Raw genomic sequence first — 57,671 nt, 5'->3', positions numbered from 1 at the left:
TCAAAAATCTTTCTGGAAAAATATAAAGTCTGATGAAGACCTGGAAAAAGCCATTGAAAGTTCTTATCAGCATAAAATAGCCATTTTCAAGCATTCTACAAGCTGTTTTATCAGCAAGACTGTATTGAGGAATTTTGAAAAAGAAGTTGAAAATTCTGATCAAAAGGTTGAAATATATTACCTCGATCTATTAGCTCAGCGATCTATTTCAAATAAAATTGCTGAGGATTTTGGGATAAGACATGAAAGTCCACAGCTGATTGTTATTGAAAACGGAAAGCCCGTTAACAGCGCTTCGCACCAGGACATTTCTTTAAGCCAGATCGTATAATGAAGAATATTAATAATTATTTAGCCAAAGTTTTAAATGTTCCCCTTCAAAGTGTGAACACCTGCAGCTTGCATTATGAAGTGAAAAAGATCCCTAAAAATCAGTTTCTTCTTCAGTATGGCGAAATATGCAGACACATATTCTTTGTGGAGAAAGGACTTTTAAAAATGTATTCCATTGATAAGAATGGAAAGGAACATATTATACAGTTTGCTCCTGAAAGCTGGCTTATTTCTGACCGAAGCAGCCTTTATTTCAATGAAAAATCCAATTATTATATAGAAGCGGTAGAAGATTCGGAAGTATTGTTTCTACATCCTGATTTTTTCAATAAACTGGTAGAACAATTCCCGAACAGTATTGAGCGTAGTGATTTTCTGCTTCAGAAACACATCAGAAGCCTTCAAAACAGGATTAATTCTTTGCTGGGAGAGACTGCAGAAGAAAGGTATATGAAATTCATTAAAATGTATCCGGATTTACTTCTCAGAGTTCCTCAATGGATGATAGCCTCTTATCTTGGCATTACTCCTGAAAGCTTAAGCCGCGTAAGGAAAGAACTGGCAAGAAAGAACTTCGTTCCGGATAATAAATAAAAGGCTGGAAGATGGGAGAGGGAAGCTGGAAGTTCTATTGAACTCAAAGGAATTTTCTCTGCTATTATTTAAATATATTTATCAATAAAAATTGATATAAGTTATTCTTAAAAACCATAATAACTTCCATCTTCCAGCCTCCCTCTTCCTTACTTTAAATAAATCCTTTTGGCAAGCTGTCCAACCTTTTTGAGCTTTGTTTGTGTATCTTCTGACCAAGGAAGCCCAATACACAGTCTCATACAGTTTTCAAACTGTTCCTGGAAAGTAAACATTCTCCCCGGAGCAATACTTATGTTTTCTTTGATGGAGAGATCATAAAGCTCTGTAGTTCGGATTTTCTTATCAAATTCTATCCATAAGGACAACCCGCCTTGTGGACGGCTGGTTTTGGTTCCTTCCGGAAAATATTCAGCAATGGTCTGTACATAGTTCTCGTAATTACTCTGCAATGTTTTTCTAAGCTGCTGAAGATGTTTTTCATACCTACCGGACTTCATGAAGCTGGCTACCGCCTCATTCACAATGGAAATAGATGAAGTGGAATGCAAAAGTTTAAGCTTTAATATTTTATCCTTGTATTTTCCAGGGGCAATCCAGCCTACCCGGTAACCTGGTGCTAATGTTTTTGAAATAGAACTGCAATACAGTACATTCCCATCCTTATCAAAAGATTTACAGCATTTTGGACGGGTAGAGCCAAAATAAAGATCCCCATACACATCATCTTCAATCAACGGGATATTATTCTCTGAAAGGATCTTTACAATTTCTTTCTTATTTTCATCAGGCATACAGCTTCCCAAAGGGGAATTGAAATTAGGAATCAACAGACACAGATCAATCTTTGGGATCAGTTTTTTGAGAGCCTCAATTTCTATTCCGGTAGTAGGGTGAGTTGGTAATTCAAGAACTTTTAGTCCTAAACCGTTGGCTAACTGAAGGATTCCCGGATAGCACGGACTTTCAATTGCAATGGTATCTCCTGGCTTTCCTAAAGCCATCAAACAGAAAGATAATGCATTCATGCCTCCGTTTGTGGTAACCAGATCATTTTCATGTAGATTTCCGCTCCATTGTAAAGAACGTACAGCAATCATTCTTCTCAGTTTCAGATTTCCCTGCAACTCTTCATATTCGGTTCCGCCTTCTTTTAATTCTCTTATCGCATGTACGATCTCTTTTTTCAGTTTGGCCTGAGGAAGAAGATCCCCGGATGGAATTCCAATGGAAAAGAAAGTGATATCCTTTTTACCCATATTTTCATATACCTTACTGATCAACTCATCAGGTTCATCATTATTGGCAATCAAAGAAGGGCGGCTCACTTCAGGCAGCGGAAGCTTTACAGACATTAACTTGCTTACAAAATAACCCGATTGGGGCTTAGATTCCACAAGAGATAATGATTCCAGTTCAAGAAAAACACGTTTTGCAGTGTTCATACTTACCTGATGTTCATTACATAACATTCTTACTGACGGAAGCTTATCTCCAGCCTTTAATACTCCGCTTCTGATCTGAGAAGCAATACCATCTGCAATTTCTGTATATAAAAATTCTTTACTCATTTTTTAACTGTGCTCATGCAAATATACAAAACTGATACTGTGTTTGTCAAAATATCCTTTTTAATTTTGCATTACTCATTAAAACTTATCAAAATGATGACAGATACTATTTCAAAAGACCAGGCTGTAAGTGGTTGGATCAATGGTTTTATAGGCGTATTACTTTTTAGTGGTTCTATGCCGGCTACCAAACTTGCGGTGCTGGAAATGAGCCCTATATTTGCTACAATTGCCCGTGCAGTGATTGCCGGAATTCTTGCCCTTTCCGTTTTATTGATTTATAAAGAAAAACGCCCGGCAAAAAATCAGTTATTTTCTCTGGTTCTGGTTGCTATAGGTTGTGTCATAGGATTTCCTTTGCTTTCTTCATTGGCATTACAATATCTTACTTCAGCTCATTCCATTGTATTTTTAGGAATGCTGCCTCTAGCTACCGCTATTTTTGGAGTTTTCAGAGGTGGAGAAAAGCCACATCCTGTATTCTGGATCTTTTCTGTGATTGGAAGCCTTTTAGTGATTGGTTATGCTTTCTCTCAAGGAATTTCAGCTTCCCCAGTTGGCGATATTCTCATGCTTTTGGCGATCATCTTGTGTGGAATGGGGTATGCAGAAGGAGCTAAACTTTCTAAAACATTAGGCGGATGGCAGGTAATCTCCTGGGCTCTTGTCATCTCTTTACCGGTGATGCTTCCTTTATTTTTCATTTATTTCCCATCCAATATCGAAACGATAAGCTTTAAGGGTTGGTTTGGATTAGGCTATATATCGCTGTTCAGTATGTTTATTGGATTTATATTCTGGTACAAAGGACTGGCACAGGGTGGAATTACTACGGTAGGCCAACTTCAGCTGTTACAACCATTTTTTGGGCTTGCTTTAGCGGCATATCTTCTTCATGAGCAGGTAAGTATAGGAATGTTGGGAATTACAGTTGGAGTTATTCTCTGCGTTGCCGGAACCAAGAAATTTGCGAAATAATCAAGAAATAGATTACAAAAGATAAACTCACCATTATAGATTTAAAGCCCTTTTTCATTATAATATATGAAGAAGGGTTTTATTTATATTAAAATATCTCGATTTAATAAAAATAACAGCAATTAACACGTAAGTGATAATAAATAATACCTATTATTTAAAAATTATATAACACTTTTAACTTTATTTAACATTATAAAAAATAATTAAGGTTTTATTTTTGCATGTATTTATTCATCAATCCCTAATGATATTTTTACTAAGAATAAAAGAAGAAAACAACATTAAAAAGCTATTGTTATGGTTATTGACGAAAATATTTTAAGATCAGCAGGAGCGGAAATAAGGGATTATAAGCCTACAGAAAATATTTTCTGCGAAGGAGATAAGCCCAATTATTATTATCAGATCATCACCGGAAAAGTGAAGCTCAACAATTATAATGAAGAGGGAAAAGAATTTATACAGAATTTCTTATCAGAAGGACAAAGTTGTGGAGAATCCATTCTTTTTATAGACAAACCGTACCCTATGAATGCGGAAGCTGTTACAGACTGTAGTATTTTACGACTTCATAAACCTGCATTTTTCAGCTTATTGAATCAATCTCCCAAACTCTGCATGGAAGTAAGCCGCTTTTTATCGCAGCGGCTTTATTATAAATTTATTATGATGTTAAACATTTCATCTCAAAATCCAGCTGTCAGATTGAAAGGATTAATGGATTATCTTAAAAGTTTTCAGGATGATGAAAGACCCTATTCTTTTATAATTCCATTAACGAGGCAGCAGATGGCCAGCCTTACAGGTCTTTGTGTAGAAACTGCTATAAGAACCATCAAGCATATGGAAAGAGATAAAATTCTTAGAATTGAAAATCGTAAAATCCTGTATTAAAGGTAGTATTTTACAATTTTCATTAAATTTAGATAAAAATATGAAAACAATTAGCTGTATGAATATAGATGAACATTTTCTTCATTCATTTGGAGGTGAAAATAAAATCTGTAAAAAACGGCAAATAATTTTTATATAGTTTATTATAAACTCATCATGATGCAGAATTTATCTTTCCAAAACCCAATGCTTCGCCTGAAAAGACTGCTGAATTACCTGAAAAATTATCATGATGGCGATTGTACCCATAGCTCTAGTGTTGAGCTGAAAAGACAATAGCTTGCCAACCTTACAGGGTTATGGGTGGAAACAGTAATCCGTACCCTGAAAGAATGGAACAGGAAAGGAATATTATCTTTAAAGACAGAAAAACTTTGTATTAATATTATCTAACATGACTCAAATCATAAAAAAGTGAGTTATACAGTCGTACATTTGATGTATCAATTTACAACACAATTCTTTAAGCCTTAATAAAGGAAACGAAAAAAGCATTTTTAGCTTTTGGTCAATTTGAATTTATCGAATCCAAATCATTACCGTCTAATACTAGTCACGGATAGGTAATACATCACTCAATATTAATATAAAAAATTCAGTTATGAATACTAAAAATTCAAGAAATCGTAGCTCAAGAGGACACTCACATTCCCCAGAAAACCTTGAAGAGGTTTACCAATTAGGATATGACCATGGTTTTAACGATGCATCGAGAGATGAAGATTATGACGATGATTTCTCAGAGTATGAAAATTACTTTGATGAAGACAATGAAGACAATGAAGATTATGATGATGACTATGATGAAGATTACGACGAGGATGACTATGATGATGACGAGGATGATAATAACTATAATCAAAGAAGCCATAGAGGAAGAAGTTCTGGAGGCGGAAATGGAAATCAGCAAAGAGACAATATGGGAAGATTTACTTCCGGAAGAGGTAACTCTTCCCGTAGCAATGGCTCAAGCGGAAGTTCTCGTGGACGATCAGGATCAAATTCCAGTTCAAGATCTGGCGACAACAGGAGCAGTTCATCAGGAGATGGTACCTCAAGAAGAGGTTTTGCATCCATGAGTAAAGCTGAGCGTACCAGAATTGCAAGAATGGGTGGACAAGCATCTCATGGTGGCGGACGATCTGGCTCGGGTAATGCAAGAAATGGAAACTCCAGCAGTAATTCACGGAATAGTTCAAATTCTGGTTCTGGCAGCTCTAGAAGAAGCCCCTCATCAATGAATAAAAGTTCCAGAATGAGCGGAGAATCATCAAACGACGGCGGACGATCTTCCGGAAGATCCGGATTCGGCGGCAGACGTAATTCATAATTCTTTTTCCAGATTACCTCTTTATCAAGTATAAAGGGGTGATCTTTTCAACTTTAAACACCACTTCACATTATGCCCAATAAAATTTTAGAAACCGATACGGCAGTTTCTGCTACCAAAAAAGGAACAGCAGACAAGCCTACCATCAAGAAAGATGAAATGAAAAACTCACCGCTTCACAAATTTTTTGTAAGTGCTCTTAAAGATATCTATTATGCTGAAAATGCCATTCTGGAAGCATTGGAAAAAATGCAGGAAGCTGCTACCAGTGAGGATTTAAAGGATGCTTTTGAAGATCATCATCTCCAAACCCAGAAACATGTAAAACGCCTGGAAAAAGTATTTAAACTTATAGATGAAACTCCAGAAAAAAAAGAGTGTAAAGCCATAAAAGGAATCATTGAAGAAGGCGAAGAAATCATCAAATCTACAGAGGAAGGCTCTTCAACCAGAGATGTGGGGCTCATCATTGCCGCTCAAAAAGTGGAACATTATGAAATTGCTACCTATGGAGGGCTTGCCCAGCTTGCTATTACCATGGGGCATGATAAAGCCGCAGATCTTTTGGAAAGAACCCTTCAGGAAGAAGAGGATACCGATGCTGATCTTACAGAAATAGCGGAAACCTCCATCAATTTTGATGCTGAACAGGAAGATTAAACCCAACTACACTGTAAGCCATATAGCTTGTTTATTCTATATGGCTTATTTTAAATCATGAACTCAAAATGTATATGGATTGTCAAAAAATAATAAAGACTTTGAAGCACAAAAACTTCATAAAAGTCAGCAATAATGGCCAATGCTTTGAAGATGGAGCAGCTGTGTATGCCAAAGAAATAAAAGACAATATTTTTCTACTATTTATTATTCTGAAAGATATTAATATTGAAAACATTCAGGCATTAATTGCTCATTTTGACTGTTTCAACAGCATAGGATTAAAAGAGCCGGAACAGATCATGTTCTACCTTTCTATTAAAGATAAAGACGATCTCCATTATTTTGAACAATATTTAAAGGCATCTAATAACTAATAACTTTTACTATATGGTATTCGAAAACGACACTTTACGGCATTCCGGGTTGAATGACAAAAATAATGCAATTGAAAACGAATCCTTATTTCCCGGTATTATCAATTCATACGGAGTAACTGCCTTCTTGATTAAATCTCTGGAAAAGATCAAAAGCAATGCAAAATGTGAAATCTTTAAAAAGGTTATAGATAATTATATTGAAGAATATATTCTCCATATCCGTGAATTTCATATTAAAAATGTTATAGATTCTTCTGAAATGGATACTGAAATAAGAATTGATACTCCTTCTTTTTCTTTATACGCTAAAACAGCTTATTATAAAGTATTAAAAGAGGAAGAATGTATCGGTAAACTGCTCAATATGCTGGAAAACAATAAAGATTGAATTCCAGAAGCCCTAGTCTGGCTGCTTTTAAAAATACACACCCAATTCAAAATTAATATAATATGAAACCAGAAAAAAATAATGAAAAGACGGACCAACTGAAGCAACACAGTACTTCTAATGAGAATGAGAAGCTTACCACCAATCAGGGTTTAAAGATCAATAACAACCAGGATTCTTTAAAAGCTGGTGATAGAGGCCCATCATTACTCGAAGACTTTATTTTACGTGAAAAAATTACTCATTTTGATCATGAAAGAATTCCTGAAAGAGTAGTTCATGCCCGAGGATCCGGTGCTCATGGAGTTTTTAAACTTACCAGAAGTCTTGCAGAATATACAAAAGCCAAATTCTTAACGGAATTGGGAAAGGAAACCCCTGTTTTTGTAAGATTTTCGACCGTAGCCGGAAGTAAAGGAAGTACGGATCTGGCAAGAGATGTACGCGGTTTTGCCATTAAATTTTATACGGAAGAAGGTAATTATGACCTGGTAGCGAACAATATGCCTGTGTTTTTTATTCAGGATGCCATCAAATTTCCGGATCTTATCCATGCCGTAAAACCTGAACCGGATAATGAAATCCCTCAGGCTGCTTCCGCTCATGATACTTTTTGGGACTTTATATCGCTGATGCCGGAAAGCATGCATATGATAATGTGGCTGATGAGTGACCGGGCCATTCCAAGAAGCCTGAGAATGATGGAAGGATTTGGCGTACATTCTTTTAAATTCATTAATGAAGAAGGAAAGGTACATTTTGTAAAGTTTCATTTTAAACCCAGACTCGGTGTACACTCTGTAGCCTGGAATGAGGCCCAGACCATTTCAGGAGTAGATTCTGATTTCCATAAAAGAGATCTTTGGGAAGCTATTGAAAATGGAGATTATCCTGAATGGGATTTTGGAGTACAGCTGATTCCTGAAGAAGATGAAGACCGCTTTGATTTTGATCTTCTCGATCCCACAAAACTGATTCCTGAAGAAGAAGTTCCTGTAGAAATTGTAGGAACATTAACCTTAAATAGAAATCCTGATAATTTCTTTGCAGAAACAGAACAGGTAGCCTTCCATCCGGGACATATTATACCCGGAATAGATTTCACCAATGATCCTCTCTTACAGGGCAGGTTATTTTCGTATACCGACACTCAGCTGTCAAGATTGGGCTCTCCCAACTTCCATGAAATACCCATTAACCGCTCTATCAATACAGTTCATAATAACCAGCGCGATGGGCACATGAGACAGCAGATTGTTAAAGGGAAAAGCAGCTATGATCCTAATTCCACAGGTGGCGGATGTCCCTTTCAGGCGATGATGTCTGAAGGAGGTTTTGCTTCCCAGCAGGAAAGAGTTTCAGGGAGTAAAATCCGTGAAAGAAGTAAAAGCTTTGTAGATCATTATTCACAGGCTAAATTATTTTATAACAGCCAGTCAACACCTGAAAAAGAACACCTTCATAATGCCTTCATTTTCGAATTGTCAAAAGTTACCCTTCCTTCTGTAAGAGAAAGACTGGTAGGACAATTAGCCTATATTGATATGTTCCTTGCATGGCGGGTTGCTGAAAAATTAGGTGTAGAAGTTAAGAAGCTGGATTGGCCGAACCAAAGCTTACCGGCAGACAGCAATATTGTAGAACTGCAAAGTGAGGAAAGAGAGCCTAAAACGAAAGTTTCAGAAGCGCTGAGTATGAAAAATACGGTTAAAAATACAATTAAAAGCAGAAAAGTCGGATTTATTATGGCCAGCGGGGTTTATCATAAACAGGTAAATGATCTGAAAATAAAACTGGAAACAGAAGGTGCACGCGTTGAATTCATTGCTCCGAGTCTGGCTAAAGTAAGAACTGATGACGGGTCAGAGCTTACTCCCAAACATTCTTTAACCAGTACCTCCAGTGTCTGTTTTGATGCCCTTGTTATCTGTTCGGGTGAAGATTCAGTAAAAGAACTCATGATTCCCGAAAATAAGCATCTGGTACTGCATTTTATTAATGAAGCTTATAAACATTGCAAAGCGCTTTATTTTGGGTCAGGTACTGATCCTCTTTACCATAATAGCAATGTTGCTGCAAAAAAACATCAAGATCCAGGGATTATTACATGGGAAGATAATGCAGCCACAGATCACTTCATCAATGCCATTGCCCAACACAGAGTCTGGGATCTCGAAATGGAAAGAAACGCTCAATCATAATATACAACCTTCACACCAACCACACTTAATATTTTTATGATGAAAGGGAGCGGTTTTTACCATTAAAGATCTCAGAAATTCTGAAAAATATAGGACCATTCCATATTCATTACTACATAAAGACTTCATAAACAGAAATGAATGGGTACGGATAGCTGATAGTCTTAAAGCTATCAAAGCGTAATACAAATTATTAAACAATATTTTCCAAAATAAAAATGCTATGGAATTTCAAAAGAACCTTCTCGAATATATAAGCCACTGTCTGATGGCTGCTGATGAAACTATTTCTATTGCTGAAAGCGTAACATCAGGTTGCTTACAACTAGCTTTTTCACAGATGCCCAACGCCTCTTTAACATACAAAGGCGGAATAACAGCTTATACCTTACCGGAAAAAGTAAGACTATTAAAAGTAAATAAGAAAGAGGCTGAAGAATGTGACTGCGTTTCGGAAAATATTGCAAAAACCATGGCATTAAACGTTGCCGGTCTTTTTGAATCCGATTGGTCTATTTCAACCACAGGGTATTGTACTCCAATACGCAACTCCTCTTATAAGATCTTTGCTTATTTCTCATTTTCGTATAAAGGAGAGATTATCCTCACTAAAAAACTGGAACTTCACCCCAAAACCCAGGCTCTGAATGCCCAGCTATATTATACAGAATTCATTTTGGGATGCTTTAAAAGCGAACTTAACAGGCTTTTAATTTTAAAATAAGAAATCATGGAACGTAAAAATAAATATGTTCTGATTACCGGAGCAACAAGTGGAATAGGCTATGAACTGGCTAAACAGTTTGCCAAAAACGGCTATGATCTTGTTATTGTTGCCCGGGATTATGAAGAGCTTAAAAACAAAGCCAATGAGTTTAAAAAATATGGAATTAATGCCATTCCTATATCAAAGAATCTTTTCTCAGAAGATGAAGCCTATTCTCTGTACTCTGAATTGAAAATGAATGGAATAAGCCCTGAAATTCTGGTGAATGATGCCGGACAGGGTGTATATGGAAAGTTTCAGGATACTGATATTCATCGCGAGGTAGATATGGTTAATCTAAATATTATTTCTGTGATCATATTAACCAAACTGTTTATTAAGGACCGTCTTCCTAAGAGATCGGGGAAGATTTTAAATCTGGCTTCCGTGGCCAGTAAAGTTCCCGGTCCATGGCACTCGGTATATCATGGCACCAAAGCATTTGTTCTGTCATGGTCTGAAGCCATACGAGAAGAGTTAAAAGACGTAGGAATTACGGTGACGGCTCTTCTGCCAGGTCCAACTGATACTGATTTCTTCAATAAAGCAGATATGAACCAAAGTAAAATTGTTGAAAATAAAGATAGTTTAGCATCACCTGAAGAAGTAGCTGTAGATGGCTATAATGCTTTGATGAATGATGAAGATAAAGTTATCTCGGGAGTAAAAAATAAATTATCTGTAGCCATGTCTAATCTTTCTACAGATAGTATGGCTGCTCGCAGAATGGCTGAAATGCAAAAACCGGTGACTGAAAATTAGAAATCATGGGAAAGCTGGAAAACAAATCTGTTCTGATAACAGGCGCCGATAGCGGAATAGGCAGGGCAGTGGCACTCCTTTTTGCTCTGGAAGGCGCTGATATCGGAATTATCTATCACTCAAGTGATGATGATGCAGAAAAAACAAAGACTGAAATTAAAAATCTGGGTAAACAATGTATTATTTTCCAGGGAGATATCAACGATTATGAATTTTGTGAAAAGACTACTCAAAAGGTAATTGAAGCTTTCGGAAAAGTGGATATTCTCATCAATAATGCAGGCGTACAATTTCCTGCCGAGACGATTGAAGAACTTGAAGAAAAGAATATCAGGCATACCTTTAATGCCAATATTGTAGGAATGATCCTGCTCACGAAAGTCATATTTCCCTATCTGAAAGAAGGAAGCTCTATCATCAATACAACTTCTGTTTCAGCATATGAAGGCCACCCGGAATTATTGGATTATTCTGCAACAAAAGGTGCTATTGTATCTTTTACCCGTTCATTGGCATTACAGGCAAAACCCAAGGGAATTCGGATTAATGCGGTTGCTCCTGGTCCGGTAGCAACACCGCTCACTAAGGAAACTTTTGATGAGAAAAAAGAGAATCCCAATCAGCCACCTTTAGACAGGAATGCAACTCCCGAAGAAGTAGCTTACAGTTTTCTCTTCCTGGCCAGTGAAGACGCAGCACAGATTACCGGCCAGGTGATCCACCCCAACGGTGGAATTATTGTAAACGGATAACAGATAATTTAACCCTAAAACAATTGGTTATGTACAGAGACGGAGCCAGAAAAAGTATATGGCAGGATGAAATTAAGAAAATTTCAACAGAAATGATCTCAGCCAATGGTTTGATACCGTTATTGTTGGTGGTGGAATTACTGGAGTTTCAACAGCTTTAAAATTACAAGAATCCGGCCAGAAATGCATTATTCTTGAAGCAGCAAATATAGGTTTCGGAACTACAGGAGGAACCACAGCCCATCTGAATGATTTTTTTGATACTACTTTTGCCCAAGCCATTAAGGACTTTGGACTGGAAAATGCCAAACTGTATGCTGAATCAGGAAAAGATGCCATTCAGAGTATTGAAAATAACATTACAAAATATAGCATCAGCTGTGATTTTGCCAGAAAATCAGCTTACCTTTTTGCTTTGGATGAAGACCAGGAAAAACGATTGAAAGATATTGTGACAGGAGCTGCCCAGATTGGCCATGAAATGACTTATGTAAATGAAATTCCATTTCCAATCCCTTTTACAGAAGCTGTACTTATTCCCAAACAGGGACAATTTCATCCTATCAAATATATCAAAGCACTTTGTGAAGCCTTTATCCGGCTAGGGGGCGCTATTGAAGAAAAATGCGTTTGTGAAAACCATGAAGAACAAGCAGACCACGTTGTTCTTACCACTTCCAAAGGAGATATAAAGGCCAAAAATGTAATCTATGCCACCCATATTCCACCAGGAATTAATCTGCTTCATTTCACTAATGCACCCTATCGCAGTTATGCCATGGCATTTACATTGAAAGATGGAAGCTTTCCAAGAGACTTAGGCTATGATCTTTGTGAACCCTATCATTATTACCGTCTTCAGGAAATGAACGGTGAAAATCTCTTGATTGCAGGAGGAGAAGATCATAAAACAGGACATTCTGATGACACCGGGGAATGTTTTTCCAAGCTGGAAAATTATGTCCGGGAACATTTTGATGTAGAAACAACCTATTACAGCTGGTCCAGTCAATATTATGAACCTATTGATGGTTTTCCTTATATAGGCAGGCTTCCCGGAACAAGGGAAAGAGTATTTACTGCCACAGGATTCAGGGGAAACGGGATGATCTTTGGTACGCTTTCAGCACAGATTCTTCATGATCTTATTGTGACAGGAAGAAGTAAATATGAACATCTTTTCAGTCCTTCAAGAATAAAACCTATAGCCGGATTTTCAGATTTTGTAAAAGAAAATACAGCGGTAGCTTTTGATTATATAAAAGATAAAATTTTTGTTGAGAAAATAGATTCTCTATCAAAAATTAAACCCGGAGAAGCAAAAGTCTTTCGATATGAGTCGGACCATTATGCTTTGTACAAAGAACTTAACGGAACTTTTCATCTCCTGAGAAGCAAATGTCCGCATGCCTCCTGTGAGGTGCGGTGGAATAGTGCAGAACTCAGTTGGGATTGCCCTTGTCATGGCTCAAGATTTAATGTCAATGGGAAGCTGCTTACCGGGCCATCCACAAAGAATCTTGATAAAATCTTTCCGTTTCAAAAAAAGTAAATCATTATGCATCGCACCAGTTTTCTTTATCGTAACGGTTTAAGTATAACCCTCATTTTACTCATGCTTTTTTCTCTTACAGGCCAATTTTTCACGGGTTGGAAAACGGAAAACAAAGAGCTGGCAGAAGAGGGATTTCCGATTTTGACCATCAATGAATACTTCTATAGCGGACATTTCATACAGGCTACTTTTGAGAATTGGGAAAGTGAATTTCTTCAGATGATGCTTTATGTTTTATTAACGGTATCACTTCGACAAAAAGGTTCCAGTGAATCAAAATCTTTAGAAGGAGCAGAAGAGGTAGACAGAGAACCTGTTGCTCATCCTAAAGCTCCATGGCCTGTAAGAAAAGGGGGAATATGGTTGAAAATTTACAAGCATTCGTTATCACTGGCTTTTGCATTACTTTTTCTGTGCAGTTTTGGAATGCATTTTTATGGGAGTCTTATAAATTATAATAATGAGCAGGCTATGAAAAAAGAGTCTCCAGCCACCGCCATACAGTATCTTTCAGAATCAAGGTTTTGGTTTGAATCATTTCAGAACTGGCAGAGTGAATTCCTTGCTGTTGCCTCTATTGTTATTTTATCTATCTGGCTCCGGGAAAAAGGATCCCCGGAATCAAAACCGGTAGATATGCCTTATGATGAAACTCCTTGATTTTTAGAAGATTTAGGCTTTGATTTCATTACGGCAAAATACGATGAGGTAAAGGCTGATAAACTTTGATAGCCTATTTTATAAGCTACTTCACTTAAGGTATATTGCTGGGTATCGATTAGTTCAATACTTTTTAAAATTCTGGTTAATTGAAGGTATTTTTGCAGGGTAATTCCGGTCTCATTTTTGAAAATCCGCTGAAGGCTTCGTACTGACATTTGTGCCTTGCCCGCCAGGGAATCAATATCTAGATTATATTTAAAATTCGCATTGATGTCATTGCAGACAGGAATTAGTCTTGTATCTTTTGGAATAGGAATTTCCAAACCATTGCTTTCTTTACAGAAATTAGGAAGGCTTTTCAGAATGGCCTTAAAGAAAATATCCTGTTCCTCATTTTCATCCAGAGATTGATTCCACTTTGAAGCATAAAGGAGCATTTCCTTCAAAACAGGAGGAACAGCAAAAACATGGACATTCTGATAAAAATCGTCTTCAAATACAGATTTAAATAAAAAGACCATTAGATTAACTGTTTTTGCTTCAGAAGTAATTTTATGCGCTTTTCCGGAAGGAACCCAGATCACATGATGCTGTGGAACCAGATAAATTTTCTGGTCAATATGAAAATACTGATAACCGTCTTCCACAAAAGTCAATTGAGCACGGTTGTGAACATGCTCATAATCATCATGTTTCCAATCTTTTTCACACCAGACATAAGCTTCTTTTTCAATGGCATCTACAAACTGGCTTTGTGTTTTTTCAATCAATCCACATTTCATATTGTCGTTTTGTATATATTTTTTGGCAAATTTAATAAAAACGCCAATATTAATTTTGTACTATTAATTTATATCCTTTGCAGAATGAAAAAAATATGTTCTTTTTTTATTTTAATTTTACTATTTAACACCACACAAATTATGGCACAAAATAAAGCTAAAATATTGGTACTTATCCATTCAGACAATGGTGGAACCTATGAATTGGCCAAAGAAATAGCCAAAGGTATTGAGAGTGAAAACAATGCCACGTCTTATATTAAACTGGTAAAACCATCCCAGAATTCCAACCTTAAAAACATCCCTGTTGCAACAGTAGATGAACTTACCAGCTATGATGGAATTGCTTTCGGATCCCCAGTTTATTTCGGAAATATCAGTACCGGAATGAGCGAGTTTTTATCTAAAACGGTTCAGCTTTGGACCAATCATGCATTGGAAGGAGTTCCTGCAACTGTTTTTATGTCTGCAGGAAGCGGTGCAGGAAAAGAATTGGCTCTTCAGGCATTCTGGAACAGTCTTGCTGTACACGGAATGATTCTGGTATCCAATGGAATTAGGGGTACTGAAGAGCTTAACAAAGCAATCCCACAAGGAAATTCAGTACTGGGAATTACGACTATGGCTTCTCTAAAGGATGTTGAACGCCCTACAAGAGGAGAAAGAACACTTGCTGAACTTCAGGGCAGAAATTTTGCCAAAGTATCATTGGCTTTGAAAGATACCCGCCCAAAAAAAACAGTTTCCATTATTGAAAACCACCAGAATTTTAATGAAGTTTTAAAGCAAAAAAATATCGTTCTTCCACAGGTTCCTAAACCGGCTGGAAATTATCAGCCATTTGTTCGTTCTGGAAATCTTGTTTTTATCAACCAGGTTGCCTTGAAGGATGGAAAGATCTTTAATCCCGGAAAATTAGGTGTAGATGTTAATGAACAACAGGTAAAGGATGCTACCAGAGTTACGATGCTGAATGTTATTTCGGTTCTGAATGAAGCTGTTGGCGGAGATCTGGGCAGAGTAAAACAATGTGTACAGCTTACCGGAATTTTCAATACAAAAGATGATTACACCAAACATGCAGATCTGATGAACGTAGCTTCTGATCTTACCGCTGAGGTTTTCGGAGACAAAGGAAAACATGCAAGAGCTACATTTGGAGCATCTTCTATCCCTGTGAATTCTTCGGTTGAAATTCAGGCAGTTTTTGAAGTAGAGTAGTTATTTTCTGGTAGATAATTCTATACATATTTGTTTTATCTGTGGGAATTTTTTTGGTCTCTCACCGATCACACAGATTTCGTGGATGATTTTGAATAATAGCTTATAAAATGATAGCGCAAACGGATAAAGGTTTGCGCTATTTGTTTTTATGTCTCACTGATCTTGTTGGTTTTCTCCAAAAAGATTATTACGAATGAGAATACATAATGATGGGGAAATAATTATAGTATACAGCAGGTAGAAAAATTGCGTTATTTGCGGAATCTGCGAGAACTTTTTATTAAGAAAGCTGTTTAAAAACTTCGGCAATGATCTGTATACTTTGTTTCAATTGCTCCTCTGAAACGGAGCCATAACTTAGCCTGAAACCATTGACAGAGTTTCTACTATATTGTTTCGGGTGAATAATTTTAATGTTTTTCTCTAATAATGCTGAGGTTACCTTATCCCAATCCAATATTATCTTTGGAACAATCCAAAAGGCTAATCCACCTTCCGGTAATGTAAAGTGAGCAACATCTTTCATATATTGATTCAAAAGACTATATACAAAATCCCTTTTGTGTTTATAATGGGCCGTTGCTTTTCTGATGTGCTTTTTTACCGCTCCTTCTTTGATTAACTGTAAAACAGCCTGCTCCATGATAACATCTCCATGCACATCAATAATCTTTCTTAAATTCCCGATCTTTTGTAATAAATCCTGGTTTTTAGTAGCCAGATATCCAATTCTTAATGCCGGAGCCACCACTTTACTCAATGTCCCGATATAAACATAATGATTAAGTTCAGGAAAACTGGAAATGGGTAGAATAGGGCGGTACCCAAAATGGAACTCATTATCATAATCATCTTCAATGATTGTAATATTATGTTGATTAGCGAGTTCTATTAATTTTAATCTTCGTGATAAGCTTAATGTAACCATTGTCGGGTACTGTCGATGAGGGGTTACATATATTGCTTTGATATTTTTATGCTCTACCAGAAGTTTTTCAATATGCTTTATATTGATTCCTTCTTCATCTACAGAAACAGGAAGAAGCTTAGCTCCTGCATATTCAAAAGCCAGCCAGGCGGGCTGGTAACCGGGGTCTTCTACAATAACATAATCTCCGGAAGTAAAAAGGCTTTGAGCTGTCAGAAACATAGCCATCTGACTCCCTCTTGTAATGGATATTTCCTGTTCGTTAATCTGCATCCCACGCTGATGGTTCAGCATCTGAGAAATCATCCTCCGGAATTCGATATCCCCATGTTCATCTCCATATCCCATCATCTGCCATTTTGCTTTAATTCCGAAAATCTGACGGTAGGCCCTTGCCAATTCAGTTACGGGAGCTATTTTACTGTCCGGATGACCATCATCGAAATGAATCATTACTCCATGATTGGCTATGGGATATCTGGAAGAATCGAGCTTCCTATCCATTCTCTTTTCGTATAAAACAGGCAATTCATCTGAAACAAAAATTCCTTTTCTTTCTTTAGAAATCACCCATTCTTCATTAAGTAATACCTGATAGGCTTCAACCACTGTATTTCTGTTGATTTTCAGCATCGCAGCCAGGTTTCTGCTGCCGGGAAGTGCATCTGCGGCCTTTAACCTGCCTGAGCGGATATCTGCAATAATGGTATCTGCTATTTGTAAATACACTGCTTTATCAAGCTTCTTATCTATTTCGAATTCTAATTTCCAAGGTCGAATCATCTGGACTATCTATTTATATAAAAACTGCATTAGTTAAACAGTCCAAATATAGAATAATTTTGTCATGCAATAAAGCACAAAACTTTAAAATTTTAGAAATTATGGACAAAAAACAGTTTAGTTCAAAAGACTTTCACGAAACGTTTGCAAGACCAAAGTATGTAAAGCCAAGCCATTTAATTCATAAAAATGTAGAAAATGCAGGAGAACATAATCAGTTTTCAACAGAAAGAAAACACCCTGTTTTCTTTGTAGATCTTCCAAGTAAGAATGTCAGTATGACCATTGGAGGATTAACTCCCGGACAGCAAACGAACAGACACCGCCATACCTATGAAACTGTATTATTTGTCATTGAAGGAAAAGGCTGGACAGAAGTAGAGGATGAAAGAGTACACTGGGAGGCGGGAGATGCCGTTTATATTCCGTCATGGGCGTGGCATAAGCATCAAAATCTGAGCGATACAGAACCAGCCAAATATATAGCCTGCGAAAATGCTCCTCAATTACAGAATCTGGGTGTAGCCTTGAGAGAAGAAGAAGGCAGGGATCTTTAATACCATGGTTTAAGCCATTAATCTGATTTTATTGATCATGGATATGATTTTCTTTTTCAAAGTGAAATTTTACTTTAATATAAATCACTATTAATGGTTTACAATTTTTACTAAAAATTATTTTAAATTTTTAACCCAATAAAACATGAAAAACGTACCATTTAAAGGGATAATATCCTATCCCATAACACCTTTTGATGAAAATGAAAAAGTAGATATCCCTCTTTTCAAACACCTGGTAGAAAGGCTGATTACTTCTGGAAGTCACGGTATTGCTCCTTTGGGAAGTACAGGGGTAATGCCTTATCTGTCTGATGAAGAAAAGGAGGAAGTTACAGAAGCCACATTACAGCAAGTAAAGGGAAGAATCCCAACTCTTGTAGGGGTTTCCAATCTTACCACTGAGAAAACGATTCATCATGCTCAATTTGCAGAGAAAGCAGGAGCAGATGCTGTAATGATCATTCCAATGAGCTACTGGAAACTCACAGATGACGAAATTGTGGAACATTATGATGCCGTAGCGCGTAAAATTTCTATTCCAATTATGGCTTATAATAATCCGGCAACAAGTGGAGTAGATATGTCACCGTCTCTCTTAAAAAGACTGCTTGAAATACCTAATGTAACCATGATTAAAGAAAGTACAGGAGATATTCAGAGAATGCATTATCTAAGAAGAGAACTGGGAGAAGAAGTCGCTTTTTATAATGGCTCAAACCCTTTAGCTTTGGCTGCATTTTCTGCTGGGGCAAGAGGCTGGTGTACTGCTGCACCTAATCTTATTCCTGAACTTACTATCAGTCTTTACAATGCGGTTGAAGAAGGGAATTTAGAGAAAGCAAAAACTATTTTCTATCGACAGTTTGATCTTTTAAAATTCATTGTCAATAAAGGATTACCAAGAGCTGTGAAATCAGGTCTGAATATTCTGGGCGAAGATGGCGGAAATTTGAGAAGTCCTTTAAAACCTTTGCATGAAAAAGAAACTGAAGAATTAAAAAACATTATTCAAACCCTTATTAATTAATAACATCTCATGAAAAAGTCCATTTTTTATCACGCAGGATGTCCTGTATGCATCAGTGCAGAACATGATATTGTCAGCCTTATAGGGTTGCAGAATGTTGAAATTATCCATCTGGGTAATGAAAAAAATAAAATTGAAGATGCTGAAAAGGCAGGGGTAAAGTCTGTACCTGCTTTAGTAACACCTAGCGGGAACGTTCTTCATATTAACTTTGGAGCATCTATAGAGGATGTGAAAAATTAGCATATTATTAATCTTGTATCAACGGCTCAATTGCTTGAGCCGTTTTTTACCTTTTTTAAATGATAGCATTACCTTCAACACCATCAGCATTATTCGTTTTATGACCTGTTATTGCTGATGCAACAAAGCTAAAGAGACTGACTAGTTTTCCAGCTTTGGTGTCCCAATAATAAGTTTCTTTAGGTTCTACACGGATAATCGTAACATTGGGATCATCTTTTCCGTCAAACCAGGCTTTTGCAAGGGGAGACCATTTTTCTTCTATAGTGGTCTTATCTTTATAAACAGAAGCTTTTCCATATACAGAAAGATATTGGGAATCACTATTATTCATGAAAAATAGCTGAACTCTCCGGTCTTCTTTTATTTCAAAATTTTTATTGCTGGTTCCACTGCTGATAAACCAAAGGTTTCCGCTGTCATCTGTCTCTTGTAAAGTCATAGGTCTTGAGTTGACAGGTACTGTTTCCAATTCTGTACAGAACATACATATTTTTGCATTTTCTGACAGTTCTTTGATCTTTTTGATCGCTTCGAGATGGGTAAGATTTTGTGTAGACATAATATAATATTTAAATGATTGGTTGAATCGTAATAATTCTACAGAAGCTAGAATTAATTTTATTGAAATATTCAAATACCTGACCAAATAGGCAGAAAGTGTGGTATCTCTATTTAAAATTTTCATATGATTGTTAGAAAATGCCAATAAGAAACGGATAAAAATCTGTGAAATCGGAGCCGTTTTGTGGCGAAATTTTATGTACATTTGAATATGCAGATTTCACCGCCAAAACACCTGGCACCTTTTATCCGGCATTATATCTTTTTGGAAAACAATGAAAAGGATTTCAAGAACGTCAGATTATTCACTGATGGCAGTACCGGGTTAATTTTATCTGCTAATATGCGTTTACACTCTCATCTTTCCGGGGAACCAATGCCTTTTTCTTTTTTTTATGGAGCTTTGAATACTTATAAAGATTTTTATTCAAAAGATACATTCTCTTTTATTGCCGTTATTTTTCAGCCTTACTTTTTAAATATTCTTCTGAAAACCTCTGCGAAAGAGGCTAAAAACCAGATTATTTCTGTTGAAGATGTATTGAAAGATGCATTGCAGCCCTTTCAGGAGAAGCTTTTTTACAAAACAGATCCTTTGGTAATCATCAATGATCTGAATCTATTTTTCACGAAATTTCTATCTGAAAAAATTGATACTGAATACCAGTTTATAGCAGCAGTTCAACAGTATATCCTTCAGAACAAGGGTACAGTACTCTCAAAGGATCTGGAAAAATTCACAGGATATTCTGAACGCCACCTGGAAAGAAAATTTGAAAGCTATATGGGTATCTCTCCTAAAACATACAGCAATATTATCCGGCTTCATTATTTTTTAAGTCTTATGAAACAGGAGAATAAAGATCAAAACATGACTTTGCTTTCCTATCATGCAGGCTACTCCGATCAATCTCACCTGATCCGGGAGTTCAAAAAGAATGTAGGACTTACTCCCAGACAATATGCCAATACGGAAAATAAAATGGCTGTTAACTTTATTGAACTGTAATTTCTATGTCGGTTTTATACAATTTTTCTTTAACAGGCTGTCATAGATTTGTTGAAAAAAATTATGAATATTAAAATCTCAACGGCACAATTTGAAAATAAAAGCGGGGATAAAGAGTATAATTTGTCTGTCATAGAAAAACTGGCCCAACAGGCTGCTTCCAAAGGTTCTGATGTGATTGCTTTTCACGAATGTTCCATCACAGGATATACTTTTGCCCGAAAACTTTCCAGAGAGCAGCTTTTGGATATTGCAGAGCTTATTCCTTATGGGGAAAGTATTCAAAGACTACAACAGATCGCTGGTCGGTATAATATTACAATTTTGGCAGGTCTTTTTGAAAAGGATGAAAATAATAATCTTTTTAAAGCTTATGTATGTGTAGATAAAACAGGATTGAAGGCAAAATATAGAAAATTGCATCCCTTTATCAATCCCCATCTTACTCCGGGTAATGAATATTGTGTATTTGAAATTCATGGTTGGAAATGTGGTATTTTGATCTGCTACGACAATAATATTATTGAAAATGTAAGGGCGACCAAATTGCTTGGTGCAGATATTATTTTCATGCCTCATGTTACGATGTGTACACCTTCCACAAGACCAGGAGCAGGTTTTGTAGATCCTCAGCTTTGGGAAAAAAGGGTAGATGATCCTACTTCTTTACGTCTTGAATTTAGCGGAATGAAAGGAAGAGACTGGCTGATGAAATGGCTTCCTGCCAGGGCTTACGACAATGCAGCGTATATCATTTTCTCAAATCCTATCGGAATGGATGATGACCAGCTTAAAAATGGATGTTCTATGATTATTGACCCTTTTGGGGATATTATTGCAGAATGTCAATCATTTGAAGACAGCTTTGCATCTGCTGTTATTATTCCTGAAAAGCTCACGCAGGCTGGTGGTTACCGGTATTTAAAAGCAAGAAGACCGGAACTTTACAGAGATATTATAGGGAAAGAACATTCTTCTGTGCAAAAAGTGGTGTGGCTGGATGAGAAAAACAATTAACCTATAATTATTCATTGGTCATTTGTATAATAGCAATGAATGATCAAAAATATAAGGGCAGATTATGGGTCTGCCCTTGTATTTTTTAATTTGAAGCATCAACAAGTTGATTTGACTAAGCTAATGATATGATTCTATTATCTAGGTCTGTCTGGTTTTGTTGGATCAATGGTCTCATCTGGATTATCACCTTGAATGGGTGGTGTAAGTTTAGAAGCAGATGATTCTATTTTTAGCCCTTGTTTACTGAAATTTGCATCATTTTTAGGAGTAAGATCTTCATCTCGTTCAGAAGTACAGGAATTAAGTGTAAATACGATAGCAGCACTTGCCGCTAAAATAATTAGTTTTTTCATGGTAATTGTTTTACATTAAGGTGTAAAAATAGTAATTAACAGGTGATCTCCTGCTATGTATTTTATATTTTTATTTTAAAATTAAAAACCTCAAACCTCATAAATCCCATCACCTGTAAACACAAAAAACTTGCTTTTCTTAGGGAGATTCTTTGTATCCAATCCTGTAAATTCACTGAATGCCGGAAGTAACAATTGGTTTTCACTTAATGCAAAACAGGGAAGCCTGATGCTTTTCACAGCAGAATTTAAAACAATTCCGGGATGAATATGGCCAGTGATCTGAAAACTTTGTCTTTCTTTATCAAAATCATGAATCAGCGTAAAGGCTCCCAGTTCCAATAAGAATGCTTTAAAATCAAGACAAAGCTTTTTCTCCAAAGGCTCTGAAATACGGTCGTGGTTTCCCTCAATAAGATAAAACTTCAAATCAGGATATTGATTTCTCCATTGGCAGAACTCATCCACATCAGAATTGTCACCGGCGTGAAGCAGGTCACCCACTACAATCAATTTTTCTGGCTGAAAGTACTCAATTAATGCAGACAGTCTTCCAAGGTCACTTTTCATGATATGGTTAGCGATTGCAATACCATTTTTCCGGAAATGAGCAGTTTTTCCGATATGAAGATCGGAAAGTATTACAGCTTTTTCCTTTTTCAGAAACAGTGCGCGCTGGTTTGTCAGCGTAAAAACTTCATTTTGAATGGTAATTTCTTTAGTGATAATATACACAGTGGATTAGGTAAAGATTTTGGGGTAACGTTTAAGTTTTCTTACAAAAGATTGTTTTAATAATAATTATTCTCTCTTCTGCTTACATGAAATTTTTCATCAAAAATATAAGTGATTGGAACTCCTGTAGCAATTTCCCTTTCCAGAATTTCTTCAGGAGATAAATGTTCCAGGTACATGATAAGGGCGCGAAGGCTGTTTCCATGAGCAACAATTAATACATTTTCGCCTTGTTTCAATAAAGGAGTAATTTCTTTTTCAAAATAGGGAATAACCCTGTTGTAAGTATCTTTAAGGCTTTCTCCACCAGGTGGAACTACATCAAAAGATCTGCGCCAGATATGAACCTGCTCTTCTCCATATTTCAGGGCAGTTTCTGCTTTATTAAGGCCTTCCAGGTTTCCATAAGAGCGTTCATTCAAGGCTTTATCCATCACAATAGGAATATTGGGCTTTCCAATTTCATCAAGAATAATGGTAAGGGTATGTTTAGCTCTTAGCAAAACTGAAGTAAAGGCAATGTCTATTTTTTCTTTTTTTAAGGCAATTCCTGCATTTTTTGCTTCTTCAATTCCTGTTTCTGTAATATCGATATCCTGCCATCCTGTAAATCTGTTTTCAAGATTCCAGAGTGACTGTCCGTGACGGACTAAAAACAATTTTGCCATTATGTATTTTTTATTTTAGCTTTTTGGTAGCTATACTCTAAGGTACGGCGAATATTTAAACTTATCAAGGAAATTCTGTCAGAATATTTGGCCAACAATACGATTAAATTATGCGTAAATGATATCAAATGTCTGCTATATTGGAAAGTTTCAGCATTCTTTTAATTCTTGCATCCAATCCTTCACTGGAAAGAGTCTGCCTCAAACTATCTACCTTAATAGGAAAGCTTAAAGGCGTAAAGGAGCGGGAATGTTTTAAAATAATCGTAGATTTTTCAATCCTTTTAAAAGCTTCTACGAGCCGTTGTTCCTGAAGCTGCATATTAAAGACTTCTGTATAGGCCTGTTTGATTAAAAAGTGGTTGGAATCATGATCTTCCAAAACTTTAAAAATGAGCCCGGCTGAACTTTGCAACGATTTATTGGAGCGCTGCTGACCGGCATAATTTTGAATCACCATTCCGGAGATCACTGCAATATCTCTGAATTTCCGTCTTGCCATTTCTGCAGAATTGATGCTGGCAATCACATCGTTCATCAGATTATCCCTGGTCAATATCTGCTGTAAATTTTCTTCATTCAATGGAATTTCTTTATCACTGAACAGCTCAAATCCATAGTCGTTCATTGCCATTGAAAAGGAAATAGGAGCCAGTTTTGAAATCCGAAAGGCAATTAACGCGGCCATTACTTCATGTACCAGACGGCCTTCAAAAGGATACATAAACAAGTGATATCCTTCGCGGTTTTTGATCATTTCCACCAGAAATTCATTTTCCTGTGGAATGTGAGAATTCTCTTCCTGATTAATCAATAGCGGATGCAGAAATTTAAGTTCTTTTTCCGAAGCTTTAGGGCTTAAGGCATGTGAAAGTTTTTCTCTTAAAAAATGCCCTAGATTGGAACTTAATGGTAATCTTCCACCAAGATAACTTGGAACCAGGGCTTTTCCCTTGGCAGCTCTTACATAGACCGTCATATCCTTAATCATAGCAACTTCCAACGTTCGACCAGCCAGAATAAATTTTTCTTCTTTTTTAAGTTTGGAAATAAAATATTCTTCAATCATTCCCACATAACCACCGGAAATAAATTTTACTTTAAGCATGGCATCGCTTACAATCACGCCCATATTCATTCGGTGAAGCATGGCAATTTTTCGGGAAGTTACTTTATACAAGCCATCTTCCATGATGACAATTTTATGAAATTCCTCATAGTTTTTTAAAACACTTCCGCCAATGGTCAAAAATTCAAGAATACTTTTCCATTCTTCATCCATGATTTCCTGAAAAGCATATACTTTTTTAATTCTTTCATAAGTTTCATCAGGATAAAAGCCATTTCCAACAGCCAGAGTCATGAGGAATTGAACCAAAACATCAAAACATAATACTTGAGGCTCTCTGGGCTCCACTACTTTTTGTTTTACAGCTTCTTTTAAAGCTGAAACCTCTATTAATTCTAAAGAGTGGGTGGGAACACAATAAATCTTAGATGTTTCGAAAGGAGAGTGCCCACTACGACCTGCTCTTTGAAGAAATCTAGCCACTCCTTTTGCAGAGCCAATTTGAATTACTGTATCAACAGGTTTGAAATCTATTCCGAGGTCTAATGATGAAGTTGAAACTACAGCTTTTAGTTTTCCTGAGCTCAGATTTTCTTCAATCCAGATTCTCAGATGGGCATCAATGGAACTGTGGTGAATAGCAATTTGCCCTGCAAAATCAGGGTAGGCATCTAAAAGCAGCTGATACCACATTTCGCTCTGACTTCGGGTATTGGTAAAAACAATGGTAGATTTCGATTCAAGAATGATGGGAACTACTTTATCTGCAAGCTTATGGCCTAGATGGCCTGCCCAGGGTAATATTTCCACTTCATTAGGGAAGACAGGAATAATATCGATCTTCTTATGTTCTTTGGCTGTTATTTTTGTTTTTTTTATATCATAAGGAATTAAAATCTCCATGGCTTCATCCAGATTTCCAATTGTAGCTGTAATACCCCAGATCTGTAATTTAGGAACATATTTTCTAAGCTGAGATATTCCGAGCTCTACCATGACACCGCGTTTTGAGCCTAACAATTCATGCCATTCATCTACCACAACACATTTCATTTCCCGGAAAAAATTTTCATGATTTTTCTGAGCCAGCAGGAGATGTAAACTTTCAGGGGTTACCACCAAAATTTCAGGCATTTTTTTTATCTGCTGCTGTCGTACCTTAGGATCCGTATCTCCGTTTCTTACCCCAACTACCCAATCTAAACCGATTTCATCCATGGCTTCCTGCATCGCTTTAGCAATATCTTTGGATAGAGATCTCAGCGGAGTAATCCAGATCATTTTTAGTCCTTTTTTATAATTTTCAGGATGGTTTAAAAAATCTGAGATTAATGCTAAAAAAACAGAAAAAGTTTTTCCAAATCCTGTAGGCGCTACTACCATGCCGCTATATCCGCTTCCGAATTTCCGCCAGGTATCTGTCTGAAACTTAAAAGGGGAAATGTCTTTATCCTTCATCCATTGCTGAATGATGGTAAATCCGTTGGTATGTTCAAAGGCAGCCATGTTTATTGTATTAATTTTTTAATTTCTTCCAAGGTATCAATCTCGTCTACCGTTTTATCTTTCCGCCATCTTACAATTCTTGGAAATCGAAGGGCAACGCCACTTTTATGGCGGTTACTGAACCCAATCCCTTCAAAGGCAATCTCAAAAACAAGCTCTGCTTTTACCGTTCGTACAGGGCCAAATTTTTCAATGGCATTTTTATTCACAAACTTGCTTACCTCCATGATTTCTTTATCTGTTAATCCTGAATAGGCTTTGGCAATGGTCACCAGCTTATCTTCATTTTTTACAGCAAATGTATAATCTGTATAATAAGCACTTCGTCTGCCACTCCCTTTCTGAGCATAAATCAATACTGCATCAATGGTAAAAGGATTGATCTTCCATTTCCACCAGTCACCTTTTTTTCTGCCGGAATGATAAGGGGAGTTTTGTTGTTTAAGCATCAATCCTTCGCTGTTTATAGCTCTTGAATTGTCCCGGATCTCATTTAGCTCTTCCCATTTTTCAAAATTTATCATTTGGGAAATTTTTATGTTTTGAGGATTTTCATTTAATAATAATTCCTCCAGCATCGCTCTTCTGGCTGAAACCGGTTTTTCCCTCAAATCAGTATTCTCAAGTTCCAATAGATCATAGGCAAATACTTCTATTGGAATTTCTGTAAGCATTTTTTTAGTTAAAGTTTTTCTATTTAATCTTTTTTGTAATTCATTAAAATTTAAAACATTCCCATCCTTTACCGCAAGTATTTCTCCATCTAAAACAAAGTTTCCTTTCATGGCTTTTACTACTTGTGTAATCTCAGGAAATTGCTCCGTAATGAGTTCTTCACCTCTTGACCAGATAAAAACTTCATCGTTCCTTCTGATGATCTGTCCCCGTATGCCATCCCATTTATATTCTACCAGCCATTCATCAGGCTGTCCCAATTCATCAAGATTTTTTTCCAGAGGATAGGCTAAACAGAAAGGATAGGGTTTAGAATTATCAGGATTTACATTCTCTGCAGAGATTAATTCTTCGAAGGAGACTTCATCAGGCATCCATTTCCCCATTAAACTGTGCATCAATACGCTTGCTTCCTGTCCGGAGAACTTGGTCAAGGCATTAATCAGCGTTTTAGCTGAAACTCCGATCCTAAAACTTCCGCCGATTAATTTATTGAAAATCAATCGTTCCGTATAATCCAAACCATTCCAGGAATGGAGAACAAATGCTTTCTTTTCTGAGTCTTTTTTATCTTTTAAATTAACAATATCGTTCATCCATTGGGAGAGGCTCTGTTCGATTTTCTCTTGTGGCGGCGGAAGAACCAATGATAATGTTTCGCCAAGATCTCCAACCGAAGAATAGCTTTCCTGAAAAAGCCAGTAGGGAAGTCCTGTAAGTTCCAGTGCCCATTCTTTCATCAAATTGGTATTGACATTTCGTTTAGGCCTTTTTCCTGTAAACAAAGCAATAAACCAGACTTTGTCATCATCCGGAGCACGCTCCAGATAATCAATAATAGCATCGATTTTAGCATTGGTCTTATTGGTTGTTTCCAAGGCATTGATAAGATCTGCAAAATGTCTCATGATTCCGGATTTTCGATGGTTTCTTTTTCTGATACTTCTTCATCCTCTCCGAACAGGGTTTCTATGACGTCTGCCTTGATTCCGATTTCATTCAGATACTTTGAAAAGATTTCCGTCTGCCCATGGGTAACATGCACCAGTTCTGCTTCTGTTGCTTTTACAGTTTGCAATAACCCCTTCCAATCGGCATGATCGCTCATCGCAAATCCTGCATCCGCACTTCGCCATCGCCTTGCTCCCCGAACCTGCATCCATCCGGAGCATATTGCTGTGGCCGGATCAGGAATTTTTTTGATCACATTACTGTCGAGTAAAGCGGGGGGAACAATAACGATTTTATGTTCTGTATCTTTCGGATGTTCTCTGAAATCCGCAATGGTGTATTCCGGAAGATCAATTCCTACAGCTTCAAAAGCCTCATTAAGCTTTCCGATAGAGTAGTGAACATATATTTTGCTTAATCCCTCCACAGCCTTCATAATTCGCTGAGCTTTCCCAAGCGAATATCCGATAAACACTGAAGTTTTATTGTTTTCCTGGTTCTTTAATACCCAATTCTGAAGTTTTTTATTAAGATCATCTACTTCCAGCCAATTATAAATGGGTAATCCAAAAGTACTTTCTGTAACAAATTCATTGCACCTTACCAATTCAAAAGGGGTACTGAGATGATCATCCTGCACTTTATAATCCCCTGAAATGACCGTTACAAATCCTTTATATTCTAATCGTATCTGGGCAGAACCAATGATATGTCCGGCAGGATGTAATGAAACCTGAACACCATTCATATTGATCTTTTCTCCATATTCTACACTCTGGCACTCAATATCCACTCCAATTCTTTGGTATAAAATAGGTTTTGTAAAATGATGACAAAGGTATTTTTTCATTCCCCAGCGGGCATGATCGGCATGTCCGTGTGTAATAATAGCCATATCCACAGGCCTCCAGGGATCAATATAGAATTTTCCCTGTGGACAATAAATTCCTTTTTTGGTAAATGTGATTAGCTTCAATGGTGTGATAGGTTTGTATAAAGTACTTCAAAAACTTAACCAATTTACAATAAACTATTAATTTTATTATAATTCAAGACTTGATTGTTGGATAATACAAAGGATCATGAATTTCTAAACCTGTTTTAATGCATCAGATGACTTTTAGCATATTTTCAATATTACAGATATTATTTAATGCATAATTAATTAAAAAAACAATACTTTTAGGCAGTGAATTAGTTGAAAGAATTTTTAGTTGCATTAAATAAAGAATTTTTATTGAAACATAATGACAACTAAACCGTTACACAATTTCCATATTCCTGTGATGGGATTGGCTTACACCATAGACAGCCCGATCCGCGTTGCACAATATGGAATTTCTTCTGTGATTTCCATCATTGATGATGAAATTCTGGAAAAAATGAAGAACTTTTATAACCAGAAGTTTAATCTGGATTATTTAAGAATTCCAACAAAAACAGAGGATTACAGAGCCAAAAGAATTACTGCTTATCTGGACATGGTAGATGATATCGTGAATGAAAAATTCGAATCTTTCAAACAGGAAATCAGTAAAAATAAAGAGGCTCTGAAAGATTTCATAGCCATGTTACCCAACACTTCAGATCTGAAGAACAGTCTTCAAAACATAATCAGCCAAAAAGACAACTGGAGTGAGAGCATCAAAAATTTTATTGAAGCCAATCTGATCCCGGGAAGTATTGATGTGAATATCATGACCAAAGTTGATAAAGACAACTATAAAAAGAATGAGCAGCTTCCTGTCATGTATAATGATGCCCACGCTTCACTCCGCGGATTTGCAAAGAGTAAGTTATCTTCTTCTATGGTTCTTTCTGCCGGAATGAATCCGCGTCTGTACAGTTATATGGAAGAATTTGATGACTTTTTTCCGGATGAAAACGGAACGTTGAAAAAGAAAATTATTCTTAAGGTAAGCGATTTCCGTTCTGCTATGATCCAGGGGAACTTTCTGGCTAAAAAAGGGTTGTGGGTTTCAGAATACAGAATAGAATCCGGATTGAATTGCGGCGGTCATGCGTTTGCTACAGAGGGAATGCTGCTGGGACCTATCATGGAAGAATTCAGACAGAAAAAGAATGACCTGATTCAGTCTGCTCATTCCTTAATGATAAATGCTTTAGAACAAAAAGGCAAACCGATTGTTTCCCAGCCTTTAGAAATGAAAATTACGGTACAGGGTGGAGTAGGAACTTCTGAAGAGCATGAGTTTTTACTGTCCAATTATGATGTAGACAGTGTGGGATGGGGTTCTCCTTTTTTATTGGTTCCTGAAGCTACTTCTGTAGATACCGAAACCAGAAACCTTCTCTTACATGCCAGAGAAAAAGATTTTTACCTGAGTAGGATTTCACCTCTCGGAGTGCCTTTCAATACCATAAAAGGAACTTCTAACGAGTTATTAAAACGACAGAAAGAATCTAAAGGAAGATATGGAAGCTCATGTCCAAAGAAATTATTAGCATTAAGCAAAGAATATTCTCCCGAAGGAACCTGTACCGCTTCCAAAAAATATCAGGATATTAAACTTAGTGAACTTTATCTTCAAAAAGAGTTTCTCTCTGCAGAAGATTTTGATAAGAAAAAAGCTGAAATTACAGATAAAGCCTGTCTGTGTGTTGGACTTGTCAATGCCGCCTATATAGAGCAGGGAATAGAGATTAAAGGAGAAAAACAGGGTGTTGTCATCTGCCCGGGCCCCAATATTGCCTTTTTTGATAAAGAAGTTTCTCTTTCGGAAATGGTAAAACATATTTATGGCAATACCAATATTCTGCCTGATAACAACCGTCCTAATATGTTCATTAATGAACTGAAAATGTATGTAGACTACCTGAAAAAGGAAATCAACGATACCTCTGTACAAATTACTCAATCTCAAACCAAGAAATGGAATGCGTTCAAAAAGAATATGCTGGAAGGAGTAGAGTATTATCAGAATCTTTTTAATACATCAGCATTCTTCAAACAGGGATTACAGACAATTAATCATCAACTTCAAGAATATAAACAAATGCTTGTGGTACTTGAAATTCCTCAAGCCGAAAAGCAGTAGATTATATCACAGATTTTACGGGTTATGTAGATAATTTGAAAACTACCCCCAATGAATGAACTAATTATTTTATTAATTTAGTGTTAACACACATAACTCTATGTCTCTATGTGGTTTTAAAATTTAACCACATAGTCACATAGAATTAGAAGGAAATGAATATAGAAATTATCTTGTTGAAACAAAATCGAAACATTCTTGTGTAAAAAAAATTACGCAACTCAAATAAAACTTGCTCCTTTGCGTTAACCCAATAATTATAACAAAACAGTCTTATATAAGACTATTTTGTTATTATAGCACTCTACAAAATAAATGAGGAATCATCGGCTTTTTCATTTATAATAGCTATAGATCGTATGGCTATTTTGAATAGTTATACAGTATAATATTCATTACCTTAGATCTCACTTAGTAAAATTATTTTTATGGAAAAAAGAAAGATCAAAAACACTGATTTAGAAGTAGCTCCTATTAATTTTGGAGGAAATGTTTTTGGGTGGACGCTGGACGAAAAACAATCCTTTGATATACTGGACCAATTTACAGAAGCTGGATTTAATTTTATAGATACAGCAGATACGTATTCATGGTGGGTAAACGGAAAAGGCGGACAATCTGAAGAGATCATCGGAAAATGGATGAAAAGCCGTAATAACCGCAAGGATATTGTTCTGGCGACCAAAGTAGGTTCTGAAACGAAAGAACATGGTTACGATATCAGTAAAAAACATATCCTGAAATCAGTGGATGAATCACTGCAAAGACTTCAAACTGATCATATTGATCTTTATTATACTCATTTTGACGATCAAACTACTCCGGTAGAAGAAACACTTTCTGCTTATGATGAAATCATTAAGGCCGGAAAAGTGCGTTATATTGCAGCATCTAATCTTTCCCCGGAACGTTTAAAAGCATCCTTTGAAGCATCCGAAAAGAACAATCTGCCTAAATATGTTGCATTACAGCCCCATTATAATCTATTGGAAAGAGAAGGGTTTGAGAAAAACTATGCTCCTTTGGCAGAACAATTTGACCTGAGCGTATTTCCATATTGGTCGCTGGCAGCAGGTTTCCTCACCGGAAAATACCGTAATGAAGCAGACCTTGCCAAAAGTGCAAGAGGAGAAGGAGTAAGAAAATACTTAAACCCAAAAGATTTGGAAGTCTTAAAAGCATTGGATCAGGTGAGTGAAAAGCATCATAGCAACCAGGGAACAGTAGCTTTAGCATGGCTGTTAGCCAACCCATTGATTACAGCACCTATTGTAAGTGCAACAAGTTCTTCGCAGCTTGAAACGTTATTCAATGCACCGAAGCTTATGTTAGATCAGGAAGATATCGAATTGCTTACTAAAGTGAGCAACTAGTTTCTAAACTTCATTATTAGATTAAAAAATCCGTTCAGTATTATATTTGAACGGATTTTATTTTAGATACAAAAGTTTTTTAACACTTTAGTTATTTTAGGTTACTACTAACTGTTTGAGAAGTATATTTAAAATTTTGAAAAATATCATAATTAAAGATTTGAAATTTCGCTTGAAGGGACGTCAAACCACAGATTTGACAAATAAGTTCAATTCTTATTAATCAGAATATTCTTTCAATAGCTGTCTATAGCTCATTAAAATAGAAGATTTGGAAATAAATCCAATAAAAACATTGTTTTCACTCACCACAGGCAGGTTCCAGACTCCAGAATCATCAAAGATCTGAAGAATTTGAAGAGGTTTATTTTCAGGACGAACTATTGCTGGTGGAGCTTTCATGATCTGAGCAACCGTTTGGGCAGTATCAATTTCTTTATTAAAAAGATAAGGTCTGATATCATCCAGTGTCAAAACACCTTTTAATGCCTTGGTTTCGTCTACGATAGCAAAAATATTTTTATCTCCATTTTTTACCAGCTCAAAAAGCTCTGTGATAGAGGCTGTTTCCTGAATTGTCTGAGAATATTTATCAATAAAATCATCCGTTCTTAAGGCAAAAAGGATATTTTTATCATGTTTATTGGTAAATATCTTTCCTTCATCAGCAAGGGACTTTAATTCCGGAGAAATAGGAGAGAACCATTTGGCAATAAGATAAGACATAATGGCAACAATCATTAATGGAATAAAAAGATCATATCCAAAGCTGGATTCTGCAATCAGAAATATTGCGGTAAGCGGAGCATACATTACTCCACTCATGGCTCCAGCCATTCCTACCAGCACAAGATTGGTAACCGGAACATCTGTAAACCCAATATGCTGGCAAACCAATGCAAATAAATAACCCAATGTCCCACCCGCAAAAAGAGAAGGGGCAAAATTACCTCCGTTTCCACCACTGAATATGGTAAAAGAGGTAGCAAATGTTTTTAACAATAATACCAGCACCAAAAACACAATAATTGTCCAGTCACCAATTTCAAAATATCTGAAAAAACTATTTTCGATAATTGAATGGGTATTTCCATTGGTAAATGCTTTCACTGTGTCATATCCTTCTCCAAATAAAGGAGGGAAAAGCACACACAGTAAAGAAAGAACAGCTCCTCCAAACATTGCTTTTCTCATTTTTGAAAGCTGAAGCCCTTTTATAAAGTGTTCCACTTTTTGGGAAATGATGACAAAATACCTGGCGTATAATCCGGTTACAATACCTAAAATAAGGTAATAAGGTAGATTTTTATAATTGAAGGCCTCTCTTGTATAAAACCTGAATAACACGTCTTCCTGAAGTAAAATTCTTGACAAAAGGCTTCCGCAAACTGCAGCAACCACTAATGGAATAAAGTCTGTAAAAACCACTCCTGTCAACAGAATTTCAAAAGCAAACATGATTCCGGCAATAGGAGCATTGAATGCTGAAGCAATCCCGGCAGTGGCTCCTGCTGCCAGTAATAAGGTACGTTCTTTATAATTAAGCCTGTAGGTCTGGGCAAAATTGGATCCTATGGCCGCTCCGGTAACAGCAATGGGGCTTTCCAGTCCTGCAGAACCTCCTAATCCAACGGTAACTGCACTCTGGATTACCTGAGAATACATTTTTACAGAAGCTACAATACTTGAATTTTGTGCAATTTCATAGAGAATGGCTCCAATTCCTTTTCGATCCTGACCTTTAAATAGTGTTAATACAATTAAAGTCGTCAGAACAATTCCTAAAAACGGAAAAACAATATAGAACAAAATCTGATATTCAAAATGAACTTTATTGGTAATGAAATAGTGGATGTTATGGACTAATGTTTTCAGGATTACTCCGGCCAATCCGGCTGTACATCCTACAAGAATTCCGGAGAGCACTAGGAATTGGTTCCGGCTCAGTCTGTTGTTCAGCCAATGCAGAATAAGCTCATAGCTGCGGGCTTTTTCCAGTCCATATTTCTGGAAATCTCTTTTAAATTTTAGAAAGCTTAGGTACTTTTTTTTGTTGTGAATTTTCACCTGGGAAGAATTTTAATGCGGATCTCAATTTGAAACTGCTGTGTAAATTTATGAAATATCTTAGAGAAACTTACCCAAAACACGTTTTAAAAACTTTTCTAAGATCAGGAAAAGTTTCTTGTTTTCTATTCAGAATATCTTAAAATACTCACTTAATCTAGTAAAATCAGCTGTAATATTGATTTTCACATCCCTTATTACAGCTAATTTATATGGTATTATTGAGCTTCATTTATTTTTCTTGACATTCCTGAAAACAAAAATTTGGCAGCTGCTATTCCTAAAATTCCGGCGGCAGTCCATATAAATGGTTTTGCAGAAATAGTGAACAGTGATTTTCCATCAATTCCCATATTTCCTTTTGAGGGTTCTAATACATTTCCTTTTGATTTTTCATCTTTATTGGCTTTCTTCATCACCATTCGCATCGCTGCTGAAGAAACATACCGGACAACACCGGGAAAGATTTCATAGATACTTTTAAAAGCCACTGCTGACCAGTCGGGATAAGATGCTTCAGTAGGATTTTTTGCTGTTTTTACAATAGAGGTGGCCAGTTTTCTTGGGTCAAATGATGGAGGAGGAGTACTGAGTTTGATTCCTGAATAATTAGCGGCATGTTCTATTCCTGAAGATTTCTGGAAGCCGGGATACAATGCACAAATGTGGATATCCGGAAAATCTGATACTTCTCCCTGCAATGTTTCAGTCATTCCCCGGATACCGTATTTTGAAGCAGTATAAGCTGTTCCATAAGGGGCTGGCATCCATCCGCCAATTGAAATATTATTAAGTAATACTCCTTTTTTCTGTCGTTTAAAAACGGGAAGTACCGCATGAGCAGCATGCATATATCCTAAAAGATTTGTTTTAACAATCTGATCGGTAACCTCTACTGGAATTTCTTCAAATTTACCAAATGCAAGTACTCCTGCATTATTCACCCAATAGTCAATTTTACCACTGAACTGAATGGCTTCATTCACAAGATGGGCTACTTCTTCCGCTACAGAAACATCAGTAGGAACAGCAATAACAGTAGCTCCCAGACTTCTGCATATTTCTGCTGTTTCTTTCAAAGCTTCTTCATTACGGGCTGCAAGAACAAGATCAGCTCCCTGTTCGGCGAAGGCTTCTGCTGTGGCCTTTCCAATTCCGCTTGATGCTCCGGTAATGACAACTGTTTCTCCAAAAAATGGAGGTTTTCTACTATTTTTCATATCAATATATTTAAGTGTGATTCATTTTTATCTGGATTCAGGAAGAACCATTATCTGTATTTCTTTTGGGATACAAAATCAGTCTGATAGAGGGATTATTTGTTATAAATAAACGGAACCAGTCAAAAGCCAGCTGAAGCTTATTTTTAAATCCAACCAAAGGAATAATATGGATAAAAAGCCAGGTAAGCCAAGCTATAAATCCTTTGAAAGAATGCTTCGGAAGATCCACTACAGCATTATATTTTGAAATAATGGCCATACTTCCTTTATCATTATATTGGAAAGATTTCAATACTTTTTCATCTTCTATCCTCTTAAAGTTTTCTGCAAGATTTTTCCCCTGCTGGATGGCTACCTGGGCAAGCTGAGGATGCCCGTTAGGATATTTTTCTTCAGAAAGCATAAGGCAGATATCTCCTAATGCATAGACATTTTCCATTTCATTTACTTTATTGTAAGCATCTACCAATATTCTTCTTCCTTTACCGATGCTTTTTTCGGGCAGTCCTGCAACTTCACGACCGATCACTCCGGATGTCCAAATCAGGGTTTCTGTTTCAATTGTTTTACCATCACTTAAAATAACTTTACAATCTACATAATCCTTCACAGCTACATTAAGAATAATTTTCACTCCCAGCTCTTTGAGTTTTTTATAAGCAGTTTCCTTGGCCATATCGCTCATAGGGGAAAGGAGAGATGGAAGGGCATCTACCAGATAGAGATGAGAAAGACCTAATTTAATTTCCGGATACTCTTTCTGGGCAATGTATTTTCCCATTTCAGCCAGCATTCCTGCAAGTTCAACGCCTGTAGGACCACCACCGGCAATAACGATATTCTGAAGCTTTTCAGCTTGTTTTATATCTTTATTCCGGGCTGCTTCTTCAAGGGTTAATAAGATATGGTTTCTCAGATAGAGCGCCTCTTCTATATTCTTCATCGGAAGGGCATGTTTTCTCACATTTTCCATTCCGAAGAAATTAGACTCCGTGCCTAAAGACAGAACCAGATAATCATAAGCCAAAGTTCCTGTATCTGTTTCTATGGTTTTTTCGTTAGCATTGATCCTGATCAGACTCCCCATATGGAATTTTACATTTCTATTATTGGAAAACAGTTTCCGGAAAGGATAACTGATATTGGAGGCTTCTATAAAAGAGGTTGCCACCTGATAAATCAATGGTGGAAAGAAGTGATAATTATTTTTATCAACCAGGGTAATTTTGAATCTGTTGTCGCTCCTAAGGGATTTGATAAGATTAATACCTGCAAACCCTCCTCCTACGATTAGAACATGCTTTTTCATATTAAGTGGATATTGAAATGGTGTAGTATAATTCATTCAAGAACAAGACCAAAGGCTTCAAAACACAAAATATTTAACATAATATAAGAAACCCCAATATCTCTACGTACAGCAAACAACAGAAAGGGTTTCAATGATATAACTCATTTTTTCTTTTGAGGTCTGCATGATGTTTGCATCGGTATATATAACACCATAAAATATTTTGATATGAAAACTCAAGTTTTAACAGACAAACACAGGTTAGGAATAGGAGGAGTTGCTATAGGTACAGCTTTTGAAAATATAACGGATGAAGAGGCTCATGATATCCTTCAAACCGCCTGGAATTCAGGAATTAGGTATTATGATACATCTCCCTGGTATGGGCTCACCAAAAGTGAAAGAAGATTTGGAGATTTTCTTAAAAATCAGGATCATAATGAATTTGTATTTTCCACAAAAGTAGGAAGACTCTTTCATCAGGTTCCAGAATCTGAAGTTCCGCCTACCATGTGGAAAAATCCTCTAAACTTTGATTTCGAACATAATTATACTGCAGATGCTGTAAAAAAATCTATTGAAGAGAGTCTGCAAAGAACCGGATTGAGCCATATCGATATTGTTTATATTCATGACCTGTCTGAAGATCAGGTAGGTGACCGCTATCCTTATTTTCTGAAACAGGCTAGAGAAGGAGCTTTTAAAACTCTTTCCGAATTGAGGGATCAGGGAGTTATCAAGGCGTGGGGGATGGGAGTCAATAAAATTGAGCCTATTCTAGACTGTATTGAATCTGCAGACCCTGATATTTGTCTTTCTGCTACCCAATACTCTATATTGGAACATGAAGATGCCGTGGACAGACTTCTTCCGTCAGTAAAAAAAGCAGGGGTAAAACTGGTTTCTGGAGCAGGATACAATTCCGGATATATTACAGGACGTGAACGGTATAATTATACAGATGTGATTCCAAAAGGGATGGAGCAAAAACGGGCAAGAATAATGGCCATTGCAGAGAAATATAAAATTAGTATTGTTGATGCGGCTCTTCATTTCGTACTTGCTTCAGAAGTTTTTGCGTCCATTATTCCCGGTGCCAGTAAATCTTCACAGGTACAAAGCAACCTGGAAGCACTGCATACCCAGATTCCTCTTGGTTTTTGGCAGGAATTGAAAGCAGAAGGATTGATTTATGAAAAGGCAGAGGTTCCTCAATAGAACATGAATTTGTTTTTCAGTCAATATATTCTCAGGCTTATTTTGTTTGAAATTCAAAATTTCTTCAAAATTTAATCCTAGATTTATCACATGAAAATTCTAATTGTTGAAGACGAAAAAGAACTTGCCAAAAGCATTTCCGAATATTTATCTTTGGAAAATTATCTCTGTGAAAATGCGGAAACCTTCAGTGAAGCCATGACCAAAATAGATATGTTCGAGTACGACTGTATCTTATTGGACATTATGCTTCCTGATGGAAATGGGCTGAAAATTCTAGAGGAATTAAAGAAGCAAAATAAACAGGACGGAGTTATTATCATATCTGCCAAAAATGCGCTGGATGACAAGATTGAAGGTTTAAAATTGGGAGCGGATGATTATCTTACTAAGCCTTTTCACCTTTCTGAACTGATGGCAAGAGTCTATTCCATTATCCGTAGAAAACAGTTCAGCAGTTCCAATGTTGTAAAGCAAAATGAACTTCAGATTGACCTGCTGGCAAAAACAGTAGCAGTAAATGATGAAATTATTTCTTTAACCAAAAAAGAATTTGATCTCTTAATCTATTTTATAGGAAATAAAAATAAAGTCATCTCTAGAAGTACGCTTGCAGAACATCTCTCCGGTGACTTTGCTGATATGCTTGATAACCATGATTTTGTTTATGCCCATGTGAAAAATCTTAAAAAGAAGTTGTATGACGCAGGCTGTGAGCATTATCTTAAAACGGTCTATGGAACAGGATATAAATGGGAAGCTTAAATGGTTTGTGGGATTTGTGGTTTGTAATCTAAAAAATAAATTCTAGGTATGCTAGAAATAAAAAATGATGAAATACTTTCAAACTTTTAATCTATATGGTCACAACCAATAAAATACTAAATTGCAAAGAGTAACAATACCCTTATACCCACTTAGCCACTACACTTTAAACCTTGAACTTTATAATTTGAAACCTTTACTTAGTAAAACCACCAAACCTTTTATCATCTATGTACTTATTGTTCTGATGATAAATATTCCTGTATATTATTTTGTAGTGGATACTATCTGGCAGGATGAATTGGATGAACATAATCAGATTATTGTAGAGAAAACGGCTTATAAATTCAATCATTTACAGCTTTCCGATGAAAAACTGGAACAGAGCATCGATCTTTGGAACCATATTCAACCAGAAACTGATGTTGAAAGAATCACCAAAGATCAAATAAAGAAAGACAGTGTTTATATTACAGAAAAACATCTGCCATTTATCTCTGAGCAAAAGAAAGAACGTTATCGATGCCTAAAAAAGGTAGTGTATATCCATGATAAACCTTATTTGTTTACAGTAGAAACCAATATTGAAGAATCTCATGAGACAATTGGTGTCATTGCAATGATTACGGTATTCTTCTTTGTGGTAATTTTGATAGGTCTTCTTTACCTGAACAGAAAATTTTCTGCCTCTGTCTGGGAACCTTTTAGAAGAACTCTTAACCAACTAAAAACTTTTAATCTTAACAGTCAAAGTAAAATAGAATTTCCAACTTCTGACATTACAGAGTTTCAGGAACTAAATCAATCGGTTCAAAAACTAATAGAACGTAATATCTCTGTCTATAAAACTCAAAAAGAGTTTACGGAAAATGCTTCTCATGAGTTACAAACCCCGCTTGCTATTATTAAAAACAAACTGGATCTTTTGCTGCAGGATCAGGATCTTACTGAAAAACAGTACCGCATTGTTGAGGATATGAATAAAGCACTTACCAGAAGTTCCCGTATCAACAAGAACTTATTACTACTTGCCAAAATAGACAATCATCAGTTTGATAATTCTGAAAGTATTTTATTTGACCAGATCCTCACTCAAAGCATTGATATTCTCGAGGAACATTTCGACCAGAAAAATATATCCCTGGAAAAAAATATAGTATCTGATGTTAAGGTAAATGGCAACAGCAGTCTTACAGAGGGTATGATTAATAATCTTATCATTAATGCTATCCGACATACCAATCCTAATGGAACGATTTCTATACGATTAACAAGTTCTGTTTTTGAAGTTTCCAATTCAGGAGTTCAATCATTGGATGAAACATTATTATTTAAAAGATTTTCAAAATTATCAGCGGATAGTAATGGAAGCGGACTTGGGCTGTCTATCGTACAGGAAATCTGCAAATTTCATCACTGGACGATCAGCTACAGATTTGAAAATGGCTATCATATTTTTTCTGTCGGTTTATCATTTTCTTAACATTTAAAACCTAAAAATTCAAAATTAATTCTAAATCGGTTGACATCTTTGTACTGAAAATATATACGTACTGAAGTGTAAATTTTATTTAGAAATGATTTTAAAAATTGCCCTTTTATTCGCAGGAACCATTCTTGCATTCTGGATAAGTGCTATCTGTGGAGGTGGCGCAAGTCTTATTCTGATTCCGATCCTGAATCTTTTGCTTCCTAGCTCATTAGTTCCTTTTACTTTAACGATTGGAACGTTTACAAGTTCAGCCTCCCGTATTGTCGTATTTAAGCAGCATATCAACTGGAAAATATTTCTTTGGTTTGTGCCGTTTTCTATTCCGGCTGTATTGTTGGGTGCTTATCTGATTAAATATGTAAATCCCAATTATCTGCAATTGATTGTTGCTTTCTTTTTGATTGCCAATCTGCCACAGCTTTTTGCTTCAAAAAACAAAATTGAGGAGACTGGAAAAGAATACCCAAAATCGGCATTGGCTCTTATTGGTTTTTCTGCAGGTTTCATTTCGGGAATCACAGGGGCTGTAGGATTGCTTTTCAACCGCTTTTATCTAAAGTTTGGACTTAAAAAAGAGGAAATTGTAGCTACCCGAGCTGCTAATGAAATTTTTATTCATCTTATTAAACTTATCATTTATATTTCATTAGGATTATATTCCAATATTGCACTTTGGCTGGGAATTGAGATTGCTGTTGCCGCTATTGTCTCTTCGTATACCGTAAAATATATTCTTCCTTATCTCAGTGAAAATTTATTTAAAAAAATAGGATACGGAGCAATGGTACTATCTGGAATCACTTTATTCACAAGCACTTCGGGAAAAATTGTTCAGCAGGATCATATTGAAATCAATTCTTCATCTACTGCCCATAAAAAGGTATATACCATGTCCTGGAAAAACACCCGTCTGGTTATGGAATATAAAACTCAAGGAGAAATAGAAATAGAAAAAAGTGTACAACCTGACGAACTGTCCGGACATCTGAAAGAAAAGTATCATACCCTTGTAGAATATTATGATGAAGTTCGTATTGAGAAAGTATATGTATTAGGGAAAAAGACTTCTCATGAATTTTATTGTTATAAGGATAATGTGTTGACAAAATATAAAGCTTAGTAATATAGAATACAATGACGCATGATTTTATCATTCGTGATATGATGGATTCTCTGACAGATTTTGCTGATGGCGCAGATATTTATAAGAAAATCAATATCGTTTTTATCTACCATAAAATACAATCAATAATGTATAGTTCTAAAAACTATGTAATCTATGTGGTTAAAAAAATATAACCACATAGGCACATAGATAAAAATCATTCGTGCATTCCTGGCAAAAAACAAAAGTGTTTTTTTGCTTTCAAGAGTCTTAAAACAATTAAATGTGTCTTAACAAGAAAATAGAAGAGTGTACAAAACTTAGCCTTTTGAAGCTTATCCTAATAAAAAAATAGATATAATGAGAACCGTAAATAAAGTAGCAGCAGTCACTATACTTTTCTGGCTTATGAAAATTGTAGCGACCACCTTAGGAGAAACTCTTGGTGATTTTATTTCCATGACCCTGAATTTGGGTTACACCAAGGGAATTCTCATTACCTTATTCTTTTTTATCCTTATACTATCTATACAACTCAGTGTGAAAAAATACATTCCGGCAGTGTACTGGCTGGTAATCATCGGAACAACCACACTGGGGACAGAAGTTTCTGATTTTATCGACAGAACGTTGAAAGCAGGATATTTAACTGGAAGTCTGATTCTTCTTTCCAGCCTCTTAATTTCACTTTTTCTATGGTATAAGAAGTATGGTAATCTTGAAGTATATCCCATTTTTGAAAGAAATAAAGAATTCTATTACTGGATAGCCATTTTATTCTCCAATAGCCTTGGAACTGCATTTGGAGATTTTCTGAGTGATAATTTAGGATTAGGATACATAACCGGAGCATTTATAACCGCAATGATCATTCTGATTGTTGTACTGCTTCATTATTTTACAAAGATCAACCATGTGGTTCTTTTTTGGATCGCCTTTGTATTTACCAGGCCCTTTGGAGCTACTTTTGGAGACTTTTTGACTAAACCTCTTGCAAAAGGAGGCCTTGATCTTGGAACCATTAATGCCTCATTGGCATCTCTTGCTTTAATGATAGTGATGATTTTTATTTCACAACGAAAACATAGTAACAAACAAACGCTTTAAAATTGAATTCCAAACGCTAGATAATAAGCAATTAAAGAACAAACTATAATGAACAGATCGAAACTTTTACTTTTTCCAACTGTTGCCATTTCTTCTCTGGTTACAGCACAAGTAGCTTCAGTAACTTTATCTGGAAAAGTAATGACCAAGGATAAGAAAGTACTTCCTTACTCCAATATTATTTTAAAAAAGGAAAAGGATACCGCATTTATTGCCGGAACGATTGCTAATGAAGAGGGAAGATTTTCTATTAGCGGAGTGAAACCAGATCATTATTTACTGGAGGTTTCCATCGCAGGATATAATATACATAAACAATCTCTTTTTATAGGAAGCCTTTCTGAATTTCTGGAAATTCCTCCTATTGAATTGAACCGAAAACAAGAACAGGAAACAAAAATCGAAGAAGTTATTCTCTCTGCTTCTAAAAAAAATGAACTTGATAACAAGCTTGATAAAAAAACGTATTCTGTAGCGGATAATATCAGCCAAAGTGGAGGTTCCATATTGCAAAGTATGCAGAATCTTCCTGGCATTACTGTACAGGATGGAAAAGTACAATTGAGAGGAAATGATAAGGTAACTGTTCTTATTGATGGTAAACAAACCGCTCTTACGGGATTTGGAAGCCAGACGGGACTTGATAATATTCCGTCTTCAGCTATTGATAAAATTGAGATCATCAACAATCCTTCTTCAAAATATGATGCCAACGGTAATGCCGGAATCATCAATATCATTATGAAGAAAAATAAACAGAATGGCTGGAACGGAAAAGTAGGCTTTACAACAGGCCTGGGTTCATTGTGGGTAAGAAAAGAGAACTTACCAACCATCCGACCTCAATATACATTGACTCCTAAAATTAATCCGTCTCTTTCCCTTAACTATGGAAAAAATAAGGTCAATCTGTTTCTACAAGCCGATAATTTATACACAGAAACCCTCAATAAAAATGAATTTGTAACCCGTACTTATGATAACGGAACGGTGATCAATTCTCAACTAAAAAGAAACAGAAATACCAATTTCTTTACTACAAAAGCAGGGTTAGATTGGAATATTGATGAACACAATACGTTAACGGTTTCAGGAATGTATGGAAGTGAAAAAATTATTGACCGTGGAGATCAGCCATTCTTTAACGGAGACCTGTCTCAGCGTCTTCGTCTGTGGCAGTTTCTGGAAGATGAACTGAAAACAACCGTAATGGGAAGTGCCTCTTATCAGCATAAGTTTAAAGAAGCAGGGCATGTATTAAATGTTGGATTCAATTATACCTTTCACAGAGAAGATGAAAAATACTTCTATGATAATTATCTACCGGCTTCTACCGGAACTGATGCTTTTAAGCTCTTATCAGATGAGCAGGTGTATGATTTTAACATGGATTATATCAAACCTTTAAAATATGGCAGAATTGAAACAGGTATTAAGCTAAGAAGCAGAAGTATTCCTACCAATATGAACTTTATTCCCGGAGCTAATTCAGTACTGGATGTATCTGCCGGGGGTAAAGCAGACTATAAAGAGTTTATTCCTGCCGTATATGGAAACTATATTTTTGAGAATGAAAAATGGGAAGCAGAGCTTGGGCTAAGGCTGGAGTACGTAAGAATCAATTACGAAGTGAACCCTAATCATCCCACTTATAAAAGTGATGGATATAATTACACCCAGCCATTTCCCAATTTTAGATTAGCTTATAAGCTTAATGATCATAACAAATTTTCAGTGTTTTACAACAGAAGGGTAGACCGTCCGAATGAAGTAGATATCAGAATATTTCCAAAATATGATGATGCCGAAATCATTAAGGTTGGAAATCCGGCATTAAGACCACAGTTTACGAATTCCATTGAATTGGGATATAAATATAATTGGGATAACGGATATTTCTATTCTGCCCTATATCATCGCTTTGCTAACGGAACCATTACCAGGATCTCCAGTATTGTCCCAGGTAGTAATCTTATCTATGCCATTTTCCAAAATGCAGACAAAAGTTATAATACAGGATTAGAAGCCATCTGGAATCAAAAGGTTTCTGATGCATATTCATTCAATATCAATGGAAATATTTATCGCAACCAGATCAATGCATTTACAGTCCAAAATTTATATCCTGAGCCTAATACATTTTCTGCAGACAGGCAGACCGCTGTTTCCGGAAATATAAAGCTGAATAATATCTTCCGTTTTTCAAAAGGTCTGAATCTTCAGGCTACAGCAGTTTATCTGGCTCCGGATGTGATTCCTCAAGGAAAAATAAAAGCAAGGTTTACGATGGATATTGGATTGAAAAAAGCCATTCAGAAAGGAAAAGGAGAACTTTTCTTAAATGCATCCGACCTCCTCAATACAATGGTTATTAAGAAAAATATTCAGGGGATGGGTTTTGCCTATACCAGCAATGATTATTATGAAACCCAGGTAGTAAGACTGGGATACAATTATAAGTTCTAATATAAACCGATCTACATAAAATGAAAAGATCCCTCCAAAATTTACTGATCTATCTTTTGGTTTTCACTTCAGTGATCAGCAAAATGAATGCTCAGAATAATGATACTATTATGGTTAATGAACCTAAACAAGATACTTTATCTAGTATTCAGGCCAATAAACTGAATTATAAAAGCTTAATTATTCCCACAGCATTCATTAGTTATGGTGTATTGGGTTTAACATCAGACAAGCTTAAACAACTTAATTTTTCTACGCGTACAGAGATCAATGAACATCAACCGACACGAATGAACCTTGATAACTATACCCAATATGCTCCTGCAGTAATGGTATACGGACTAAATGCTATAGGAATAAAAGGTAAACATAATCTGAGAGACCGGACGATTATCTATGTTTCTTCACAGCTGATTTCTGCTGCATTTACCATGCCTTTAAAATATCTTGTCAAAGAGGAGAGGCCTGATCAGTCGAATACCCTTTCTTTTCCTTCCGGGCATTCTGCGGCAGCCTTTTCTTCTGCTCAGTTTATGTTCAGAGAATATAAGGATACCAATTTCTGGCTCAGTCTTTCCGGATATCCGTTTGCAATTTTTACGGGAGTGTACCGAATGCTGAATGATAAACATTGGCTGGGAGATGTTGTTGCAGGAGCAGGTTTCGGAATTCTATCTACAGAATTGGCCTACTGGCTTTTTCCAAGAATCGATAATTTGCTGCGTGGAAAAAACAAAGCTAAAAACTTAGCCAGTTCCACGATGGTAATGCCTTTTTATCAGAATAAAATAGTGGGAATAGGATTAGTTAAAAATTTCTGAATCTATTTTTCAGAATCAGCCTTTTTGCAGCTGAAAGTTTTTAGTTTTTAACCCTTAATAAGCTTTGCCTTTATTAATGATGAATACTGTGATTATTTTATGATACAAATATGCTGGGTCCTATTTTCAAAACAAGTAGACATATGACTTTAAACGGGTACATTTTACTGATTGGAGTTGTAGAGTAAAAGGTAAAGGCAAAGGTTTACCAGGGTAAATATTTTTTTCTACACTACTTTTGCCTTTCGGATTACTTTTGCCAGAAGGGCAGGGAAGAACCTTTTCAGGTAAACACCCAATACTTCTTTGCCGCCGATGGCTTTTTGATTTTTCTTTTTTTCAATGGCATTCAGCATTTTTTTTGCGAAGACATTTACAGACATACCGTTATTGGTGGCATCATCCATCGTTCCTTGTGTAGAGCCGTCACCGGTTACTGCATGAATGGAAATATTGGTCTGTATAAATCCCGGACAGATAATGGTTATTGAAATATTTTGAGCATATAATTCTGCACGCAAGGCATCAAAGAAGCCGTGAAGAGCATGTTTTGCTGCAGCATAGCCACTGCGCATCGGAGCTCCAAAAATTCCCATAAGACTTGAAACCACAACAATCTGTCCGCTCTTATTTTGAAGCATATAGGGAAGTATGGCCTTTGTTAAAGCTACTGTTCCTATAAAATCTACATCCATTAAGCGTTTATCTACTTCGATATCCGTTTCGATAGCCAGAGAACGTTGGGATAACCCTGCATTGTTAATCAGAATATCTATTTTTCCAAAGGCTGCAACTGCTTTAGCTGCTATTTCAGGCATATCTTTGTAGTTATTAAGATCCAAAGGAATCACAGCATATTGATTCACAGTTAGTCCTGCGCTTTCTGCCACTTGATATAGCTGTTCTTCGTTTCTGGAGGAAAGAATCACTTTTGCATTGCTGTTTTCTACTAATTCTTTTACTAAAGCTTCACCAATTCCGGATGAGGCTCCTGTAATCCATACTACTTTATTGTTATAATAATTATTCATTCTGCGTTTTTATCCATTTGAATGACCCTGTTTCAATCCGGCAATATACTTTCCTGCTTTCATTCCTGAAAAAAGACATCCTCCAAGAAATGTTCCTTCCAAAGCCCTATAGCCATGCATTCCACCGCCGCCAAAACCAGACACTTCACCTGCGGCATAAAGTCCTTCAATAATGCTGTCATCCTCTCTTAGCACCTGTCCGTTCAAATTGGTTTTTATACCACCCAATGTCTTTCTGGTCAAAATATTAAGCCGAACAGCAATCAAAGGGCCATTTTCAGGAGATAGGATCTTATGTGGAGCAGCAACCCGCCCAAGTTTGTCCCCTAAATAACTTCTGGTACTTCTGATATAATTAACCTGAGTATCTTTTGAAAACGTATTGTCCAGCTCTCTGTCTCTTGCTTCAATCTGGTTTTTTATTTTTTCATAACTAAGAAGATGATTGCCTGCCAGCTGGTTCATTCTTTCCACCAGATCTTTCAGATTGTTGGATACAATGAAGTCGCTTCCATGTTCTTTAAAGGCTTCTACAGGTCCGGGAGCTTTTTTACCAAAAATTCTTTTCAAAAATAGTGCGTAATCCTTATTGGTAATATCCGGATTCTGTTCTGAACCGGATAGTGCAAATTCTTTTTTGATAATTTTCTGTGTCAAGATAAACCAGGAATAAGAATATCCTGTGTCCTGAATGTATTTCAATGTCCCTAAAGTATCAAACCCCGGAAGGAAAGGAGCCGGAAGGCGTTTTCCTTTAGCATCAAACCATAGGGAAGAAGGACCGGGAAGTATCCTGATTCCATGCTTTGGCCAGATGGGATTCCAGTTTTGTAACCCTTCTGTATAATGCCACATTCTGTCCCGGTTGATGATATTGGCTCCTGCATTTTCGGCAATGCCAATCATTTTACCGTCTACATAAGCCGGAACTCCACACACCATATTTTCCGGAGGTGTTCCCAGTCTTTCGGGCCAGTTTTTCCTTACCAGTTCATGATTAGCTCCTATTCCGCCTGATGCAATAATAATATGAGGAGCAGCATATTCAAATTGAGAAATGATATTTCTATTGGTAGCCACGCCTCTTTCCTGGTCATCATTTTCCAGAATATCGCCCTTCAGACCGGTTATTCTTCCTTCTTTCACAATCAGTTCTGTAACTCTATGACGAAACTTCATCTGTAAGAGGCCTTTTTCTTTCGCTTTATATGCTTTTTCTACGAAAGGTTTTACAACACCTGTTCCTGTTCCCCAGCTTACATGAAAACGGGGGACAGAATTTCCGTGTCCGGTGGATGATCCGTCACCACGTTCTGCCCAGCCTACCATGAACATCAACTTAATCCCAAGCTTAGAAATGTATTCGTATTTTTCACCGGCAGCAAATTTTAGATAAGCTTCCGCCCATTTACGGGGCCAATAATCTTCGTTACGATCAAAACCTGCAGTCCCTTTCCAGTCCTGTAAAGCCAATTCATAAGAATCTTTAATTCCCATTCTTCGTTGCTGAGGTGAATTGATAAGGAAAAGCCCGCCAAATGACCAAAAAGCCTGGCCACCGATATTCTGCTCAGTTTCCTGATCTAGAAGCAGTACTTTTTTTCCGGCATTCGTGATTTCCATGGCAGCAGTAAGTCCTGCCAATCCGGTTCCTATAATAATTGCATCCGGCTGGAATGTTTCGTCCATGATAAGGTGTTTTTTGATTCACAATACTTGATATAAATGTATAAAATATTTGTATTTAAACAGGCAATCTATTAAATACTTCTGATAACTTCCGAAAAATACACCATACGCGGTAATGTATGCTTATATAATTTTGTATCAACATCAAAAAACAAAAATTATGAACAATTATCAAAATCTTTTCGATACCCAAAGAGAATTTTTCTTCAGTGACAATACTAAAAGCTATGAATGGCGTATGGATCAACTGAACAGAATGGAAAAATTTCTTACAGAAAATCAGGATGCATTTTGTAAAGCACTTGAAAAAGACTTTAGAAAACCTCCCTTCGAGCAATTATTTGAAATCACCGTACCACTTGGAGTAATAAAGTACTATAAAGAAAATCTTAAACAGCTAATGGCCCCGCAAACGGTAGAAATCCCCAAAGGGCTAGAAGCTACAGGAAACAGTGGTGTTGTCTATAAAGAACCCTACGGCGTTACTTTGGTTATAGGTCCATTCAATGCTCCTGTATTGCTTTTGCTTGACCCAGCTATTGCTGCATTAGCTGCAGGGAATACCGTTATCTTAAAACCTGCCAATACCACACCTAGCGTAGCTCAATTATTTCAGGAGACTATTCCTCAATACTTTGAACCTGAAGCAGTAACAATTATTACCGGAGGAAGGGAAGAAATTACAGAGTTATTAAAACTCCCTTTTGATTTTATCTTCTTTACAGGAAGCTCCAATGTAGGAAAAGTAGTTATGCGTGCTGCCGCAGAAAATCTGACTCCGGTCATTCTTGAACTGGGAGGTCAAAATCCTACTTTGGTTGATGAAACAGCCAATCTTGATATTGCAGCAGACAGGATCGCCTGGGGACACAATGCCATATCAGGGCAATGGTGTATTGCTCCGGGATATGTCTATGTTCATGAAAGTATTGCTGATGTGTTTATTGAAAAACTGAAGGCTTCTATCCGAAAGATGTATGGAGAAAATCCTCAGGAAAGTCCTGATCTGGCCAGAATGATCAGCGAGCATGATACTGAGCGCGTAGCTTCTTACATCATTCCTGAAAAGGTAGTTATCGGAGGGCGTTATGATGTTTCCCAAAGGTATGTGGAACCCACTGTTTTGTATCCCAGCACCTGGGATGATCCGGCATTACAGCAAGAGGTTTTTGGCCCCGTTTTACCAGTAATGGTTTATTCTGATTTGAAAGAGATCACGAATATCATTAAGCGAAAACCAAAATCTCTTGCAGCTTATATTTTTAGTAAAAACCAGAACCATATTGATTATTTTCTTAATTCCGTCTCATTTGGAGGCGGATGTATCAACCAAACCAATTTGCATTGTTGGATAGATAGCCTGCCATTTGGTGGTGTTGGCTATTCTGGAATGGGAAAATATTATGGGAAAGCAGGATTTGATGCATTAAGCAATACTAAGGCAATGCTTGTTGGAAATCCAGATCTGGAACTGGATGTTTTCCCTCCATATGCAGGGAAAGATATTGCAAAAAATTTAAGTGTATTTAGCTAAACATTCTAAGAGTTTCTAATCCAGAATTGTAATTTTTTAACCTGGGTTTAAGTTCTATTAGAAAATCATTATAATCCCAATATATTACCGTGTTGGGATTTTTATATTTTTGTTTAAAAGAAATTAAAACATGAGTGAAGTGAAACAATATCAAACATTTGCAGTTGCCAAAGATGGAACCCGCCACAGCATTGATGCCGCATCCATTATTATACAGCTTGAAGAGGAGGAAATTGAAATATCACTGATCCCGCCACATCCTGTATTTCAAGGAAAACTAACCTTAACAACCGGCTCTGCTATTCATGGCCGGGAGCAGGAGAGAGGCTCTGGAAGCCGGCTGATGATTGAAGCGGGAGCTGCCAATGTCATTCATGTCACTCCGAAAAAGAATAAAACGCTCTGAAACACTAATGATTATAAGGAAACATCCTGCTGAAACCTTTTAAAAATCAACAAATCATTTATATATTTGTGAAAAATAGAAGCATGAAGTATTTGTTCATTATGGTATGTTTTGTCTGCTCCATTTTTGGTCAGGCACAGCAAACACAAGATCCATGGAAAGAAAGTCAGCTAATGGATCCGGCATTGTTAGCCTCCAGAATTTTAAAGCACAAGACCAAAGATTTATTAATCATTTCTGTAGGGCCAGAAGCTATTATTAAAGGTTCTGTAGATATCGGTCCCACCCGTGAGCCTGAAAATCTGGAAAAATTAAGAGCTTATCTTAAAGATATTCCTAAAAACAAGGAAATTGTAATTTACTGTGGATGCTGTCCTTTTGTAAAGTGTCCGAATATACGTCCTGCATTTAATTTATTGATGGAAATGGGCTTTAAAAATGCCCAACTTTTAAACCTTCCCAAAAATATTAAAACCGATTGGTTGGATAAAGACTATCCTACAAATGATTAATATGAAAACAAGTTGTACTTTATTATTTTTAATCCTGTTCTCCGGATTTATATTGGCTCAAAGTAAAATTGAGGTAGGGAAGAAGGCTCCTGAAATAACAATGGCAAAACCAGATGGATCTTTATTTTCTCTTTCAAGCCAAAAAGGGAAAATAGTCCTTGTTGATTTTTGGGCCACCTGGTGTGCTCCGTGTGTAGAGGAACAGCCTGAATTGAAAAAACTGTATGAAACCTACTCGGATCAAGTGAGGGGTAATAAGTTTGAAATCCTGGGAGTTTCATTGGATAAAAGCAAAGAGAGCTGGCAGAAAGCAATTGACCGTTTTAGCATCAGCTGGATACAGATCAGCGATTTAAAATTCTGGAAAAGCCCTGTAGCGAAAGCTTATGAAATAGATGAACTTCCTTTTAATGTAATTATCGACGGTGAAGGGACCATTATCGCCAAAAACCTTCATGAAAAAGAACTTGAAGATTTTTTAAAGAAACATTTAGTTCAAAATTAAAATCGAAAGAATAGCGGTAAAAAAGAGTGGTCATGTGCCACTCTTTCTTTGTTTTTGACAGTTACTTGTGTATTAGAATCGGGGCTGAATGTTGCTTTGGTGTCAATAAGAAAGTCATGGAGGGAAAATCATTTTGATTGACACTTTTTTTAAAGTCAGGTTTTATTACTGCGTAAAAATAAGAATTTAATCAATTAAAATCACAATAAAGGGAATAATTTAAATGTTAATTTTTGTTTTATTTAAAGTAATAATTCGTTCATAAATGACTATCAACAAAGGGATAAATATATTAACAGTCAGACACAAAATAAGTTAGATAGAATTAAAAATATTCATTTTTTCAAAAAAATCAAGAAATTCATAGGCTGTTAGAAGCCATTGATATACAATAAAACCAATTATTTATTCTTGATCTCTATTTTCGTTTCATGAAAAAAAACTTCTACCTGAGATTTGCATTGTCAGTGATCTTACTTATGCATAGTGCTATTTCCATTTTTAGTGGTGATGTCAACAATTTTGGAAACATTTATCTGAATTCCTTAGGGTATGCTCCTACAGGTCTGTATCTTGCCTGGCTCATAAAACTGATTCATCTTGTTTCAGTCCCGTTACTTTGGCTGGATAGGTATATTAAACCAGTTGCGATCAGTAATATGATTATTTTCGTTTTTGGGATTTATTATATTCATTGGGAGAACGGATGGTTTGTAGTAGGGGGTGGAAGTAACGGAATTGAGTTTAATATCCTGTTGATATTTTGCTTCCTGAATCTCATGTATCCTGAAGTTTGCTTAAAAAAGCATCTCTAAAAATATTGAATAAAATATAAGTAAGGTATTACATAAAGCTCTCTTTACCTATGAAATATCTTTGGCCTTATTTTATTCTTAAAGGCTAAAAAAATTAGCTGCAAGTCGTTTGTAGATAAAAGAGCTGTTTTTATAGCCTTTATATTTTTATATTTGACTAAACAATGCTACTTTGTACTTTTAAATCATAGCAGGCTTGAAATCAATTAGAAACTCCAAAGTACAGATTCATTTGCTTTTTTGGATATTGTACTATCTACTGGAAGCTTATCTTGACTTTTATTGGTCCAGATATCAGTTTCCTGATTTCATGTGGCAGACAAGGCTGCAGAATACACTTATTCTTGAATTAGGCTATTTTTTGGTTAAAATTCCTCTTGCTTATTTCTTACTGTATGTTTATGAAAAAGTTCATATTAATAAGGTATTTAAATGTCTTCTCTATGTTCTGATTGTTATACTCGCAGTTTTAGGACATCGTTTTTTCACTCATTATATTATTTATCCTTATATCTATGGGGTTACAGAGACTTTAGATGGTAAAGAACCATCAGGATTTATGAATGGGTTTGTTGCTTTCAATTCATTTATGGATCTAATTTTTATGGTTGGATTGGTTTTCGGGGTGGAAATTACAAGACAGAAAAACCTGTTGAAAGAACAGATTTCTCAATTGAAATCGGAAAAACTAGACCAGGAACTTACGATGCTAAAAGCCCAGATCAATCCTCATTTTCTGTTTAATACACTGAACAATATCTACGGAATGGCTCTTAAAAAAGCAGATGAAACCCCAGATGTAATTCTCCAGCTTTCGAAAATCATGCGGTATAATATCTATGAAGCGGCTGAAAAGAGAATTTCCTTAGAAAAAGACATTGAAAATATTAAAGATTTTATACAGATTCAAAAAATAAGACACCATCATCTTAGTGTACATTTACGAGAAAGTATTGATCATCCTTCTCAGGAAATCTCTCCGCTTATTCTGATTCAATTTGTTGAAAACGCCTTTAAACATGGTGTTTCGGAAAGCCTGGGAGATTCATTCATCAATATTGATATTGAACTGAAAAACGGAATTCTCACCTACAATATTCAAAACTCGAAGGAAGAAAGACCACATCAGCATTCTACTAAAATAGGACTGAAAAATATCCGCCGGCAGCTTGAATTGCTCTACCCTCAACACAAGTTAATAGTAGTGGATAAAATTGACGAATATAGTGTACACCTTAAAATTAATTTCAATGATAACTCCAAACTCTAAAAAATACAATTGCCTGATTGTAGAAGATGAGCCGATTGCTGCTGAAATTCTGGAAACTTTTATTTCCCGGGATCCGGAACTTAATCTTATAGGTAAATGTTCTGATGCTGTTCATGCCAATACTCTTTTGAATATTCATGAGGTAGATCTGATGTTTTTAGATCTTCACCTTCCTGTAGTGAAAGGTTTTGATTTTTTAAAAAAACTTAAACATCCACCTTTTGTCATTGTCACAACAGCCTATCATCAATATGCGATAGAAGGATACGAATTAGATATTACAGATTATCTGCTGAAACCTATTCCTTATGATCGTTTTGCCACATCCGTCGGAAAGTTTAAATATCTAATGGAGGCAGAGGAGGCTTTACTGGAAATAGGTGAACGTGATCATATTTTTATCAGCAGTGGAAAAAAACAGATTAAAATCATTCTACAGGATATTTTTTATATTGAAAGTTTAAGAGAATACATACATATTCATACCAAAACGGAGACTTTTACTTTTAAAATGCCGATCAGCAGAATAGAGGCAAGCTTAAATCCAAGCATGTTTGCCCGTATCCATAAATCCTATATCATTTCCAAACCGAAAATTGAGGTAAAATCAGCAACTGTTGTACAGGTTAAAGGGAAAAAGCTTCCTATTGGCAGAACTTATAAGCCGTTTATTGATTTGTAGTGTTTTACCACCCCGTCAAAAATTCTTTGAATTTTTGACACCCCTCCAGAGGATGGGAATGATTAGTCTTTCAATTCATTATTTGTAGGTACTATAGATTTCTAGCTATTTTTAAGCAATTTAAAATCCATGATGTTATAAGAAAGGATTTCCGCAACTCATTACTCATTACTCATTACTCATTACTCATATTTTAATAGACTGTATCCCGCCATTCATATATAGATTACATTATATTCTTCACCAATTATTGAATTTTGATCAAACAATAAGCAAAATCAATAATTATGAAATACAAATTGAAGCTTTTAAGTGCAGGAGTCGCTTTTTTTATCGGAAGCGAAACCTATTTCAGCCAGAAGAAACAGGATACCCTTACCACCCAGAATATAGAAGGTATTGTTGTTACGGCGCTAGGAATTAAAAGAGAAAAAAAATCTTTGGGTTATTCTACGCAAGAGGTAAAAGGGGAGGATATTAATAAAAATCCTACCACCAATTTTTTGAATAATTTATCGGGAAAAGTAGCTGGGCTTGAGATCAGGCAGTCTACCAATTTCGGAGGTTCAATAGATGCTGTTTCTAGAGGATACAAATCTATTTTGGGGGATAATCAGGCTCTGTTTGTTGTGGATGGAGTTCCTATTATCAACAGAAATATCAATTCCACCGTTCAACAAAACGGATTTGGCGGATATGATTATGGAAGTCCAGTTTCGGATATCAATCCCAATGATATTGAAACCGTAAATGTATTAAAAGGAGCTGCGGCAACTGCTTTATACGGCTCCCGGGCTCAAAACGGTGCCATTATCATTACGACTAAAAAAGGAAAGAAAAACACACAGGGTATCGGCCTGGAATACAGTGGTAGTATTTCTGTCTCTACCATTGACAAATCTACATTTCCAGAATATCAGACTCAATATGGACAAGGATATTTGGGGAATTTTTTCCCTGAATATCAGAATGAACCCATGGCAATTTTTTGGCATGATGCTTCTTATGGAGCTCCTTATGATCCCAACCTCATGGTATGGCAGTATGATGCTTTCATCCCTGGTTCTAAAAACTTTGGAAAGAAAACACCATGGGTAATGGCTAAAAACGGACCGATTACCTTCTTTGATAAGGCTATCAATCAAACCAATAATATTGCTTTAAGTGGCGGCAATGAAAAGGGCACCTTCCGATTGAGTTATTCCAATACCAACGCGACTGACATTATGCCTAATTCTTCTTTAATGAAAAATAATTTTGGCGGAAATGCAACTTATAAAATCACAGATCAACTTACAGCAAGCTTTTTTGCCAATTATATCACACAAAGAACCAAAGGAAGGAATTCCACAGGATATACAGACAATATTATGACCGGATTCCGCCAGTGGTGGCCTACCAATATAGACCTCCAGTATCAGAAATATCTTTATGATTCTTACCATAAAAATTATACATGGAATATAACAGGGCCAGGCAATCTTTTTCCGTCTTATTGGGATAATCCTTATTTTTCCCGATATGAGAATTATCAGAATGACAGCAGAGACCGTTTTGCCGGAAACTTCAGCCTGAGCTATGATCTTTCAAAAAGTATCAATATCCTGGGAAGGGTAGGTATCGACGGATATACGATGATGACCGAAGAAAGAAAAGCTGTTGGATCTATGCCGGTTTTTTTCAGTTTTAATCCCATAGAGCAGCCTTCAGGATATGCTGTTACCAATCTCCGTTTTACCGAAACCAATTATGACCTGATTGCTACCTATAAAAACAATATTACACAGGATTTAAATCTGCAGGCATTATTAGGGGGAAATGTGAATGTACAGTCCAATTATTCTAATGCACAAACTACTACAGGAGGATTGTATATTCCCGGGCTGTATACGATCTCTAATTCGGTATCAACTCCAGCCAAACCTATTGTAATAGATAATACAAAATATATTTATGGCGCTTTTATACAAGCCTCTTTAGGTTATAAAAATACTTATTATCTGGAAGGAACTTTCAGGAGAGACCAGTCTACAGCATTACCTAAAGCAAAACAGGTGTATTACTATCCATCTGTTTCTGCAAGTGTTGTATTTTCCAATTTATTGAAACAGCAATGGTTAAGTTTTGGAAAAATAAGAGCGGCTTATGCGGAAGTAGGCTCAGATACCAATGCAGATCAATTAAGAAACCGATACATTCCTCAGGCATCTATAGAGAATAATCCTGTATATTCATACAATACCTCTTTAAGGAATGCAGATCTTCTTCCTCAGAAATTAAAAAACTTTGAAATAGGAACCAATATGCAGTTTCTTAAGAATAGGATGGGTATAGACTTATCATGGTTTCATAATACTGCGTTTAACCAGATATTGCCACTCCCTATTTCTCTGGCAACGGGTTCTCTGTCTAAAATTCAGAACACAGGAGAGCTGACTACAAAAGGAGTTGAGCTGACTTTAAATGTTACTCCCTTGAAATCTGAACATTTCACCTGGGATATGGCTATTAACTGGTCTAACCCAAAAACTAAAGTTACAGCCTTAAGGGAAGGTATAGAAAATATTACACTGGGGACATTGCAGGGCGGAGTCACTATCAACGCTCCTCTCAACGAAGAATACGGAAGCATCTGGGGCTCAGATTTTGTGTATGATCCCAATGGAAATAAAATTATAGGAAGTAATGGAGCTTATCTGCATACGGATGACAGCAATCACAGTCTTGGAAGTTTTCAGTCTGATTTTGTCGCAGGGCTGAATAATTCCTTTACCTATAAAAATTTTAACCTAAGCTTTCAGATCGATTGGAAAAAAGGAGGTAAAGTATTTTCCCTGGATCAGTATTACGGTTATGGAACTGGACTTTATCCTGATTCTGTGGGTATTAATGACCTTGGAAATCCTATCAGAAATACCCTTGAAAACGGAGGTGGTGTTATTTTACCGGGAGTCATGCAGGATCCCAATAATCCGGGGCATTATATTCCCAATACCATCCGTCTTGACCGTTCAATGTCCAGCCAAACCTTGGAAACCGATCCTCCTGTAGCAGCGTTTGTCTATGATGCCAGTTTTATCAAGCTGCGACAAGTATCTGTTTCTTATACTTTTAACAATCAATTCTTAAAAAAGGCAGGCATCCAGAACCTCACTCTTGGTTTGATTGGAAGTAACCTATGGATTATTCATAAGAACCTTCCCTATGCAGATCCTGAATCAGGACTTTCATCCGGAAGCATTCAGGGATACCAATCCGGAGTACTGCCTGCTACCAGAAACTTCGCCTTCAATCTGAAAGTTAATTTTTAAAA

General features: G+C 36.3%; 52 protein-coding genes (1 of these 52 only partly in view). 37 read left to right on the top strand and 15 right to left on the bottom strand.

The genetic code is table 11. From position 1 onward, the window contains the following. On the top strand, window positions 1-331 hold the 3' portion of the coding sequence (ytxJ, locus tag AC3HD6_RS10625; RefSeq protein WP_488896317.1) for a bacillithiol system redox-active protein YtxJ. 50 nt of this gene lie to the left of the window's left edge; the window shows 331 of its 381 coding nt (coding positions 51-381); the start codon falls outside the window, past its left edge; the stop codon is at window positions 329-331. Further along, window positions 331-927, top strand: coding sequence for a Crp/Fnr family transcriptional regulator (locus AC3HD6_RS10620; protein ID WP_066693650.1), 597 nt, complete (start codon window positions 331-333; stop codon window positions 925-927). Before ytxJ ends, AC3HD6_RS10620 begins: the two co-directional genes overlap by 1 nt. A gap of 149 nt (window positions 928-1,076) precedes the next feature. On the opposite strand, the gene AC3HD6_RS10615 is transcribed toward AC3HD6_RS10620, so the two are convergent. Beyond that, entirely contained in the window at window positions 1,077-2,498 is a 1,422-nt protein-coding gene (locus tag AC3HD6_RS10615) for an aminotransferase-like domain-containing protein (protein ID WP_488896316.1), read from the bottom strand. 93 nt (window positions 2,499-2,591) lie between these two features. On the opposite strand from AC3HD6_RS10615, the gene AC3HD6_RS10610 reads away from it, so the two are divergent. The 12 genes from AC3HD6_RS10610 to AC3HD6_RS10555 all read left to right on the top strand — a co-directional run bounded on the left by AC3HD6_RS10610 (window position 2,592) and on the right by AC3HD6_RS10555 (window position 13,827). Continuing rightward, window positions 2,592-3,476 carry a DMT family transporter gene (locus tag AC3HD6_RS10610; protein WP_096788299.1) on the top strand — a complete coding sequence of 295 codons (885 nt, stop codon included), beginning with the start codon at window positions 2,592-2,594 and terminating at the stop codon, window positions 3,474-3,476. A gap of 300 nt (window positions 3,477-3,776) precedes the next feature. Then, the gene (locus AC3HD6_RS10605) at window positions 3,777-4,373 is read left to right on the top strand and encodes a Crp/Fnr family transcriptional regulator (protein WP_488896315.1); all 597 of its coding nucleotides are present in this window, start codon (window positions 3,777-3,779) and stop codon (window positions 4,371-4,373) included. A gap of 601 nt (window positions 4,374-4,974) precedes the next feature. After that, window positions 4,975-5,703 (top strand): KGG domain-containing protein, encoded by a 729-nt coding sequence (locus tag AC3HD6_RS10600; protein WP_488896314.1) that lies wholly within the window; start codon window positions 4,975-4,977, stop codon window positions 5,701-5,703. Between the two features lie 72 nt (window positions 5,704-5,775). After that, on the top strand, window positions 5,776-6,363 hold the full coding sequence (locus AC3HD6_RS10595; RefSeq protein ID WP_488896313.1) for a YciE/YciF ferroxidase family protein: 588 nt from the start codon (window positions 5,776-5,778) through the stop codon (window positions 6,361-6,363). Window positions 6,364-6,437: 74 nt separating this feature from the next. Further along, window positions 6,438-6,740, top strand: coding sequence for a hypothetical protein (locus AC3HD6_RS10590; RefSeq protein WP_488896312.1), 303 nt, complete (start codon window positions 6,438-6,440; stop codon window positions 6,738-6,740). Between the two features lie 13 nt (window positions 6,741-6,753). Beyond that, window positions 6,754-7,131, top strand: a complete 378-nt coding sequence (locus AC3HD6_RS10585; protein ID WP_488896311.1) for a hypothetical protein — start codon at window positions 6,754-6,756, stop codon at window positions 7,129-7,131. 62 nt (window positions 7,132-7,193) lie between these two features. Then, a complete protein-coding gene (locus tag AC3HD6_RS10580) occupies window positions 7,194-9,332 on the top strand; it encodes a catalase (protein WP_488896310.1) in 2,139 nt (712 codons plus the stop codon). 223 nt (window positions 9,333-9,555) lie between these two features. Continuing rightward, window positions 9,556-10,056, top strand: coding sequence for a CinA family protein (locus AC3HD6_RS10575; protein WP_488896309.1), 501 nt, complete (start codon window positions 9,556-9,558; stop codon window positions 10,054-10,056). Between the two features lie 6 nt (window positions 10,057-10,062). Next, window positions 10,063-10,860: an SDR family NAD(P)-dependent oxidoreductase gene (locus tag AC3HD6_RS10570; protein WP_488896308.1), complete on the top strand. Its 798-nt coding sequence runs from the start codon at window positions 10,063-10,065 to the stop codon at window positions 10,858-10,860. A 5-nt stretch (window positions 10,861-10,865) separates the two neighbouring features. Further along, window positions 10,866-11,612 carry an SDR family oxidoreductase gene (locus tag AC3HD6_RS10565; RefSeq protein WP_488896307.1) on the top strand — a complete coding sequence of 249 codons (747 nt, stop codon included), beginning with the start codon at window positions 10,866-10,868 and terminating at the stop codon, window positions 11,610-11,612. A 121-nt stretch (window positions 11,613-11,733) separates the two neighbouring features. Next, window positions 11,734-13,164, top strand: a complete 1,431-nt coding sequence (locus AC3HD6_RS10560; protein ID WP_488896442.1) for an FAD-dependent oxidoreductase — start codon at window positions 11,734-11,736, stop codon at window positions 13,162-13,164. A gap of 63 nt (window positions 13,165-13,227) precedes the next feature. Beyond that, window positions 13,228-13,827, top strand: a complete 600-nt coding sequence (locus tag AC3HD6_RS10555) for a DUF6766 family protein (protein ID WP_488896306.1) — start codon at window positions 13,228-13,230, stop codon at window positions 13,825-13,827. On the opposite strand, the gene AC3HD6_RS10550 is transcribed toward AC3HD6_RS10555, so the two are convergent. Further along, on the bottom strand, window positions 13,809-14,612 hold the full coding sequence (locus AC3HD6_RS10550) for an AraC family transcriptional regulator (RefSeq protein WP_488896305.1): 804 nt from the start codon (window positions 14,610-14,612) through the stop codon (window positions 13,809-13,811). The genes AC3HD6_RS10555 and AC3HD6_RS10550 overlap by 19 nt on opposite strands. A gap of 141 nt (window positions 14,613-14,753) precedes the next feature. Between AC3HD6_RS10550 and AC3HD6_RS10545 the strand changes: the two genes are divergently transcribed. Continuing rightward, window positions 14,754-15,833, top strand: coding sequence for an Atu1372/SO_1960 family protein (locus tag AC3HD6_RS10545; protein WP_488896304.1), 1,080 nt, complete (start codon window positions 14,754-14,756; stop codon window positions 15,831-15,833). 283 nt (window positions 15,834-16,116) lie between these two features. On the opposite strand, the gene pdxR is transcribed toward AC3HD6_RS10545, so the two are convergent. Continuing rightward, on the bottom strand, window positions 16,117-17,547 hold the full coding sequence (gene pdxR / locus AC3HD6_RS10540) for a MocR-like pyridoxine biosynthesis transcription factor PdxR (RefSeq protein WP_488896303.1): 1,431 nt from the start codon (window positions 17,545-17,547) through the stop codon (window positions 16,117-16,119). 101 nt (window positions 17,548-17,648) lie between these two features. Between pdxR and AC3HD6_RS10535 the strand changes: the two genes are divergently transcribed. The 3 genes from AC3HD6_RS10535 to AC3HD6_RS10525 all read left to right on the top strand — a co-directional run bounded on the left by AC3HD6_RS10535 (window position 17,649) and on the right by AC3HD6_RS10525 (window position 19,377). Further along, complete coding sequence (locus AC3HD6_RS10535) at window positions 17,649-18,104, top strand: cupin domain-containing protein (RefSeq protein ID WP_034698222.1); 456 nt, start codon at window positions 17,649-17,651, stop codon at window positions 18,102-18,104. Between the two features lie 145 nt (window positions 18,105-18,249). Then, window positions 18,250-19,134 carry a dihydrodipicolinate synthase family protein gene (locus AC3HD6_RS10530; RefSeq protein WP_488896302.1) on the top strand — a complete coding sequence of 295 codons (885 nt, stop codon included), beginning with the start codon at window positions 18,250-18,252 and terminating at the stop codon, window positions 19,132-19,134. Window positions 19,135-19,143: 9 nt separating this feature from the next. Further along, window positions 19,144-19,377 carry a thioredoxin family protein gene (locus AC3HD6_RS10525; protein WP_488896301.1) on the top strand — a complete coding sequence of 78 codons (234 nt, stop codon included), beginning with the start codon at window positions 19,144-19,146 and terminating at the stop codon, window positions 19,375-19,377. A gap of 55 nt (window positions 19,378-19,432) precedes the next feature. Here the strand turns inward: AC3HD6_RS10525 and AC3HD6_RS10520 are convergent, their stop codons facing one another. Then, complete coding sequence (locus AC3HD6_RS10520) at window positions 19,433-19,939, bottom strand: pyridoxamine 5'-phosphate oxidase family protein (protein ID WP_488896300.1); 507 nt, start codon at window positions 19,937-19,939, stop codon at window positions 19,433-19,435. 213 nt (window positions 19,940-20,152) lie between these two features. Between AC3HD6_RS10520 and AC3HD6_RS10515 the strand changes: the two genes are divergently transcribed. After that, window positions 20,153-20,950 (top strand): helix-turn-helix domain-containing protein, encoded by a 798-nt coding sequence (locus AC3HD6_RS10515; protein WP_488896299.1) that lies wholly within the window; start codon window positions 20,153-20,155, stop codon window positions 20,948-20,950. Window positions 20,951-21,013: 63 nt separating this feature from the next. Beyond that, window positions 21,014-21,967: a nitrilase family protein gene (locus tag AC3HD6_RS10510; RefSeq protein ID WP_488896298.1), complete on the top strand. Its 954-nt coding sequence runs from the start codon at window positions 21,014-21,016 to the stop codon at window positions 21,965-21,967. Between the two features lie 137 nt (window positions 21,968-22,104). On the opposite strand, the gene AC3HD6_RS10505 is transcribed toward AC3HD6_RS10510, so the two are convergent. From AC3HD6_RS10505 to AC3HD6_RS10480, 6 genes are all read right to left on the bottom strand, one after another. Further along, window positions 22,105-22,323, bottom strand: coding sequence for a hypothetical protein (locus tag AC3HD6_RS10505; protein ID WP_488896297.1), 219 nt, complete (start codon window positions 22,321-22,323; stop codon window positions 22,105-22,107). Window positions 22,324-22,413: 90 nt separating this feature from the next. Next, window positions 22,414-23,058 (bottom strand): ligase-associated DNA damage response endonuclease PdeM, encoded by a 645-nt coding sequence (gene pdeM, locus AC3HD6_RS10500; protein WP_488896296.1) that lies wholly within the window; start codon window positions 23,056-23,058, stop codon window positions 22,414-22,416. 56 nt (window positions 23,059-23,114) lie between these two features. Beyond that, on the bottom strand, window positions 23,115-23,726 hold the full coding sequence (locus AC3HD6_RS10495) for a 2,3-bisphosphoglycerate-dependent phosphoglycerate mutase (RefSeq protein ID WP_488896295.1): 612 nt from the start codon (window positions 23,724-23,726) through the stop codon (window positions 23,115-23,117). 124 nt (window positions 23,727-23,850) lie between these two features. Next, a complete protein-coding gene (locus AC3HD6_RS10490; protein ID WP_488896294.1) occupies window positions 23,851-26,301 on the bottom strand; it encodes a ligase-associated DNA damage response DEXH box helicase in 2,451 nt (816 codons plus the stop codon). A gap of 2 nt (window positions 26,302-26,303) precedes the next feature. Continuing rightward, the gene (locus AC3HD6_RS10485; RefSeq protein ID WP_488896293.1) at window positions 26,304-27,884 is read right to left on the bottom strand and encodes an ATP-dependent DNA ligase; all 1,581 of its coding nucleotides are present in this window, start codon (window positions 27,882-27,884) and stop codon (window positions 26,304-26,306) included. Further along, window positions 27,881-28,903 carry a ligase-associated DNA damage response exonuclease gene (locus tag AC3HD6_RS10480; protein WP_488896292.1) on the bottom strand — a complete coding sequence of 341 codons (1,023 nt, stop codon included), beginning with the start codon at window positions 28,901-28,903 and terminating at the stop codon, window positions 27,881-27,883. The genes AC3HD6_RS10485 and AC3HD6_RS10480 overlap by 4 nt, the downstream gene beginning before the upstream one ends. A gap of 271 nt (window positions 28,904-29,174) precedes the next feature. Between AC3HD6_RS10480 and AC3HD6_RS10475 the strand changes: the two genes are divergently transcribed. Together AC3HD6_RS10475 and AC3HD6_RS10470 are read left to right on the top strand one after the other, a co-directional pair. Then, complete coding sequence (locus tag AC3HD6_RS10475; RefSeq protein ID WP_488896291.1) at window positions 29,175-30,986, top strand: hypothetical protein; 1,812 nt, start codon at window positions 29,175-29,177, stop codon at window positions 30,984-30,986. Window positions 30,987-31,414: 428 nt separating this feature from the next. Next, complete coding sequence (locus tag AC3HD6_RS10470; protein ID WP_488896290.1) at window positions 31,415-32,359, top strand: aldo/keto reductase; 945 nt, start codon at window positions 31,415-31,417, stop codon at window positions 32,357-32,359. 219 nt (window positions 32,360-32,578) lie between these two features. Here the strand turns inward: AC3HD6_RS10470 and AC3HD6_RS10465 are convergent, their stop codons facing one another. From AC3HD6_RS10465 to AC3HD6_RS10455, 3 genes are all read right to left on the bottom strand, one after another. After that, window positions 32,579-34,426 carry a chloride channel protein gene (locus tag AC3HD6_RS10465; protein ID WP_488896289.1) on the bottom strand — a complete coding sequence of 616 codons (1,848 nt, stop codon included), beginning with the start codon at window positions 34,424-34,426 and terminating at the stop codon, window positions 32,579-32,581. A gap of 218 nt (window positions 34,427-34,644) precedes the next feature. Continuing rightward, window positions 34,645-35,646 carry an SDR family oxidoreductase gene (locus AC3HD6_RS10460; RefSeq protein ID WP_488896288.1) on the bottom strand — a complete coding sequence of 334 codons (1,002 nt, stop codon included), beginning with the start codon at window positions 35,644-35,646 and terminating at the stop codon, window positions 34,645-34,647. A gap of 37 nt (window positions 35,647-35,683) precedes the next feature. Continuing rightward, complete coding sequence (locus tag AC3HD6_RS10455) at window positions 35,684-36,958, bottom strand: NAD(P)/FAD-dependent oxidoreductase (RefSeq protein WP_488896287.1); 1,275 nt, start codon at window positions 36,956-36,958, stop codon at window positions 35,684-35,686. A 210-nt stretch (window positions 36,959-37,168) separates the two neighbouring features. On the opposite strand from AC3HD6_RS10455, the gene AC3HD6_RS10450 reads away from it, so the two are divergent. From AC3HD6_RS10450 to AC3HD6_RS10420, 7 genes are all read left to right on the top strand, one after another. After that, entirely contained in the window at window positions 37,169-38,158 is a 990-nt protein-coding gene (locus tag AC3HD6_RS10450) for an aldo/keto reductase (RefSeq protein ID WP_488896286.1), read from the top strand. Between the two features lie 90 nt (window positions 38,159-38,248). Further along, window positions 38,249-38,923 carry a response regulator transcription factor gene (locus tag AC3HD6_RS10445; protein ID WP_488896285.1) on the top strand — a complete coding sequence of 225 codons (675 nt, stop codon included), beginning with the start codon at window positions 38,249-38,251 and terminating at the stop codon, window positions 38,921-38,923. 187 nt (window positions 38,924-39,110) lie between these two features. Then, window positions 39,111-40,406, top strand: coding sequence for a PorY family sensor histidine kinase (porY, locus tag AC3HD6_RS10440; protein WP_488896284.1), 1,296 nt, complete (start codon window positions 39,111-39,113; stop codon window positions 40,404-40,406). 94 nt (window positions 40,407-40,500) lie between these two features. Beyond that, entirely contained in the window at window positions 40,501-41,535 is a 1,035-nt protein-coding gene (locus AC3HD6_RS10435; RefSeq protein WP_488896283.1) for a sulfite exporter TauE/SafE family protein, read from the top strand. A 345-nt stretch (window positions 41,536-41,880) separates the two neighbouring features. Next, complete coding sequence (locus tag AC3HD6_RS10430; protein WP_488896282.1) at window positions 41,881-42,627, top strand: COG4705 family protein; 747 nt, start codon at window positions 41,881-41,883, stop codon at window positions 42,625-42,627. Between the two features lie 48 nt (window positions 42,628-42,675). After that, the gene (locus AC3HD6_RS10425) at window positions 42,676-45,093 is read left to right on the top strand and encodes a TonB-dependent receptor domain-containing protein (RefSeq protein ID WP_488896281.1); all 2,418 of its coding nucleotides are present in this window, start codon (window positions 42,676-42,678) and stop codon (window positions 45,091-45,093) included. Window positions 45,094-45,113: 20 nt separating this feature from the next. Continuing rightward, complete coding sequence (locus AC3HD6_RS10420; RefSeq protein WP_488896280.1) at window positions 45,114-45,914, top strand: phosphatase PAP2 family protein; 801 nt, start codon at window positions 45,114-45,116, stop codon at window positions 45,912-45,914. Window positions 45,915-46,141: 227 nt separating this feature from the next. Here the strand turns inward: AC3HD6_RS10420 and AC3HD6_RS10415 are convergent, their stop codons facing one another. Together AC3HD6_RS10415 and AC3HD6_RS10410 are read right to left on the bottom strand one after the other, a co-directional pair. Then, entirely contained in the window at window positions 46,142-46,945 is an 804-nt protein-coding gene (locus AC3HD6_RS10415; RefSeq protein WP_488896279.1) for an SDR family oxidoreductase, read from the bottom strand. Window positions 46,946-46,954: 9 nt separating this feature from the next. Next, window positions 46,955-48,634 carry an FAD-binding dehydrogenase gene (locus tag AC3HD6_RS10410; protein ID WP_488896278.1) on the bottom strand — a complete coding sequence of 560 codons (1,680 nt, stop codon included), beginning with the start codon at window positions 48,632-48,634 and terminating at the stop codon, window positions 46,955-46,957. Between the two features lie 160 nt (window positions 48,635-48,794). Here AC3HD6_RS10410 and AC3HD6_RS10405 point away from each other — a divergent pair, with 160 nt between their 5' ends. The 8 genes from AC3HD6_RS10405 to AC3HD6_RS10370 all read left to right on the top strand — a co-directional run bounded on the left by AC3HD6_RS10405 (window position 48,795) and on the right by AC3HD6_RS10370 (window position 57,669). After that, complete coding sequence (locus tag AC3HD6_RS10405) at window positions 48,795-50,168, top strand: aldehyde dehydrogenase family protein (RefSeq protein ID WP_488896277.1); 1,374 nt, start codon at window positions 48,795-48,797, stop codon at window positions 50,166-50,168. A 130-nt stretch (window positions 50,169-50,298) separates the two neighbouring features. Then, the gene (locus tag AC3HD6_RS10400) at window positions 50,299-50,574 is read left to right on the top strand and encodes a hypothetical protein (RefSeq protein WP_488896276.1); all 276 of its coding nucleotides are present in this window, start codon (window positions 50,299-50,301) and stop codon (window positions 50,572-50,574) included. Window positions 50,575-50,657: 83 nt separating this feature from the next. Continuing rightward, window positions 50,658-51,086, top strand: coding sequence for a rhodanese-like domain-containing protein (locus AC3HD6_RS10395; protein ID WP_488896275.1), 429 nt, complete (start codon window positions 50,658-50,660; stop codon window positions 51,084-51,086). A gap of 1 nt (window position 51,087) precedes the next feature. Beyond that, the gene (locus tag AC3HD6_RS10390) at window positions 51,088-51,591 is read left to right on the top strand and encodes a TlpA family protein disulfide reductase (protein ID WP_488896274.1); all 504 of its coding nucleotides are present in this window, start codon (window positions 51,088-51,090) and stop codon (window positions 51,589-51,591) included. 431 nt (window positions 51,592-52,022) lie between these two features. Continuing rightward, the gene (locus tag AC3HD6_RS10385) at window positions 52,023-52,406 is read left to right on the top strand and encodes a DoxX family protein (protein ID WP_488896273.1); all 384 of its coding nucleotides are present in this window, start codon (window positions 52,023-52,025) and stop codon (window positions 52,404-52,406) included. Between the two features lie 196 nt (window positions 52,407-52,602). Beyond that, window positions 52,603-53,676 (top strand): sensor histidine kinase, encoded by a 1,074-nt coding sequence (locus tag AC3HD6_RS10380; protein ID WP_488896272.1) that lies wholly within the window; start codon window positions 52,603-52,605, stop codon window positions 53,674-53,676. Then, complete coding sequence (locus tag AC3HD6_RS10375; protein ID WP_488896271.1) at window positions 53,657-54,358, top strand: LytR/AlgR family response regulator transcription factor; 702 nt, start codon at window positions 53,657-53,659, stop codon at window positions 54,356-54,358. Before AC3HD6_RS10380 ends, AC3HD6_RS10375 begins: the two co-directional genes overlap by 20 nt. Window positions 54,359-54,645: 287 nt before the next feature. Beyond that, entirely contained in the window at window positions 54,646-57,669 is a 3,024-nt protein-coding gene (locus AC3HD6_RS10370) for a SusC/RagA family TonB-linked outer membrane protein (protein ID WP_488896270.1), read from the top strand. Window positions 57,670-57,671: the final 2 nt, after the last annotated feature.

This window comes from Chryseobacterium sp. II3a, assembly GCF_057815135.1.
This window is presented reverse-complemented; position numbering and strand designations above follow the sequence as displayed.

Coding starts and splice junctions, on each gene's coding strand:
- AC3HD6_RS10620 (WP_066693650.1), top strand. CDS start 331: ATGAAGAATATTAATAATTATTTAGCCAAAGTTTTAAATGTTCCCCTT.
- AC3HD6_RS10615 (WP_488896316.1), bottom strand. CDS start 2,498: ATGAGTAAAGAATTTTTATATACAGAAATTGCAGATGGTATTGCTTCT.
- AC3HD6_RS10610 (WP_096788299.1), top strand. CDS start 2,592: ATGATGACAGATACTATTTCAAAAGACCAGGCTGTAAGTGGTTGGATC.
- AC3HD6_RS10605 (WP_488896315.1), top strand. CDS start 3,777: ATGGTTATTGACGAAAATATTTTAAGATCAGCAGGAGCGGAAATAAGG.
- AC3HD6_RS10600 (WP_488896314.1), top strand. CDS start 4,975: ATGAATACTAAAAATTCAAGAAATCGTAGCTCAAGAGGACACTCACAT.
- AC3HD6_RS10595 (WP_488896313.1), top strand. CDS start 5,776: ATGCCCAATAAAATTTTAGAAACCGATACGGCAGTTTCTGCTACCAAA.
- AC3HD6_RS10590 (WP_488896312.1), top strand. CDS start 6,438: ATGGATTGTCAAAAAATAATAAAGACTTTGAAGCACAAAAACTTCATA.
- AC3HD6_RS10585 (WP_488896311.1), top strand. CDS start 6,754: ATGGTATTCGAAAACGACACTTTACGGCATTCCGGGTTGAATGACAAA.
- AC3HD6_RS10580 (WP_488896310.1), top strand. CDS start 7,194: ATGAAACCAGAAAAAAATAATGAAAAGACGGACCAACTGAAGCAACAC.
- AC3HD6_RS10575 (WP_488896309.1), top strand. CDS start 9,556: ATGGAATTTCAAAAGAACCTTCTCGAATATATAAGCCACTGTCTGATG.
- AC3HD6_RS10570 (WP_488896308.1), top strand. CDS start 10,063: ATGGAACGTAAAAATAAATATGTTCTGATTACCGGAGCAACAAGTGGA.
- AC3HD6_RS10565 (WP_488896307.1), top strand. CDS start 10,866: ATGGGAAAGCTGGAAAACAAATCTGTTCTGATAACAGGCGCCGATAGC.
- AC3HD6_RS10555 (WP_488896306.1), top strand. CDS start 13,228: ATGCTTTTTTCTCTTACAGGCCAATTTTTCACGGGTTGGAAAACGGAA.
- AC3HD6_RS10550 (WP_488896305.1), bottom strand. CDS start 14,612: ATGAAATGTGGATTGATTGAAAAAACACAAAGCCAGTTTGTAGATGCC.
- AC3HD6_RS10545 (WP_488896304.1), top strand. CDS start 14,754: ATGGCACAAAATAAAGCTAAAATATTGGTACTTATCCATTCAGACAAT.
- pdxR (WP_488896303.1), bottom strand. CDS start 17,547: ATGATTCGACCTTGGAAATTAGAATTCGAAATAGATAAGAAGCTTGAT.
- AC3HD6_RS10535 (WP_034698222.1), top strand. CDS start 17,649: ATGGACAAAAAACAGTTTAGTTCAAAAGACTTTCACGAAACGTTTGCA.
- AC3HD6_RS10530 (WP_488896302.1), top strand. CDS start 18,250: ATGAAAAACGTACCATTTAAAGGGATAATATCCTATCCCATAACACCT.
- AC3HD6_RS10525 (WP_488896301.1), top strand. CDS start 19,144: ATGAAAAAGTCCATTTTTTATCACGCAGGATGTCCTGTATGCATCAGT.
- AC3HD6_RS10520 (WP_488896300.1), bottom strand. CDS start 19,939: ATGTCTACACAAAATCTTACCCATCTCGAAGCGATCAAAAAGATCAAA.
- AC3HD6_RS10515 (WP_488896299.1), top strand. CDS start 20,153: ATGCAGATTTCACCGCCAAAACACCTGGCACCTTTTATCCGGCATTAT.
- AC3HD6_RS10510 (WP_488896298.1), top strand. CDS start 21,014: ATGAATATTAAAATCTCAACGGCACAATTTGAAAATAAAAGCGGGGAT.
- AC3HD6_RS10505 (WP_488896297.1), bottom strand. CDS start 22,323: ATGAAAAAACTAATTATTTTAGCGGCAAGTGCTGCTATCGTATTTACA.
- AC3HD6_RS10495 (WP_488896295.1), bottom strand. CDS start 23,726: ATGGCAAAATTGTTTTTAGTCCGTCACGGACAGTCACTCTGGAATCTT.
- AC3HD6_RS10490 (WP_488896294.1), bottom strand. CDS start 26,301: ATGGCTGCCTTTGAACATACCAACGGATTTACCATCATTCAGCAATGG.
- AC3HD6_RS10485 (WP_488896293.1), bottom strand. CDS start 27,884: ATGAGACATTTTGCAGATCTTATCAATGCCTTGGAAACAACCAATAAG.
- AC3HD6_RS10475 (WP_488896291.1), top strand. CDS start 29,175: ATGACAACTAAACCGTTACACAATTTCCATATTCCTGTGATGGGATTG.
- AC3HD6_RS10470 (WP_488896290.1), top strand. CDS start 31,415: ATGGAAAAAAGAAAGATCAAAAACACTGATTTAGAAGTAGCTCCTATT.
- AC3HD6_RS10460 (WP_488896288.1), bottom strand. CDS start 35,646: ATGAAAAATAGTAGAAAACCTCCATTTTTTGGAGAAACAGTTGTCATT.
- AC3HD6_RS10455 (WP_488896287.1), bottom strand. CDS start 36,958: ATGAAAAAGCATGTTCTAATCGTAGGAGGAGGGTTTGCAGGTATTAAT.
- AC3HD6_RS10450 (WP_488896286.1), top strand. CDS start 37,169: ATGAAAACTCAAGTTTTAACAGACAAACACAGGTTAGGAATAGGAGGA.
- AC3HD6_RS10445 (WP_488896285.1), top strand. CDS start 38,249: ATGAAAATTCTAATTGTTGAAGACGAAAAAGAACTTGCCAAAAGCATT.
- AC3HD6_RS10435 (WP_488896283.1), top strand. CDS start 40,501: ATGATTTTAAAAATTGCCCTTTTATTCGCAGGAACCATTCTTGCATTC.
- AC3HD6_RS10430 (WP_488896282.1), top strand. CDS start 41,881: ATGAGAACCGTAAATAAAGTAGCAGCAGTCACTATACTTTTCTGGCTT.
- AC3HD6_RS10425 (WP_488896281.1), top strand. CDS start 42,676: ATGAACAGATCGAAACTTTTACTTTTTCCAACTGTTGCCATTTCTTCT.
- AC3HD6_RS10420 (WP_488896280.1), top strand. CDS start 45,114: ATGAAAAGATCCCTCCAAAATTTACTGATCTATCTTTTGGTTTTCACT.
- AC3HD6_RS10415 (WP_488896279.1), bottom strand. CDS start 46,945: ATGAATAATTATTATAACAATAAAGTAGTATGGATTACAGGAGCCTCA.
- AC3HD6_RS10410 (WP_488896278.1), bottom strand. CDS start 48,634: ATGGACGAAACATTCCAGCCGGATGCAATTATTATAGGAACCGGATTG.
- AC3HD6_RS10405 (WP_488896277.1), top strand. CDS start 48,795: ATGAACAATTATCAAAATCTTTTCGATACCCAAAGAGAATTTTTCTTC.
- AC3HD6_RS10400 (WP_488896276.1), top strand. CDS start 50,299: ATGAGTGAAGTGAAACAATATCAAACATTTGCAGTTGCCAAAGATGGA.
- AC3HD6_RS10395 (WP_488896275.1), top strand. CDS start 50,658: ATGAAGTATTTGTTCATTATGGTATGTTTTGTCTGCTCCATTTTTGGT.
- AC3HD6_RS10390 (WP_488896274.1), top strand. CDS start 51,088: ATGAAAACAAGTTGTACTTTATTATTTTTAATCCTGTTCTCCGGATTT.
- AC3HD6_RS10385 (WP_488896273.1), top strand. CDS start 52,023: ATGAAAAAAAACTTCTACCTGAGATTTGCATTGTCAGTGATCTTACTT.
- AC3HD6_RS10375 (WP_488896271.1), top strand. CDS start 53,657: ATGATAACTCCAAACTCTAAAAAATACAATTGCCTGATTGTAGAAGAT.
- AC3HD6_RS10370 (WP_488896270.1), top strand. CDS start 54,646: ATGAAATACAAATTGAAGCTTTTAAGTGCAGGAGTCGCTTTTTTTATC.